Genomic DNA, 56,669 nt, shown 5'->3' on the forward strand with positions numbered 1-56,669 from the left:
TTGTCTGACACCGGTAGCAACGAACGCGTAACAAACACCGGAGGACGCATCAAGGGGTGGGACCGGTACCAGTTGTATTGGCCGGCGCGATCGTGGCGCCGGCGCTACGAAAGGGCGGGTTTCAGCGCTGGGCGACCTTGTGCAGGCCGTCGAGCATGCCCCGGCGCTGTTCCGGCGGCAGGCCGGCGCCGACGTTGCGCAGCAGGCGCAGCGCCGACAGGTGGACGTCGACCGCGTCCCAGCGCCAGGCCTTGGCCTCGGCGCAGCCGTCGACCAGGGCGCACAGCGACACCGCCGCCTCGTCGACCCCGGCGTCGGCGGCGAAGCCGGCAACGTCCACGATCTTGAGGGTCAGGGTGTAGAGGGTCTCGAAGTCCTCGCTGGCGCGGTCGGGCGCGCCCGGTCCGAAGCGCGCCTCGATGGCCTCGAGGGCGGCGTCCAGGGCCGCCAGCGAGCTGTCGCGCAGCGTCTCGATATTGGCTTCGGCCGCGGCGACCGCGTCCTTGGCCAGTATGCCGCCGCGATCCTTGATCATGGCGGCCAGGCGGTTCGGGGGACGGAACTTGCGAACGGTCATATCTGCACCTTCGCGACCTTCATCAGATTGTTGATTTCCTCTTGGGACATGTTGGGCTCCTGGGCATCCCCAACCTCCCCCTGAAGGTCGTCCTTGCGTCGGCCGTCCGTCCCCGGCGGCGGCCCCTCGTGTTTGAACCTGCGATCGGGCCCGATGTACGTATCGCACTCGATGAAGGCTCGCTCCTCGCGCGCCACCCAGAAGATCCGCTCCAGCAGGATTTTGGGCGTGATCGGCTTGGCGACGGTGAAGTTGGATCCGGCGTCCCGGTTCTTGAACACCTGCGAGATGCGGGTGTGGCCGGTGACCAGGATGACCGGGACATAGCGGTTCTGCTCGGGCGCCTCGCGCCGCAGCCACTGGATGAACTCGTAGCCGTCGACCTCCGGCATCTGCACGTCGCTGATGATCAGGTCGAAGGTATGGATCTTCACCAGCGCCTGGGCGTCCTTGACGGATTCCGCGCGGTGCAGGGTGCGCACGCCGAAACCGGAGACGACGCCCGACAGGATGTCGAGCGACGCGCCGTTGTCGTCGAGCACCAGCACGGTGGCGCGCTCGAGGTTTATCCGCGTCGATGGATTGAGCGGCTCGGGCATCGAGGCCTCAGAAGAAGTCGAGTTCGCCGGCCTCGGCGCCCCAGCCCGAATGCTCCTGGTCGGAACGCAGGCGCACCACGAGGTCGGCCAGGCCCAGGCCCTCGAGCAGCGGGTCGACCGACAGGCTCCATTCGCCGGAAGCGTGCTGGCTGATGCGGGCCAGCACGTCCGACAGGCCGTGCAGGCGCTGGCTCAGCTCGTCGAGGGCTTGCAGGCGGGTGATGTTTTCCAGGGCCGCGCCGCCGGTGGCCAGCTCGCCCGCCACGTGCTCGCACTCGCGGCAGATCATCGCCGCGGCCGCCAGTTCGGCCGCCAGCCGGCGCGACAGCTCGCCCACCGGAAGCTGGTGGTCCGGCGAGACGATGATATCGGCGGCGGCGGTCGACGGGGCGGTCATGGGGACTAGAACAGCTCCAGGTCGCCGGCGTTGGACGCGGGCTGGGGAATGGGGGCGGGACGACGCACTTCCTGCGGCGCGTTGTCGACGGCCACGAGGCGCTGGCGCACCCGGCCGGTGACCGGCCAGAACTCGACCCGGCGGGCCGAGACGCCGCCGACGCTGGACGAAACGATCGGAATGCCTTCGTCGCGCAGGAAACGCTCGGCGAAGGCCGCGTTGCTGGCGCCGACGTCCGACAGGCTGTCGAACAGCTTGCCGCCGCCGAAGATCTTGGCTTCCAGCCGCTCGCGGCGGGCGCCCTTCTTCAGCAGGCCGTTGATCAGCAGTTCCATGGCGTAGGCGCCGTAGCGGACCGCGTCGCCGCCGCTGCCGCCCCGGCCGTCGCCGGCGTCGGGCAGCAGGAAGTGGTTCATGCCGCCGACGCCCGCCTGCGGGTCGCGGATGCATGCGGCGATGCACGAGCCCAGCACCGTGGTCATCACCACGTTGGGATCGGTCGAGACATGGCTTTCGCCCTGGGTCACGTGGACCTTGGTCGCGCGCAGCTCGTCGTCGTGAGAATAATCCCTGCCGATCATGTCAGCTGTCCGAACACTTGCTCGATCTTGTCGCGCAGGCCCTGCACGGTGAACGGCTTGACGCAGTAATTGTTGACCCCGAACTGCACGGCGCGCTGCACCAGCTCGCGGTCGGCGCGGCCGGTCAGCATGACGAAGGCGGTCTGGCGGATCGGCGGGTGCGAGCGCACGGCGCGCAGCAGGGCCAGGCCGTCCATCTTCGGCATGTTGAAGTCCGAGATCACCAGGTTGGCCGGCTTGGCCAGGAGGTTCTTGAGAGCCTCTTCGCCGTCCGGCGCCTCGCGGATGTCCTTGAAGCCGATCTGCTGCAGGGCGTTGCGGATCAGCGCCCGCATGGTCAGCTGGTCATCGACGACGAGAACGGAAATGGAGCTTGCTTGGGGCATGGGTCTATCGCCTCGCGGAGGCCAGATCGAGGATGGATTGGCCGATGGAGGACAGGGAAACCTGCTTCTCCACGGCCCCGATTTCTTGGGCGGCGCGCGGCATGCCGTAGACGACGCAGCTGGCCTCGTCCTGGCCCACGGTGCGGGCGCCGGCCTGGCGCATCTGCAGCAGGCCCTGGGCGCCGTCGCGGCCCATGCCGGTCAGGATCGCGCCGACGGCCTTGTCGCCGACGGCCTGGGCCACCGAGCGGAACAGCACGTCGACCGAGGGGCGGTGGCCGCTGACCGGGTCGCCGGCCACCAGGCGGCAGCGCAGGCCGGCCGAGCGGACGACTTCCAGGTGGGTCGCGCCGCCGGGAGCGACATAGACCTTGCCCGGCTCGAGCATGGCGCCGTCGGTGGCTTCCTGCACCTTGGCCCCGCTGGCGCGGTCGAGGCGCGCGGCGAAGCTGGCGGTGAAGGTGGCCGGCATGTGCTGGGTGATGACGGTCGGCGGGCAGGTCTCGGGGAACTGCGACAGGATCGTCAGCAGGGCTTCCACCCCGCCGGTCGACGAGCCGATGGCCACCACGTCGCCCGAGGGCAGGTAGGCGCCGCCGCGACGGGTCGGGGTCGCCGGCGCGTCGGCCTTGGTGCGGACCGAGGCGCGGGCCGCGGTCTTCACCTTCTCGGCGACTTCCGCCAGCGCCTCGGCGGTGCCGGTGGCGGTGGTGGGCTTGCCCACGCAGTCGACCGCGCCCAGTTCCAGCGCGCGCAGGGTCATCTCGGCCCCGGCCTGGGTCAGGCTGGAGACCATGACCACCGGCATGGGCCGCAGGCGCATGATCTTCTCGAGGAACTCGATGCCGTTCATGTTCGGCATCTCGATGTCGAGGGTCACGACGTCGGGGTTCAGGGCCTTGATCATGCCGCGGGCCTCGAACGGGTCGCCGGCGGCGCCGACCACCTCGATCTCGGGATCGCGGTTGAGGGCGGCCGTGATCAGGCCGCGCATGGTCGCCGAGTCGTCGACGACGAGGGTGCGAATCTTGGCCATGGTCAGACCCCCGTCTTGCGATAGGCGGTCAGGCCGCAGCTCTCGAAGCCGCGCACATTGGCGCCGACGCGTTCGGAGTGGCCGACATAGAGCTTGCCGCCCGGCGCCAGCAGCGGCGCGAAACGGCTCCAGACCCGCTCCTGGGTCGGTTCATCGAAATAGATCACGACATTCCGGCAGAAAATGGCGTCGAACGGACCCTTCATCGGCCACGACGGACCGTTGAGGTTCAGCTCGCGGAAGGCGACGAGGCTGCGCGCGGCCTCGCAGACCCGCCAGGCGCGGCGGTCGCTCGGATCACGCTCGAAATACTGGCCGCGCATCGATTGCGACACGCCTTCCAGCAGGTGCTCGTCATAGACGGCGGTCCGGCCGGTGGCCAGGACGTTGGTGTCGATGTCGGTGCCCAGGATGCGGATGTCCAGTTCGGCGGCGTTGGGCCAAACAGACAGCACCGTGAACGCCATCGAATAGGGTTCCTGGCCCGACGAGCTGGCGGCGGACCACAGACGCAGGCGGCGGCCGGCGCGCACCTGGTCGGCGATCGGCTCCAGGATGTTGGCGCGCAGGTCGTCGAAGTGGTGCGGCTCGCGGAAGAAGCGGGTGACGTTGGTCGTCAGGGCCCGCAGCATCTCCTGGCTTTCGTCGTGACCCTGCTCGCTGGTCACGAAGGCGCAGTATTCCTTGAACGAGCGCAGGCCCAGGGCGCGCAGGCGCTTGGCCAGGCGCGAATAGACCAGCGTGGCCTTGGTGTCGGGCAGGCTGATGCCAGCCATGCCGTACAGGATCTCGGCGATGCGCTTGAAGTCCTGGGTCGTGAACGCGAACTCGCCATCGACGATGGCTTCGCGGCGATCCGTGGGGGCGGAGGCGAAGGTCATCAGGCGGCCAGGGCCTCGCGCTCGGGCAGCAGGCGATCGAGCGAGATCTCGCTGATCATCCGGCCCTCGATGGAAATGATGCCGCGGATGAAGCTGCGAACGGCGTCGCAGGCCAGGTCCGGGGTCGGCTGAACGAGGTCGTCGGTGATCGACAGGATGTCCGACACCGCGTCGACCAGCATGCCGATCATGCGGTCGCCCGCCTTGACCACGATGAACACGCTGCGGACGGTCGGCTCGATCACCGGCATGCCCAGACGGCAGGCCAGGTCCATGATCGGCAGCACCGCGCCGCGCAGGTTGATGACGCCGCGCATGTAACCGGGCGACTGCGGAAGCGTGGTGGCGGGGCTCCAGCCGCGGATCTCGCGGACGGCCATGATGTCCACGCAGTATTCCTGCTCGCCCACGCGGAAGGAGATCAGCTCGCGACGTTCGGCGCCGGTGGTGATGATTTCTTCTGACATCGGCTTATTCCGCGGCGATCAGGGTGGGTTCGACGGGGCGGGGCGGTTCGCGGCGGCGCAGGCTGATCACCGCATCGACGTCGAGGATGAGGGCCACGCGGCCGTCGCCCAGGATCGTCGCGGCGGCCACGCCGTCGACCTGCTGGTAGTTCTGCTCCAGCGACTTGATGACCACCTGGCGCTGGCCGTGGATGGCGTCGGCCACCAGGGCGGCGCGCGAGCCGTCCTCGCCCTCGACCAGCAGCACGACGCCTTCGGTCGGCGGGGGCGAGGCCTCGCGGTAGCCCAGGGTCAGGCCGACGTCGATCAGCGGCACGAAGCTGTCGCGGACGGCCAGCACCGAGCCGACCGGGCCCAGCGGGCGAACTTCTTCGGGCTTGGGACGCAGGCTCTCGACGATGGCGGCCAGCGGCACCACCAGGGTCTCGCCGGCGACGTCGACCACCATGCCGTCAAGGACGGCCAGGGTCAGCGGCAGGCTCAGCGTGAAGGTCGAGCCCTGGCCCGGACGCGAGGTGATCGAGATGCGGCCGCCGAGCGCCTGCACCGAGCGCTTGACCACGTCCATGCCGACGCCGCGGCCCGAGACGTCCGAGATCTTGTCGGCGGTCGAGAAGCCCGGGAGGAAGATCAGGTTGTCGATCTCCTCGTCGGTCAGCTGCAGCTCCGGCGAGATCAGGCCCTTCTTGATCGCGATCGAGTGGACGCGCTCGCGGTTGATGCCCTTGCCGTCGTCGGACACCTCGATGACGATCCGGCCGCTGCGATGCAGGGCGGCCAGCTTCACGACACCTTCCGGGTTCTTGCCGGCCGCCTTGCGCTCCTCGGGGCTTTCCAGCCCGTGGTCGATGGCGTTGCGCAGCATGTGGGTGATCGGGTCGGACAGACGCTCGATGACCGTCTTGTCGACCTCGGTGTTCTCGCCGTCCATCACCAGGCGGGCCTGCTTGCCCGTCATGCTGGCGACTTCGCGGACCAGGCGCGGCATGCGCTGGAACACCGACTTCACCGGCTGGGCGCGGATGGCCATGACGCTGTCCTGGATCTCGCGCGTCAGCTGTTCCAGCTCGTCGAGGCCCATGGCCAGGTTGGAGGAGGGGGCGATGCCGTATTCGCCGACACGCTGGGCCAGCATGGCCTGGTTGATGACCAGCTCGCCGACCAGGTCGATCAGGCGGTCGATGCGCTCGGGATCGACGCGGATCACCGACTGGCCCGGACCCGGGACGTCGATCTGCTGGGTCTTGGCGGCGGCGGCCGGAGCAGCGGCCACCGGCGCCGGCGCGGCCACGGGCGTGGCGACCGGAGCGGGAGCAGCTTCGACGACCGGCGCGACCGCGACAGGTTCGGGGGCGGATTCCACGACGACCGGAGCGGGAGCCTCGGCGATGACCACGGGCTCGGGCGCGGCGATGGCCGCCGGGGTCTCGCCGGCCAGCAGGGCGGCCAGGGCGGCGTCGGCGCTCAGGCCCTCGCCGCGGGTGATTTCCAGGTCGCAGTCGCCGTCGACGAATTCGAAGACCTCGCGGATGGCGGTCTCGTCTTCCTCGGTCTCCAGGCGCACCGTCCAGGTGGCGTAGGCGGCTTCGGCGTCCAGCATGTCCAGCGGCGGGATGGCGCTGGCGTCCAGGGTGGCCTCGATCGGGCCCAGGCGCGCAAGTTCGCGCAGCAGCAGGGCGGTCTCGTTGGCCTTGCGGTAGAGGTCCGACTTCGGACGGATAGACACCGTCCAGACGTTGCCCGCGGCGGCGGCGACGTCGGCCGCCTGCTCGTCGATGGTGATCGTCATCGGCTGGAAGTCGAAGCCCAGGTCGTCGTCGTCCAGGGCGTCGTCGGCCCCGATCAGCGCTTCGGCCGGGGCGGCGGCGACGGGCGCGGCTTCGAACACCGGCGCCTCGACAACGGCGGCGGGAGCCGGCGCGGCGTTGGGGTCGGTGCAGGCCTTCAGCTCGGCGGCCATGGCGGCCGAGACGGCTTCGTCCACGACGCCCAGGCCGCGGGCCGAGCTGACGTGGTCGGCCAGCACGTCCGAGGCGCGCAGCAGGGTCACCACCAGGTCGGGGGTCGCAGGCACTTCGTTGGAACGAACGGCGTCGAGCAGGGTCTCGAACACGTGGGCGAAGCGCACCAGCGGCTCGAGGCCGAAGGCGCCGGCGCCGCCCTTGATCGAGTGGACGGCGCGGAACACGGCGTTGACGGTGTCGCCGTCGTCGTTGCCGTCCTGCATGGCCAGGAGTCCGCCTTCGAGGTCGGCGAGAAGTTCCTCGCACTCCTGGAAGAAGGTGACCTTGATGGCCTCTAACTCGTCCATTCCAACGTTCCTAAAACGAGAAGGTCTTTAAGTGCCCCCGGGGAGGGGGAAACGACGTCAGGCCGCGACGCGGCGGATGGCGTCGACCAGCTTTTCCGGGTTGAACGGCTTGACGATCCAGCCCGTGGCGCCGGCGCGGCGCGCGCGGTCCTTCTTGGCCGGGTCGCTTTCCGTGGTCAGCACCAGGATCGGGATGGCGCGATAGTCGTCGTCGACCCGCACCGCCTCGATGAAGCCGAAGCCGTCCAGCTTGGGCATGTTGATGTCGGTGATGATCACGTCGGGGCGATGGGCCGAAAGAACTTCCAGCCCGTGCTCGCCGTCGACCGCTTCGACGACGTTGAACCCGGCGCCGGCGAGGGCCATGCGCAGCATGTCCCGCATCGTTCGGGAATCATCGACCGTGAGGACCGTCCGCGTCACGATTGAACTCCATGGATATCCGCCGAAAGAAGCGCCCCTTCGGCGCCGAACAGACGGGTGGTTTCGACAAAGGCCTCCGAAGGGGCCCGGATAGAAAAGGACTTGCCGTCCGCCGCCCAGGCGGTCTTGGCCGCCAGGAGCACTTGCAGGCAAAGGCCGCCGAGACGACGGACGTTGCCGGCGTCGACCTCGACCGCATCGCCGCGACGTTCCAGGAACGCCGCCTTGAGGGGACCCGAGGCCTTCAGATCAAGCGTTTCGGGCAGCGAAAGGACAGTCATCAAAACTCCTCCCAGCCGTCGCTGACCGGGGCGGCCGCGGCAGCGGCGCCGCCACGGCCAGGCCGGGCGAAGGCGCCGAGCCGGGCGCGTTGCTCGGCGACGGGGTTGCGGGCCGGCGAGTCGACGGCGACGTCGGCTTCGCGCGGGCGTTCAAAGCGTTGCGTGGCGCCTTCGCCCACACGGAAGCGACCGATCAGGCGCACCAGCTCCGCGGTCTCGCCCTTCAGCGAGTGCGTCGCGGCGGTCGATTGCTCGACCATGGCGGCGTTCTGTTGGGTCACCTGATCCATCTGGTTGACGGCGGTGTTGACTTCGTTGAGGCCGGTCGCCTGCTCGGCCGCCGAGGCGGCGATTTCGGTGACCAGGGCGTCGATCTCGCCGACCTTCACCACGATCCGCTGCAGGGCCTCGCCGGTCTGGCCGACCAGGCTGACCCCGGCAGAGACCTGCTGGGTCGACGACGAGATCAGGGTCTTGATCTCCTTGGCGGCCTCGGCCGAGCGCTGGGCGAGCGCGCGGACTTCCTGGGCGACCACCGCGAAACCACGTCCCGCTTCGCCCGCCCGGGCGGCCTCCACCCCGGCGTTGAGCGCCAGGAGGTTGGTCTGGAAGGCGATCTCGTCGATCACGCCGATGATCTGGCTGATCTGCTTGGAGGAATTTTCGATTTCGCCCATCGCGGACACTGCCTGATGGACGACCTGGCCGGAATGCGTCGCTTCGCCACGGGTGGTCGAGACCACGTCCGAGGCCTGGCGGGCGCCCGAGGCCGTGCGGCGCACGGTGGCGGTCAGCTCGTCGAGGGCGGCGGCGGTCTCTTCCAGGCTGGCGGCCTGCTGCTCGGTGCGGCGCGACAGGTCGTCGGAGGCGTGGGCGATTTCGTCGGCGCCGGTGCGCAGGCCGTCGGTCGAGGCCGTAATGACCTTCACGGTGTCCTGCAGCTGGGCGATGGCGCCGTTGAAGTCGTCCTTCAGCTTGGCGTACTCGCCCGGGAAGTTGGCGGTGACGCGGAAGGTCAGGTCGCCCTGGGCCAGGCGCTCGAGGCCCTCGGCCAGCGAGCTGACCACCAGGGCGCTTTCGCGGGCGGCGGCGGCGGCGGCCTGTTCCTTGGCGCGACGCTCGTCGGCGGTCAGGGCGGCCGACTTCTCCTGCTCGGCGCGCAGCTGTTCCAGGTGCAGCTGGTTGTCGCGGAACACCTTCAGCGAACGCACGATGGCGCCCAGCTCGTCCCCACGGGTCAGGCGTTCCAGATCGATGCCGTTGTCGCCCTTGGAGAGCTTCTCGGTGGCGCCGGCGATGTCGCCGATCGACTTGCGGGTCGTCATCACGGTCATGAACGCCAGGGCGCCGACGGCGGCCAGGGTGATGAGCGAGAGAACGATGGTGATGCTGATCGAGGCGGCGGCCTCGGCCTGGCGCTTGGCGGCCTGCGTCTTGGCGCGGCTGGCGGCGTCGTCGACGACCTTCTGCAGCTGAGCGGCCATCTTGACATATTGGTCTTCGAAGCTGCCGGCGAAGCTCATCGCCATGCCCGCGTCGACATCGACCATGCCGCTGACGGTGTCGACGGCGCTGCGGCACTCGGCCAGCGCCTTGACCAGGGCGTCGATCTTGGGACGTTCCGAGACCGGAAGACGGCCGGAGAGGGCCTTCATTTCCTTGCCCAGGGTGTCGAACTCCGCGAGCAGTTCGGTGATGCGCGGACCGGCCGGAGCGGCCATCGGGTCGGCCTTGGAGGCCAGGATCTGGTAGAGCTTGCCGTGAGCGTCTGTGATGCGGCGCGACAGCGACTGGATTTCGCTGTTGGTGCGCATGTCGGTCTCGACGACCTGATGCAGCGCGGCCGACTGGCTCTTCTGCACGACGATGGACCCCACGGCCATGGCCGCCAGCATCAGCAGAGCGAAAGCCGGCGCGAAGCCGATTTTTATGATCAACGGCAGATCGACGAGTCGAAAGCGCTTCATGACAAATCCCCTCCAAGCGACGGCCGTGCCCACGGACCGTTCGCAACGTGAGGCGATCATCACGATAGAGTCCTAATAGTTCCTGACTTTGGTTAAGGATGATGGCCGCACCCTGTCGCACCCCGTATCGATGCGCGCGCATGCACGTGTTTTTGAGTCTAGAGTGCGGGGAATGTGGCGGCTTGGCGCCCTTCACAAGTCATTATGGTTATCGATAAGTAAATATCGATTATTCTTCGCTGACTCAGAATATCTTAACTCGCTCCTGGGAAAAGGTGCAGGCGTCCGGTTGGCGCAACGTCCAACGGACGAACAAAAAATACTAGGAGCAGCGGGATGAAATATCCGATCGCTATTGCCGCGGGAATCGCCGGCAGCTTTTTCGTCGCTCAGGCCGCTTCGGCCGCCGGCGGTTTCGAAGACCAAATGGGCCGCTGCCTCCAGCAGTTCGCCAACACCAAGGACGCCGCTCAGGTGATGCTCGAGTGCACCGCCGACGCCGGCAAGCTCTCGGCCTGCAAGGTCGTGGACAACAGCGCGGCCGGTAAGGGCTTCGACAAGGCGGCCATGTGCATCGCCGAGAAGCTGCCGATGGGCTCGAAGACCGGCACCGTGAAGGTTCCGTTCCGCTTCCCGGGCGGCGCGTAAGTCTTACGCGCCTTCCCAGAGGGGGTTTCAAGCGCCTCCGCTGGTCCAGGCCGGCGCATCCCGCAGGGGACGCGCCAAGGCCGGATCGGCGGGGGCGTTTTGCTGTCTGGAGCACGGGGTTTGCAAGTAACGCCGGGCATCTTCTTCTTCATCGATGCGGTTCCCAAGAAAAAGACCCGCCTTGCGGCGGGTCAGGTGAGGAGACGCGCGAAGAAACTGGTCGGAGCGCGCTACGCTAAGCCGCGCCCCGACGGCACAGAACTCAGTACTCTTCCCAGTCCTGCTCGATGGCGACGGCGGTCGAGCCGCGGTGCGCGCCGGGACGGGAGGCCACGCGGGGCGCGGCCGGGCGAGGGGCTGGACGGGCGGCCTGGGCCGGCGCCGCTTGGCGGGAGGTCTTGAAGCCGCCGACGAGGCGGGTCAGCTCGTTGGACTGGCCCTTCAGCGAGTGGGTCGCGGCGGTGGTCTGCTCGACCATGGCGGCGTTCTGCTGGGTGACCTGGTCCATCTGATTGACGGCGATATTGACCTGGGCGAGGCCGCTCGACTGTTCCTGGGCCGAGGACGAGATCTCGCCGACCAGGGCGTCGATCTCGGCCACCTTGACGACGATGCCGCGCAGGGCCTCGCCGGTCTGGCCGACCAGGGCCACGCCGGCCTCGACCTGCTTGGACGAGGCGCCGATCAGGCTCTTGATCTCCTTGGCGGCTTCCGCCGAACGCTGGGCCAGGGCCCGCACTTCCGAGGCGACGACCGCAAAACCCTTGCCCGCATCGCCGGCCCGCGCGGCTTCGACGCCGGCGTTGAGGGCCAGGAGGTTGGTCTGGAAGGCGATCTCGTCGATCACCCCGATGATGTTGCTGATCTCGCGCGAGCTGGTCTCGATCTCGCCCATGGCGGCGACGGCGTCGGTGACGACGATGCCCGAGCGCTCGGCGTCGGTCTTGGCGCCGGCCACCACGTCCGAGGCCTGGCGGGCGCCGGCGGCGGCGCGTTTCACCGTGGCGGTGATTTCGTCGAGGGCGGCGGCGGTTTCTTCCAGGCTGGCGGCCTGCTGTTCGGTGCGGCGCGACAGGTCGTCGGCGGCGACGCCGATTTCGTCGGTGCCCGAGCGGATGCCGTCGGTGGCGGCGGATACCGCGGCCATGGCTTCCTCCAGGGTCGCGACGGCGGCGTTGAAATCGCCCTTCAGCTTCTGGAAGTCGGAGGTGACCTCGATGTCGAGGCGCGAAGCCAGGTCGCCCTCGGCCAGGCGCGAAAGGGCCTCGCCCAGGGCCTGAACCACGGCGGTCTGGCTGCGTTCGTTGGCCAGACGCACCTCTTCCAGGCGCTTGCGCTCGGCCTCGATGGTCTCGAGATAGATCGAGATGGCGAAGTCCATGTCGAGCATGACCGCCTTCATCAGGGCCGAAACCGCGTCGCCGGCCTTTTCGGCGCCGTCGGCCTTGGCCATGAAGCCCTTGGGCCAGATCTCGCGGATGGCCGAGCGCATCAGGTGCTCGCTGACCAGGGCGTAGCCGCCGATGTACCAGCGCGGCTCCAGGCCGATGCGGGCGTGGGTCTCGCCGATCGTGCGCACGGCCTTGACGTAGGTGTCGCTGAAGTCGGCCTCGGCGATCACCGACCAGTGCGACTTCTGGCGATTGCCGGCCGCATCCATGTGGCGCTCGTCGCCGAAGAACTTGCGGGTCTCGGGCGTGGCCTTGACGCGATCGTAGAAGCCCTTCAGCGCCGGGCCGATTTCCCGCTCGATGAGCGGACGCAGAGCCCGCAGGGCCGCACGGGCTCGGTTGTCGAGACCCATGAACGCAACGCGGTCACTCAGTGCATAGTCCTGGCTCATCTGGCCGCTTCCCCGATTGAGATATCGGTGGTCACTCTCGCGGTCGATGGTTAATGCGCCAACAACTTTTCCCGTTTTGAGCGCGTCAGGACGTCGCACTCTACCGTGTTATGCTTGCGGCTATCCGCCACGCCGAAGAGTTTCCCGAGCAATGACCAGTTGCTGGATCTGGCTGGTGCCCTCGTAAATCCGGAAAATACGGACATCGCGATACAGCCGCTCGATGCCGTAGTCGGCCACATAGCCGGCTCCGCCGAAGATCTGCACCGCCCGGTCGGCGACGCGGCCGACCATTTCCGAGGCGAACAGCTTGGCCGCCGCCGCCTCCAGGGTCACGCCCTCGCTGGCGTCGCGCTTGCGGGCGGTTTCCAGCACCAGGGCGCGGGCGGCCAGGGCTTCGGTCTTGCTGTCGGCGAGCATGGCCTGGATCAGCTGGAAGCTGGCGATCGGCTGGCCGAACTGCTTGCGCTCGGATGCATAGGCCACGCAGTCGGCGATCAGCCGCTCGGCCACGCCCACGCAGACGGCGGCGATATGCAGGCGGCCGCGGTCGAGCACCTGCATGGCCACCTTGAAGCCCTCGCCCTCGGCCCCCAGCCGGTTCTCGGCCGGCACCCGCACGCCGTCGAAGGTTACGTCGTGGATGTGGGCGCCCTGCTGTCCCATCTTCTTCTCGGCCTTGCCCACGTGCAGGCCCGGCAGGCCGGCGGGCACGAGGAAGGCCGACACGCCCGAGCCGCCCTTGGCGTCGGGGTCGGTGCGGGCCATCACCGTGAACAGCGAGGCCTTGCCGGCGTTGGTGATGAACCGCTTTGAGCCGGTCAGGACGTAGTCTTCGCCGTCGCGCACGGCCCGGGTCTGCACCGAGGCGCTGTCGGACCCGGCCTCGGGTTCTGTCAGGGCGAAGGAGGTGACGGTCTCGCCCGAGGCGATGCCGGGCAGCCACCTGGCCTTCTGGGCCTCGGTCCCGAACATGACGAGGCCCTGGCTGCCGATGCCGACATTGGTGCCGAACACCGAGCGGAAGGCCGGCGAGGCGCGGCCCAGCTCGATGGCCACCAGCGCTTCGTCCTCCATGGAAAGGCCAAGGCCGCCGTGCTCTTCGGGGATCGACAGTCCGAACAGGCCAAGATCGCGCATCTCGGCGATCACGGCGTCGGGCACGGCGTCGTTCTCGGCCACCTGGGCCTCGATCGGCCGCAGGCGTTCGGCCACGAAGCGGGCGACCATGTCGAGCAGCTGGTCGCGGGTTTCGCGGTCGAGGGCCATGGCGGTTCCTTCCTGTTATCCGTCGCGTCAAACGATCGTTTTATTCGTCGACTTTAGACGGCGCGCGACGGAATGGAAGGGGCCTCAGAAGCGGGCGCGATAGGTGGCCGACAGGTTCAGCTCCGGATCGGCCGAGGCGTCGTGGCCGGGTTGAAGGGCCACCCCACCGCGCACCGTCAGGCGCCGCTCGCCGCTCAGGGCCTTTTCAAGGCCCAGCCGCAGGTCGATCTCGCGGCCGTCGGGAGAGGCGCTGAACCGCCGCGTCGAATAGGTCAGCGGATCCTCGTAGCTCAGCGGGGCGTCGGCCAGGGTGGTGGTGAAGCGGCCGGCCTCGATGCGCAGCGGCTGGGCGATCTCGAGGGTCAACTGGGCGCAGGACCAGCCGATCAGGCCGCAGTCGGCGGCCGCCGCCAGCCGCCAGGCGCCGCTGACCGCGCCGTCGAGGGCCAGCAGGCCGCCTTGCGCGTCCATCCGGCCCATCGAGGCCTCGGCCCGCAGGGTCACGCCCGGACGCGGTGAGATGTCGAAGGCCGCCGCCGTGAAGCGGGTGGTCGAAGGCAGGGCGAAGGTCGAGCTGGGCGCCAGGAACGAGCCCAGCGGACCCAGCGGTTCGTCCAGCGCGCCGGCGGTGATGCTGAGCACCCCGCCGCCGACCGCCGTCTGGCCGGTGGCGGCGACATAGCGCGAGGCCTTGATCTCGGTGGTCTGCAAGGGCAGGCGGCGCTCGGCCTCGCCCTGCTCGGCGCTGAAGGCGAAGCGGCCCAGGCGCACGGCCGCCTGAACGGTCTGGTCGGGGCGGGCCACCATGCGGAAGGCGTCGCGGCCTTCGGGGCCGGCGGGCGCGGGCGCGCCGCCCTCGCCCTTCCAGGTCGAGAAGCTGAAGCGCCCGAAGGCGGCCTGCATGCGCGCCGAGCGCATCGGCTGGGGCGCCAGCAGCAGGTCGGGCGTGCTGGCGTTGGGCATGTCCTCGAACAGCGGGGCCTCGGCGGTAAAGGCCAGTTGGGCGCCGGCCAGGGCGGGGCCGCCCAGAACCACCGAGCTGGAGGCCGCCGCCGGCGGCAGGTCGCCGACCCCGCGGCGCGAGGCTGACGGCACGGTTCCGGCCAGGTCGACCACGAAGCGCCGGTGATAGTCGTCGGTCAGCACGGTGGTCAGGGCGGTGGTGCGGGCCAGGGCGTTGCCGAACGAGCCGGCCAGGTTGGTGCCCGGGGCCGAGCCGTCGTCGAGGATCACGGCCGCGCCGTCGCCGGTCGCCAGGCTGCTGGTCCCGACCGGCTGGAAGGCCCGCGTCAGGTCGAGCGAGCCGCGGCCGTAGGTGGAGTCCGTGCCCGTCGCGCCCAGGTCGGCGGCGGTGCGCAGCAGGATCGACACCGCGTCGCGGCCGGAAATGTTGGGAAAGGCCTGCAACAGCAGGGCCAGGGCGCCTGAGACGTGCGGGGCGGCGAACGAGGTGCCCGAGATCCGCCAGCAGCTGCCGCTGGCGTCGCAGTCGGTGACCACCTCCTCGCCAGGGGCGACAATGTAGCCGTTGGCGGCGACGCCGGCGCGATTGGAGAAGCTGGACATCGTCCCGGCGCGCGACACCGAGCCCACGGCCAGCACCGAGCCGGAATAGCGGGAGTCGACCGCGTAGCGCGCCGGCCAGCCGGGATCGGCCTCGCCTTCGTTGCCGGAGGAGGCGGCGACGACCACCCCGGCGGCGGTGGCGCGGGCCAGGGCCGCTTCGAAGGTCGCGCCCAGCGGGTTCTCGCCGCCCAGCGACAGGTTGATCACCTTGGCCCCGTTCGCCACCGCGTAGTCGATGGCGCGGGCCAGGTTGGTCGAACCGAAGATGCAGTCTTCGCAGTCGGGGTTGGTCGAAACGGTGTCGGCGCGGATCGACAGGATGGTCGAGCCGTAGGCCACGCCGATCGTGCCCATGCCGTTGAAGTTGGAGGCGATGATCCCGGCCGAGCGGGTGCCGTGGCGGCTGGTCTCGAATGGCGTGTTGCGGCCGGCGACGATGTCCGTCGAGGCGGCCGACAGCCGGCCGGCGAGATCGGCCTGGGCCGGATCGACGCCCGTATCGATGACGGCGACGGTCACCCCCGCGCCGGTATAGCCCGCGTCGTAGGCGACATTGGCGTGGATCGCGGCCAGGCCCCAGCTGCGCTGGTACTCGGTGCTGCTGACGCTCGGGGGAGGCGGCGGCGGGGGGGGAGGGGGTGGTGGAGGTGGAGGCGGAGGCGGCGGAGGAGGCGTGGTCACCCCCGTCGAGGGACCACCTCCGCCTCCGCCGCCTCCGCAGCCGGTCACCAACAGGGCCGCGCCGAGGACGAGGGCGACAGGCCAGATGCGCAGGGCGCGGTCAAGATAGGTCATCGGAACCCCTCAAGCCCGCCCCGCCCTGACCTTACATCGACGGGGGCGAACCTTTCGCGAGGACACTGCGTCGCACGCCGTAAAGGAAGTATATCGCGAGGCCGATCAACTGGGCGTAGAAGAAGTACAGTTGCGTCTTGGCCGGGAGGCTGGCGAACAGATAGAGGCAGCCCAGGATCGCGCCGCCCGCCACTACCGGCCAGGCCGGGGTCGAGAACACGCGCGGACGCTCGGGCTCGCGCAGGCGCAGCACGATCACCGAGGCGCCGACGGCGATGAAGGCCGCAAGGGTGCCGGCATTGGCCAGCTCGGCGATCTCCTTCAGGGGCAGCAGGCCCGACAGCACCGCCGCCAGGACGCCGGTCAGCAGGGTCATCAGCACCGGCGTGCCGGTCTTGGCGTTCACCCGCGACAGGGCGCGGGGCAGCAGGCCGTCGCGGGCCATGACGAAGAAGATCCGGCTCTGGCCGTACATAAAGGCCAGGATCACGGTCGGCAGGGCGACGACGGCGGCCAGGGCCACGCCCTGGGCGACCTTGGGATGCTTCAGGGTTTCCAGGATGAAGACCAGCGGCGCTTCGCTGGTCGAGAACACCTCGGCGCGCGAGGCGCCGATCGAGACGGCGGCCACGATCATGTAGATGGCCGTGCAGGCGGCCATCGAGCCGACGATGCCGATGGTCAGGTCGCGCTTGGGGTTCTTGGTCTCCTCGGCGGCGGTCGACACCGCGTCGAAGCCGTAGAAGGCGAAGAAGATCAGGCTGGCGGCCGCCATGACGCCGACCTTGATGCCGTCGGGGCCCGGGGTGGCGGCGAAGCCCTTGGGCATGAAGGGCGTGAAGTGGGTCGCGTCGAAGGCCGGCAGGCAAAGGGCGACGAACACGGCCAGGGCGGCGATCTTGATCACCACCAGCACCATGTTGACCGTGGCGCTCTCGCGGGTGCCAAGCGCCAGAAGCCCGGCCACCGCCATCGAGATGATCACGGCCGGCAGGTTGATGAGGCCGTGGCGTCCGTCGGCCAGGGTGACGTGCGGTCCGGCCAGCAGGTAGTCGGGGAAGCCGGCGTGGGCGAACAGCTCGGTGGCGTGCGCCGACCAGCCCACCGCCACGGCGGCGCAGACCAGGGTGTATTCGAGGATCAGGCTCCAGCCGATCACCCAGGCCACCGGCTCGCCCATGGCGACGTAGCTGTAGGTGTAGGCGCTGCCCGAGGCCGGGATCATGGTCGACAGTTCGGCGTAGCACAGCGCCGCGCAGGCGCAGACCGCGCCGGCGATCAGGAAGGACAGGATCACGCCCGGACCGGCCAGGCCCGCGCCCACGCCCGTCAGGGTGTAGATGCCGGTGCCGACGATGGCGCCGACGCCCAGGGCCACCAGGTGGGGCCAACTCAGGGTCTTTTTCAGCGCCGGGCCGTCATGGCCGGCGTGCGCCGTGTCGATCGCCTTGCGGCGCGTCCAGAAACTCATGCTTGTCCTCCCGACTGCCGGGGGACCATGGCCGGGGATCGGCGACCCGCCAAGGGGGCGAGGCGCAAAGACGACGGATATTCGGCGCGGGGCCGAATTTGCGCCCTCCACGGACGAAACGCCGGTTCCAGCGCCCTCGAACCGAAGGATCGTCGGTTTAGATGGCCGCGTCGAAGGCCTGGAAGCTGACGGGCGCCGGGGCCGGGGCGCCCCGGCCCTTCATCCGGGCGTGCAGGGTCTTCACGCAGTTGCTGCCGGTGCGCTCGAACGCAAAGGGCAGGACGCCGTGGACCAGGCAGGCCAGGCCGGCGGCCACCATCGGCAGGCCGAAGCTCCAGGCCATGGCGAAATGCTCGCCATAGGTTTCGCCCACCTGCCTGGGGTGACGGGTGAAGAGCTCGAGCATCGCGGGTCCCTCCTCGATCGAGACCTGGAAGGATGCGCCGCGTCGGCAAGAAAGACATTGTCGATCTGCGGCCAAGGCGGCAGGTTGGGAGAATTCCCATCTCCGATATGCGAAGAAGCGAGATGATCGATCTCGATTCCATCGACCGCCGCCTGCTCGCCATCCTCCAGGAGGACGCCACCGCCTCGATCGCTGAGCTGGCCGAGCGGGTGGGGCTGTCCCAGACCCCGTGCTGGAAGCGGTTGAAGCGCTTGCAGGACACCGGCGTCATCACCGCCCGCGTCGCCCTGCTCGACCGCGAGGCGCTGGACCTGCCGCTGACCGTGTTCGTGGCGGTGAAGACCGGCCGCCACGACGAGGACTGGCTGGAAACCTTCGCCAAGGGCGCGGCGGCCCTGCCCGAGGTGGTCGAGTTCTACCGGATGGCCGGCGAGGTCGACTACCTGCTGAAGGTGGTGGTCAAGGACATCGCCGCCTATGACCGCTTCTACAAGCGCCTGATCGCCACCGCGCCGCTGACCGACGTGTCGTCCAGCTTCGCGATGGAGCAGATCAAGTTCACCACGGCCCTGCCGATCCCGATGTAGGGAGCAGGTTAGGCTCCGGTCCTCCCCAACCCCGTCCTTCCCCGCGAAGGCGGGGATCCAAGCGGGCTTTCAGGATGGGGCGCGGCCGTGGATCATCCGCAGACTCGGCTTGGGTCCCCGCCTTCGCGGGGAAGCTCGGTTGATAGGGTTGAAGCTTAGCCCTGTCCGTCGATCCAGGTCCGAACGACGTTGCGCCCCTCGTCCAGCAGCACGAGGTCGGCGGCCTTGCCGGGGGCGATCGTCCCGCGCTCAGCTGAAAGGCCCAGGAACGCCGCCGGCGCGGCCGAGGCGATCATCACCGCCTGTTCCAGCGACAGCCCCAGCATCGAGACGGCGTTGCGGACCGCGCCGATCATGTCGAGGTCCGAGCCGGCCAGAGTGCCGTCGGGGCCGACGCAGACGCCGTCCTGCACGGTGATCCGGCGGCCCTGCAGGTCGAAGCGCTTGTCGCTCATGCCGACGGTGGGCATGGCGTCGGTGACCAGCATGAAGCGGTCCAGCGGGCGGGTGCGCAGGGCGATGCGCAGGGTGGCGGGGTCCACGTGGCGGCCGTCGACGATAATGCCGCACCAGGCTTCCTGGCTCTCCAGGGCCGCGCCCACCGCGCCGGGCGCGCGGCTGGTCAGGGGCGACATGGCGTTGAACAGGTGCGTGAAGCCGGTCAGGCCCGCCGCAAGCGCGGCCTTCACCGTCTCGTAAGCTGCGTTGGTGTGGCCGGCGGCCACCACCACCCCGGCCTGCGCCAGGCGGCGCACCATGTCCGGCGTGGTCGTCTCGGGGGCCAGGGTGACCAGAGTCTTGCCGCGCTTCAGCGACGACAGCAGCCTGATCGCCGCCTCGTCGAGGACGCGGAACTTGTCGGCGTCATGGATGCCCTTGCGCTGCGCATTGAGGAACGGGCCCTCGATGTGCACGCCCAGAACGCCGGGCACGCCGGCCTCGATCGCGCTTTCCGTCGCCCGCATGGCCGCGTCGACCACGTCGAGATCGTCGCTGATCAGGGTGGGCAGGAAGCCCGTGGTGCCGAAGGCGCGGTGGGCCGCGCCGATGGCGGCGATGGTCTCCACCGTCGGCGCGTCGTTGAAGAGGACGCCGCCGCCGCCGTTGACCTGGGTGTCGATCAGGCCGGGAACCAGAAGGCCGCCGGCCAGGTCTTCAGTCGTCGCGTCGGCCGGAACGTCGGCGCGATCGACCAGGCCGACGATGACCCCGCCTTCGATCAGCAGGGCCTGGCCGTCGACGACGCCGGCGGGCGTCAGCACGGCGCCGTTGACCAGGGCGGTTTGAGGGGCGGTCGGCATCAGACGGTCTTCGTCACCTTGTTGAGGTGGGGCGGGCGGTCGGGATCGTAGCCGCGCGCCACCGACAGGCCGGCGGCCATGCGATAGAAGCTCTGCACCGCCAGGATGGGCTCCAGCACCGAATGGCCCGAGGCGGTCGGCAGCGTGGTCGCGCCCGAGGCTTCGCCGCCCGACAGCAGCACCGTTGCGCCGCGCTCGGCCAGGCCCTGGGCCATGGCGAGGGTGGAGTCGAAGGTCTCGTCGTGCTGGGCCAGCACGATGGCCGGGAAGCCGTCCTTCACCAGGGCCATCGGGCCGTGCAGCACCTCGGCGGCGCTGAAGGCCTCGGCGTGCAGGCCGCAGGTCTCCTTGAACTTGAGCGCCGCCTCCTGGGCGACGCCGAAGCCGACGCCGCGCCCCAGCACATAGAGGTTGGTCGCCTCGCGCAGGGCCTCGACGCCGGCGCTCCAGTCCTTGTCCCAGGCCTCCGCCAGGCCGGCGGGAAGGGTTTCCAGGGCGGTGGTCAGCTCGCTGTCGGCGGTCCAGGCGGCGACCAGCTGCACGATGGCCGACAGGGCGGCGATATAGGACTTGGTGGCCGCGACGCTGAGCTCGGGGCCGGCGTGCAGCGGCAGCACCGCGTCGGCCAGGGCGGCCAACGGCGAGGTCACGTCGTTGACCAGGGCCACGGTGAAGGCGCCGCCGGCCTTGGCGGACTCGACGGCCGCCAGCAGGTCGGGGCTTTTGCCCGACTGCGAGATGGCGATGTAGAGCACGCCCTCCAGGTCCTGCTGGGCGGCGTAGACCGACGACACCGACAGCGCCGCCGACGAGGTCAGCACCCCGGTGCGGGTCTCGATCAGGTACTTGGCGAAGGTGGCCGCGTGGTCGCTGCTGCCGCGGGCGCAGGTGACCACGGCCCGGGGCGGGTGGGCGCGCAGGCGCTCGGCGATCTTGCCCGCGGCCTCGGCGTTGGCCGCGATCTGACGCGCGACCACGGCCGACGCCTCGCCCGCCTCGAGGAACATGCGGGTGGCCTCGGCGGTGAGGGATTGCGCTTCGGGTCGGGTCAAGACGGTCGCCTCCAAGACGGCTTCCTTTACAAAAACAGAGATCAGGACAGGGCGTTCAGCTCGGCCACGAAGTCGTAGGCGTCGCCGCGATAGTAGGATTGGGTCACTTCCACCGGCCGGCCGTCCTTGAGGAAGCCGCGGCGCTCGATCAGCAGGCCGGCGTCCTTGATCGGCACGCCCAGCAGTTCGGCCTGCTCGCTGGCGAACAGGATGGCCCGCAGCCGCTGCAGGGCGCGCGCCGGGCGGTGGCCGGTCTTCTCCAGCGCCTCGTACAGCGAGGTGCCGACCACCTCGGTGGAGGGCAGGGCGAAGGCGGCGACGGTGGTGTATTCGACGGCCATCGGCGCGCCGTCGGCGTAGCGGATGCGGGCGAAGCGATAGACCGGCGTGCCGGGCGACAGGCCCAGGGTCAGCGACTCTTCCGGCGTCACCTGGCCTTCGCTGCGGCTGATCCATTCGCTGTGCGGGACGCGGCCGCGGGCGATCATGTCCTCGGTGAACGAGGACAGCTTCGAGAAGCTCTTTTCCACCCGGGCGGCGACGAAGGTGCCCGCGCCCTGGCGGCGCGTCAGCAGGCCCTCGCTGACCAGGCCGTCCAGCGCCTTGCGCACGGTGATGCGCGAGATGCTGAATTCTTCGGCAAGGTCGCGCTCGGCCGGCAGGGCGTCGTCGGGCGACAGGATCTTCTTCTGGATCGCCTCGCGCAGGGCGCGCTGCAGCTGCTTGTACAGCGGCGCGTGGTCCTGCCCGTGGCCGTCCAGGCCCCCGATCTTTTCGGAAAACAGCATCACGTTCCAACCCCCTGGCCCGAAGCCGACAGGCCAACCATCGCCCGGATGCGCCCCTCCGGGAGGGCGGCGCAACAGTGCATGACCATTTTCATACCAATTATATCGTGGTCTGCAATTGGTTCTTTTTAGGTCTTGTCAGGTGCAAAAATTTCGTCACAGTCACACTCCGAGGCCTGAGAAGTACCGCTCGTTGCGGGTTCGCCGCGAGAAATTGGTATCAGATTGGGCTTTGGGGTTCGGCTCCGGGTCCAGTGGCCCGGCACAAAGGGGAGAAGCCGAGTTATGAAGAGCATCCACAAGGCGGTTCTTACCGCTTCCGCCAGCTTGCTGGCCGTATTGGTCGCCGCGCCCGCGATGGCGCAGGAGACATCGACCTCCGTCGAGGAGGTGGTCGTCACCGGCATTCGCGCGTCGCTGCAGCAATCCATTCAATCCAAGCGTAACGCCGACGCCATCGTCGACGTGGTCACCGCCGAGGACGTCGGCAAGTTCCCGAGCTCGAACGTCGCCGAAGCGCTGACGATCGTTCCGGGCGTCACTGTCGACCGCCAGTTCGGCCAGGGCGAAAAGGTCTCGATCCTGGGGACGGATCCGGCCTTGAACCGCACCTTGCTGAACGGCCAGACCGTGGCCTCGGCCGACTGGTTCATCCTTGATCAGCCCGGCCGCACGTTCAACTACGCCCTGCTGGCGCCGCAGATCGTCGGCAAGGTCGAAGTGTACAAGTCGCCGGAGGCCCGCATCGACGAGGGCAGCATCGGCGGCACGGTGATCGTCAACACCCGCAAGCCGCTGGACCTGAAGGCGCTGACCCTCCAGGGCTCGCTGAGCTACCTCTATAACGACCGCTCCAAGAAGTCCGACCCGCAGGTCTCCTTCCTGGGCAGCTGGAAGAACGCCGACCAGACCTTCGGCATCGCAGTCTCGGCCCAGCACGCCAAGGACCAGCTGCGCCGCGACGGCATCGAGTCCTACGGCACCATTCCGGCCAGCTACTACAACGGCGGCAACCCGGAAAACCCGGTCAGCTCGATCACCAACGGCAACTGCACCGGAACCTGCGCCACCACCCTGGCGGCCAATCCGAACGCCCGCGGCGTCAACTCGCTGTCGGTCTCCTACTTCGAGCAGGAACGCGTCCGCGACAGCTACACCGCGGCCGTCCAGTGGCGTCCGACCGACGCCCTCGAGCTGAACTTCGACTGGCTGAAGATCAAGGCCACCTACGACAACACCAACCAGTCGCTGTTCGCCTTCCAGGGCAACACCTGGAACAGCCTGGGCGCGCTGACCGCGATCACCATCGAGGACAACGTCATCCGCAAGGCCTCGTTCAAGAACGCGCTCAGCGTTCTGGACGTGCAGTACCGCGAAGCCGAGCTGAACTCCGACACCTACCACTTCAACGGCAAGTGGACGGGCGACGGCTTCGACGTCTCGGGCGACCTGGGCTACTCCAAGGCCGACGGCGGCACCAAGCGCCAACTGTACGGGGAGTTCCTGAACTGGGCCGACTACACCGTCGACTTCACCGGTACGCCGGGTTCGCCGGGCGTGCTGACCTACACCAACCCCGCCGCCAACGGTAATCCGCTCGGCGACGCCAGCAAGTTCTCGTTCGACGGCGGCTGGGGCGCGGGCGATCCGTCGGTTCCGGGCGCGCCGAACTACAACTCCGGCTGGGGCGGCAACATCGTCTCCAAGCCGACCACCGACAAGGAAACCTACGGCCAGCTCGACTTCGGCAAGGACTTCGAGGGCGTGATCAAGCGCGTCCAGTTCGGCTACAAGTACCGTAAGCACGAGACCACCCAGGCCATGTCGGGCGTCACGGTCGCCGTCTACGGCAACCCGGCCAGCGCCTCGCAGTTCAGCCCGTCGATCGTGCCCAGCAACTATCTGAAGGGCTTCGACGGCGTCACTGATGCCATGGGTAGCCGCTTCAAGATCGATGGCAAGGCGCTCGCCGACTACATCGACCGCGGCGGCTACCTGCGTCCGTGGCAGGCCAAGCCGGTTCCGACGGTGTTCGGCAACGCCGAGTTCACCGCCCAGAACTGGGGCATCGAAGAGACCATCAACGCCCTCTACGGCCAGGCCGACTTCCAGGCCGAGAACGTGCGCGGCAACTTCGGCCTGCGCTACGTGAAGACCGAGTCCGACAGCGGCGGCTATGCCTGCGTGCGTCAGACCGCCACCGGCTGCGGCACCACCGCCGCCGACTGGGCCTGGAAGGTGCAGTCCAAGAAGTACGAGGACTTCCTGCCCAGCCTGAACGTCATCGTCGATGTGCAGCAGGACCTGGTGTTCCGCTTCGCCGCGGCTCAGGTGATCTCGCGTCCGAACTACGCCGACATGTCGAACTACTTCTGGCTCTCCGACCAGATCCTGACCGGCGGCGGCGGCAACCCCGACCTGAACCCGTACAAGTCCAGCAACGTCAACGCCTCGCTGGAATGGTACTTCGCGCCGGAAGCCATCCTGTCGGCTGAAGTCTTCCACAAGGACATCAGCAACTACATCCTGCAGCAGACGGTCGCCGAGCAGCACTTCAACCAGGCGCGCAACGCGGTCACCACCTACCAGATCAGCCGTCCGACCAACGCCGGTTCGGCCACGGTCAAGGGCCTGGCGGTGGCCTACCAGCAGACCTTCGGCATGGGTTTCGGCCTCCTGGCCAACTACACCTATGCTGACGGTGAAGCCGACGGCGGCTCGCCGCTGCCCTACAACTCCAAGCACCAGATCAACGTCAGCCCGTTCTACGAGAACGGTCCGTTCTCGGCCCGGGTGACCTACAACTGGCGCTCGAAGTACTTCACGGGCCTGGATCGCGGCGACCAGATGTTCGTCCGCGCCTTCAAGGGCCTGGACGCGACCGCCGGCTACGCCTTCAGCGAGAACGTCAACCTGTCGGTCTCGGCGCAGAACCTGCTCGACAGCGAGTACTACGCCTACGCCAACACGATCACGCTGCCGCGCGGCGTCTATCGCACCGGCCGCAAGCTGCAGGCGACTCTCAACGTCGCCTTCTAAGCCAAAAGTCCCGAGGCGCGCCGTTCCGCGCGGCGCGTCTCGGAGACCATCGATTTGCATCGCGCGCGGCTTGGTTCAGGATCGCCCTCATGACCCGCCAGGCCGCGCCGATCGCCCTCATTCCCCTCCTGACTGCAAGCAGCGAGCTGGGGCGGGACGGCTTTGGCCGGCCCGCCCGCCTTTTTGCCGACTGCCTGCCGGTGAGAGCGTCCCGCACATGATTGAAATCCGTCGCGCCGCCCTGTTCCTGGCCAGCGCCGCCTGCGTGGTCCTGGCCGCGCCGGCCCTGGCCGCCGAGCCGCTGACCCTGACCCCCGCGCCGGTGAAAGCGAAGGCGGTCGAGGGCAGCTTCCGCCTGACCGCCACCACCCGCATCCACGTCGCCAAGGGCGACGTCGAGGCGAAAGGCGTGGCGCTCCAGCTTTCCGACCTTCTGCACCGCGCCCGTGGGATCCGCCCGGCGGTGGTGGAGGGCGAGCCCGCCGCCGGCGAGGCGGCCATTTCGCTGGTGCGCGGCGGCCCCGACGGCGAGGGCTACGACCTCGACGCGGCCCCCGGTGGCGTGAAGATCACGGCGCTCAAGCGGGCGGGCCTGTTCTACGGCGCGATCAGCCTGTGGCAGCTGGCGGTGCAGGACGAGGCCAAGGGCCCCGTCGACGTGCCGGCGGCCAAGGTCGAGGACGCCCCGCGCTTCGCCTGGCGCGGCTTCATGCTCGACAGCGCCCGCCACTACCAGTCGATCGACACCATCAAGCTGCTGATCGACGGCATGGCCGCCCACAAGCTCAACACGCTCCACTGGCACCTCGTCGACGACCAGGCCTGGCGGCTGGAGATCAAGAAGTATCCGAAGCTGACGCAGGTCTCGGCCTGGCGCACCCCGGCCGGCGCGGCCGCCCGCGACCCGAAGACCGGCAAGCCGGTGCGCTATGGCGGCTTCTACACCCAGGATCAGGTGCGCGACCTGGTCGCCTACGCGGCCGCCCGCAACGTCACCATCGTTCCCGAGATCGAGATGCCGGGCCACGCCCTGGCGCCGATCGTGGCCTATCCGAAGCTGGGCCTGACGCCCAATCCACCGGCCCTGGCCATGCACGACTGGGGGATCTTCCCCTATCTCTACAATGTCGACGACGAGACCTTCGGCTTCCTGAACGACGTGCTCGACGAGGTCATGGACCTCTTCCCGTCGCCGTACATCCACGTCGGCGGCGACGAAGCCGTGAAGGACCAGTGGAAGGAAAGCGCGGCGATCCAGGCCAAGATCAAGGAACTGGGCGTCAAGGACGAGCACGGCCTGCAGAGCTGGTTCATCCAGCGGGTCGAAAAGCACATCAACGGCCGCGGCCGCCGCCTGATCGGCTGGGACGAGATCCTCGAAGGCGGCCTGGCCCCCAACGCCACGGTGATGTCGTGGCGCGGGATCGAGGGGGCCATCGCCGCCGCCGGCCAGGGCCACGACACCGTGCTGTCGCCCGAGCCGACGCTCTATTTCGACCGCCGCCAGAGCACCTCCGTCGACGAGCCGCCGGGCCGCATGACCGTCAGCAGCCTCAAGGACGTCTACCAGTTCGACGCCGCGCCCGACGCCCTGACGGCCGACCAGCGCAAGCACATCCTGGGCGTCCAGGCCAATCTGTGGGTCGAGCACATCCGCACCGACGAGCGGGTGCAGCTGATGGCCTTCCCGCGCCTGGTGGCCCTGTCGGAAACCGCCTGGACCCAGGAAGAGCGCCGCGACTGGCAGGGCTTCACCACCCGCATCCCGGCCCAGATGGCCCGGCTGAAGGCGCTGGGCCTGAAGGCCAACACCGCGCCGTTCGAGCCGCAGGCGACCTTGCGTCCCGGCCAGGGCGGGGCGATCGCCGCCAGCCTGAAGAGCGGGCTGGAGCTGGGCCAGATCCGCTACACCACCGACGGTTCGGAGCCGACCACGGCCTCGCCGGCCTATGGCGAGACGCTGTCGCTGAAGGCGGGGACCACCCTGAAGGCCCGCAGCTTCCAGGGCGACGCCCCGCTGGGCCGCACCCGCGCCTGGACCGCCACCCAATGGGCCGCCGAGACCCGCGTCAGCCGCCAGCTGGAGCTGTGCGGTAATGCGATCCCGTTATTGTTCGAGGACGACGCGCCCGAGAACGGCCGCGACGGCGAGCGCGCCATCTTCGCCACCGACGTCATGAAGCCGTGCTGGGTGTGGAAGGGCGCCGACCTCTCCAAGGGTCTGAAGCTCACCGCCCGGGTCGGCCAGACGCCGTGGAACTTCCAGATCGGCAAGGCCAAGGACCAGATCGTGGTGCGTAAACCCGCCACGCCCGACGGCGAGCTGGAGGTTCGCGTGGGCGGCTGCGAGGGCGAGCGCATCGCCGCCATCCCGCTGGGCAAGGCCGGTCGCGGCCCGGGCCTGGGAACGGTCAGCGGCGCCCTGCCGGCTCGCGACGGCGTCCACGACCTGTGCTTCAGCTTCACCGCCAAGGGCCTCGATCCGATGCCCGCCCTCGACCGCGTCACCCTGACGGCGGCCGGCCAGTAACTTCCCGACGAGAGTTCCCCACGTGTCCACCCTCGTTCTTTCCGCGCCGCTCCAGGGGTGGGTCGCCCCGCTCGACGAGACGCCGGACGCCGTCTTCGCCGAACGCATGCTGGGCGACGGCCTGGCCATCGATCCGACTGGCCAGGTGCTGCACGCGCCCTGCGACGGGCGGGTGATCACCGTCCATCGCTCGCGCCACGCCGTCACCCTGCGGGCCGACAACGGCGCCGAGATCCTGATGCATGTGGGCCTGGAGACCGTGGCGCTGGACGGCGAGGGCTTCACCGTCCACGTGGCCGAGGGTCAGGCGGTCAAGGCCGGCGATCCGCTGATCGGCTTCGACCTCGATCTCCTGGCGCGCAAGGCCAAGAGCCTGATCACCCCGATCGTGGTGACCAACCCCGACGCCTTCTCGATCGTCCGCCGCGAGCAGGACCGCGAGACCGGCGTCGGCGGCTTCCTGATGGAGCTGGTCCCGGCCGGCGGGGCCAAGGCCGCCGTCGTGGTGGCCGAGGGAGAGGTGACGCGCGAGGTGGTCGTGCCGCTGGTGCATGGCATCCATGCCCGTCCGGCCGCCCGCATCGCCGAGACCGCCCGCAAGTTCGCGGCGGAAGTGGCGCTCGTCGCCGTCAACCGCCGCGCCAGCGCCAAGAGCCCTGTGGGCGTCATGTCGCTGGCCATCCGCCTGCACGACCGCATCACCATCGCCGCCTGCGGCGTCGACGCCGACTTCGCCGTGGCCGCCGTCGCCGAGCTGATCGAGGGCGGCATGGGCGAGAGCGCCCATGAGGCCGGCGCGCCCGCCGCCGAGGAGGCCGCACCCGTCGTCGTCGCCCCCGCCGAGCCGGCCGAGCCGGGCGTGCTGCGCGGGGTGATGGCCGCTCCGGGCCTTGCCATCGGCCAGGCCGTGCGGCTGGTCGCCGACGAGATCGTGGTGGTGGAGACCGGCGCCGGCGCCAGCGCCGAGCTGACCGCCCTGGACGACGCCCTTTGCCAGGTCCGCGACCGCATCGAGGCTTCGGCCGCGAAAGGTGACAGCGCCCGCAAGGCGATCCTGGGCGCGCACCTCGCTTTCCTGGAAGATCCCGAACTGACCGCCGCGGCCCGCAAGCTGATCGGCGAGGGCAAGAGCGCCGGCTTCGCCTGGCGGCGCGCCGTCGGCGGCTATGTCGAGGCCCTGCGCGGCCTGGGCGACCGCCGCCTGGCCGAGCGCGTCGACGACCTGGTCGACCTGGAGCGCCAGGTGCTGCGCGCCCTGACCGGCGAGGAGGAGACCACCCGCTTGCTGCCGGCCGGCGCGATCCTGCTGGCCGACGAGCTTCTGCCCTCCCAGCTGATGGGCGTGGATCCCAGCCAGGTCGCCGGCTTCGCCACCGCGCGCGGCGGTCCGACCTCGCACGTGGCCATCCTGGCCGCCGCCATGGGCCTGCCGGCCCTTGTGGCCGTGGGCGCCGGCGCGCTGGAAATCACCGACGGCACGGCCCTGATCCTCGACGCGGAAGGGGGAAGGCTGCGCGTGGCGCCGGACGCCGACGCCCTGGCCGCCGCCCAGAGCGCCATCGCCGCCCGCCACGAGCGGCGAGCCGCCGCCAAGGCCGCCGCCCACCAGGAAAGCCGCACCGCCTGCGGGATGCGCATCGAGGTGTTCGCCAATGTCGGCTCTGAGAAGGACGCCCTGGCCGCCGTGGCCAACGGGGCCGAGGGCTCTGGCCTGTTGCGCACCGAGTTCCTGTTCCTCGACCGCGACACCCCGCCCGACGAGGACGAGCAGGCTCGCCAGTACCAGGCCGTCGCCTCGGCCCTGGACGGCCGGCCGCTGATCATCCGCACGCTGGACGTGGGCGGCGACAAGGCCGCGCCCTACCTGCCGATCCCGACCGAGGAGAACCCGGCCCTGGGCCTGCGCGGCGTGCGCGTGTCGCTGTGGCGTCCGCATCTGCTGAAGACCCAGATCCGCGCCATCCTGCGGGTGAAACCGCTGGGTCAGTGCAGGATCATGGTGCCGATGGTCGCCAGCCTGGCCGAGCTGCGCGCCGTCCGCGCCGTGCTCGACGAGGCCAAGCGCGAGATGGGCGTCGCCGAGCGCATCGAGCTGGGCGTGATGATCGAGACCCCGGCCGCCGCCATGACCGCCGACCTGATCGCCGCCGAGGCCGACTTCCTGTCGGTGGGCACCAACGACCTGACCCAGTACGTGCTGGCCATGGACCGCGGCAATCCGGAGCTGGCCGCCCGCATCGACGCCCTGCATCCGGCCGTGCTGCGGATGATCGACCAGACCTGCAAGGGGGCGGCCAGGCACGGCCGCTGGGTCGGCGTCTGCGGGGGGCTGGCCTCGGACCTCGTCGCCGTGCCGGTGCTGCTGGGCCTGGGCGTGACCGAGCTTTCGGCCACCGCCGCCGTCGTGCCCGAGGTGAAGGCCCTGGTGCGCCGGCTGTCGCTGCCGGCCTGCCGCGACCTCGCCGCCAAGACCCTGGACCTGACCTCGCCCGAGGCGGTCCGCGACCTCGCCAAGTCCTTCGGAGCCTGAGCCGATGAAGTCTCCGCTCGAAATCCTCCAGCCCCTGGGCCGGGCCCTGATGCTGCCGATCGCGGTGCTGCCGGTGGCGGGCCTGCTGCTGCGGTTCGGCCAGCCCGACCTGATGAACATCCCCTTCATCGCCGCCGCCGGCGAGGCGATCTTCTCCAACCTCGGCCTGTTGTTCGCCATCGGCGTGGCCGTTGGCCTGGCCAAGGAGAACAACGGCGCGGCGGGCCTGGCGGGCGTGGTCTGCTTCCTGATCGCCACCGAGGGGGCCAAGGCCCTCCTGCACGTGCCGCCCGAAGTCGTGGCCGGCCTGCCCAAGGAGGCGGTCGATCTGGCCGGGCCGGCCTACAAGGCCAAGGCTCTCTCCAAGCTCAGCGTGCCGATCGGCATCATTTCCGGCGTCATCGGCGGGCTGTTCTACAACCGCTTCTCCGGCTTCAAGCTGCCGGAGTACCTGGCCTTCTTCAGCGGCCGGCGCTTCGTGCCGATCATCTCGGGCGTGGCGGGCCTGGTGCTCGCCCTGCTGGTGGGCTTCGGCTACGACGGCATCAACGGCGCGGTCGACGGCGCCAGCCGCGGGATCGTCGGCTCGGGCGAGATTGGCCTGTTCGTCTACGGTTTCCTGAACCGGCTGCTGATCGTCACCGGCCTGCACCACATCCTCAACAACATCGCCTGGTTCGTGATCGGCGACTTCCACGGCTCGACCGGCGACCTGCGGCGCTTCTTCGCCGACGATCCCAGCGCCGGGGCGTTCATGAGCGGCTTCTTCCCGGTGATGATGTTCGGCCTGCCGGCAGCGTGCCTGGCCATGTTCCACACCGCCCGTCCCGAGCGGAAGAAGGCCGTGGGCGGCATGCTGTTCTCTCTGGCCCTGACCTCGTTCCTGACCGGCGTCACCGAGCCGATCGAGTTTTCCTTCATGTTCCTGGCCCCGATGCTCTACGCCGTGCACGCGGTGCTGACGGGGCTGTCGATGGCGGTGATGAACGCGCTCGACATCAAGCTGGGCTTCACCTTCTCGGCGGGTCTGTTCGACTACGTGCTGAACTTCGGCAAGGCGACGCACCCGCTGTGGCTGCTGCCGCTGGGGGCGGTCTATTTCGGCCTCTATTACGGCCTGTTCCGCTTCTTCATCGTCAAGTTCGACCTCAAGACCCCCGGCCGCGAGCCGGCAGAGGAGGCCGCGGCCCTGGCCGCCGCGCCGGCGACGAGCGCGGGCGGACGCGGCGCCGACTTCGTGCTGGCCCTTGGCGGTTCGAAGAACCTGGTCAGCGTCGACGCCTGCACCACGCGGCTTCGCCTGATCGTCGCCGACCAGAAGGCGGTCGACGAGGCCCGCCTGAAGGTGCTGGGCGCGCGGGGGATCGTGCGGCCGTCCGACAAGGCGCTGCAGGTGGTGCTGGGTCCGATCGCCGACGAGGTGGCCGGCGAGATCCGCGCCGCCGCCGGGGCGGGCGTCCAGGCGCCGGTCACCGAGGCGGCCGCGCCGGTCAAGGCCGCCGACCCGAAGGCGGCAAAGGCCCTGCTGCCGGGTCTTGGGGGCGGCGCCAACATCGTCTCGGTCAGCGCCTGCTCCAGCCGCCTGCGGCTGGAACTGGCCGATCCGGGTAAGCTGGACGAAGCCGCGCTGAAGGCGGCCGGCGTCCGGGCTCTGGTCCGGCTGGACGGGCCGGTTGTCCATTTGGTGCTCGGGCCCAATGCCGAGGCGGTGGCCCTGGCGATGGGGGAAAAAGCGACCGTTTAGCGCTCGATCCCTTCATTGCTTTCCTGGGCCTTGTGCCCAGGACCCATGCGTCAGCCTGCTCAGACCTTTTCAGCTTGATCGAGGTCTGAGCGGTCGCCGGCATGGGCCCTCGCCACAAGGGCGAGGGAAACGGGATGGGGATAGCCCGGGCGAGCGCGTTAAGCCGCCGCCAGCGCCCGCTCGCGGCGATCGTCCCAGACGGCGATGGCCCAGATCACGAAGCCGCCGGCCGCCAGGGCGCAGCCGACCCAGCCGGTCGAGCGCCAGCCGAAGCCGGAGGCCACCGCCATGCCCGCCAGCCACGGACCCAGCGCGTTGGCGGTGTTGAAGGCCGAGTGGTTCAGCGCCGCCGCCAGGGTCTGGGCCTCGCCGGCCACGTCCATCAGGCGGGTTTGCAGGGCCGCGCCCAGGCCGCCGCCGCAGCCGATCAGGAACACCACCGGGACCAGGGTCCACAGGCTGCCGACGGCCAGGGGGTAGAGGGCCAGGGAGGCGACGCTCCACAGCAGGATGGCGCCGACGGCCGGCATCAGGGCGCGGTCGGCGGCCCAGGCGCAGACCAGGGTGCCGGCGGTCATGCCCAGGCCGAACACCATCAGCACCAGCGGCAGGGCGGACGGCGAGGCGTGGGTCACCTCGACCAGGGTCGAGGCCAGGTAGGTATAGACCGCGAACATGCCGCCAAAGCCGATGGCGCCGATGCCCAGCGTCAGCCACACGCGGCGGCTGGCCAGCGCCGACAGCTCGCGCAGGGGACTGGCGTCCTTGGGCGCGGCCTCGCGCGGGGCTAGCAGGAACACCGAGATCGCCGTCAGGGTCGCCAGAGCCGAGACGATGACGAAGCCCCAGCGCCAGCCGATCCATTGACCCACGGCGTTGGCCAGGGGCACGCCGACGATGGTGGCCACGGTCAGGCCGATCATCACCCGCGCCACCGCCGAGGCCCGCTTGTCGGGCGCAGCCAGCGAGGCGGCGACCAGGGCCGCGACGCCGAAATAGGCCCCGTGCGGCAGGCCGCTCAGAAAGCGGAAGATGACCATGGTCTCGAAGGTCGGCGACAGGGCCGACAGGCCGTTGCCGATGGCGAACAGCACCATCAGGCCGACCAGCAGGGTGCGGCGGGCGATCCTGGCCGCCAGCACCGCGATCACCGGCGCGCCGACGACGACGCCCAGCGCATAGGCGCTGATGGCGTGGCCGGCCGTCGGCTCGTCGACGCCCAGGGTGCGGGCGAAATCGGGCAGCAGGCTCATCGAGGCGAACTCGGTGGTGCCGATGGCGAAGCCGCCCAGGGCCAGGGCCAGTTGGACGAGGCCTGCGGACGGAGCGCTGCGGGCGGACGGGTGGGCGCTCATGGCGGACCTTGCTGGGGCGAAAGAGCAGCAAAGCCGGTCGCGCGCGCGCCTATCGCCCGCCCGGACGCGGAGGCCCGGCGGAGACGGCGCGCGGTTGAGGGCCACGCTGCGGTTGGTCGAATGTGTGCATAGCTATTCACTCGCCATTCCGAACGCAACCCTCTAAAGACGATGGGGAGGGGAAAAGGGTGCGAGGGATCGCCGCATGAGCGGAAACTGGCGACCGCCGTCGTCGACCGACGTGGCCAGGGCGGCGGGGGTGTCGCAGTCGGCGGTGTCGCGCGCCTTCACGCCGGGCGCCCGGATCGCCGAGGCCACGCGCGCGAGGATCCTGGAGGCGGCCGAGGCCCTGGGCTATCGCCCCAACCTGCTGCCCAAGATCCTGCAGACCAACCGCTCGGGCATCGTCGCCGTCGTGGTCGGCGGCTTCTACAACCCCTACTTCGCCATGACGCTTGAGGCCTTCTCCAAGGCCCTGACGGCGGCCGGCCGACAGATGATGCTGGTGCGGGTCGACAGCGACCGCATCCTCGACGGGGTGGTCGACCAACTCGCGGGATACCGCGTCGACGCCGTCGTCTCGGCCCTGGCCCTCACCTCGCAGGCCGCCGCCGACCAGCTGTCGAAGCTGCGCATCCCGATCGTCACCCTGAACTCGGACCTGGCGGGCGACTGGATCCGCTCGGTGTCGTCCGACAACTTCGCGGCCGGGGTCGCGGCCGCGCGGCTGCTGCGCGAGCGGGGCGGGACGCGCTTCGGCTTCGTGGCCGGTCCCGCCGACAGCCCGGCCCAGGTCGCCCGCGAGGCCGGGTTCGCCCATGGCCTGGCCGAGCTCGGCATGGCGTCGGCGATGCGGGCAGGCGGCGGCTACGACTATGCCAGCGGCGCGCGGGCGGCGCGGGACCTCTTCTCCGGCGGTGAGCGGCCCGACGCCCTGTTCTGCGCCAACGACCTGGCGGCCTTCGGGGTCATCGACGTGCTGCGCGAGGACTTCGGCCTGGGCGCCCCTGGCGAGGTGCTGTTGGTCGGCTACGACAATCTCGACATGGCCGCCTGGGCTCCCTACCGCCTGACCTCGTTCGACCAGGACATCCAGGCCCATGTCGCCGCGGCGATGGAGCTGCTCGACCTGGAAGCCGGCGCGACCTGCGTGGCGCGGGTCGTGCCCTCGCGGCTGGTCGAGCGCGAGAGCACGCTGCGCTCCTGAAGGTCGGCGATCGCGTTGCACAAACGGCCGCGAGCCCCACGCTGGCCCGCTCAATGCTGCCTGTCCGTCGCCTTTCCGATCGGTAGTCCCGACGTTTGGGAGGAGCGACTTCGCCTGGAGATCATTGTTGCTAATTATGCTATTTTTGGTTGATCGCTCCTAACGCGCTGTCTAGCTTCACCGTCGTAAAAGTAGTGCCATTAGGAGATGGAAGTGCGCGTTCTTACAGCGACAGAAATGTCGTGGATTGCTGGCGGCTACGACAGCGTGGATGAGATCACCGTCGAGCCGCCGACCGATGACGATGATTGGGAATGGGAAGACGATCCCTGGGAGCCCGAGCCGCCGGAATTCCCGGATGACGACTATACGCCGCCCACCGGCGGCTATCAGCCGATCAGCAACTACGTCCAGAACCTGGTGAAGGGCATCCTGGACTCGATGTGGTTCGCGCCGAACACGATCCTGGCGCGCAACGCCACCACCCAGTTCAATCCGGACAACAAGGTCGCTTCGACCTGGATCCAGGCGGACCTGCTGGGCGTGAAGGTCACCTACGAGCTGCAGTACATGACCGACGGCAGCTTCTACATCGACTTCGACAAGAACGGCACGCCCGAGAGCCACCTGAAGGAAATCAACGGCAGCCTCTACATCGACAACAACAACGACGGCGTCTTCGAAACGAAGGTCGCCGGCTAAGGCCCTTTAAGTGGTCGGCTCGTCCCGGGAGGATGCATCTCCCGGGGCGAGACCGATCAGGTTGGATAGTTCAAGCGTATGGTCGAGTCTGCCGGGACGCGCCGAGACGGGGGAGAGCGGCGCGTGCGCCTGAAGCGTTGGATCGCCTCGATGCTGGCGCTGGCCGTGCCGCTGGCCGGCGCTCCCTCGGCCGGGGTTTCCATGCCGACGGCGGCGAGCGCAGGGCAGGGCGTGGATCCGGCGCCCCCGAAGGCGGTGTTCTGGCAGCCGGCGAGCCGCAATCCCGACTACGCCCATTGCGCGGCTTCACGCGCCGAGATTTCCCCCGACGGCGCCTTCGTCGCGCTGTGGAGGCCGCGGGTGGACGACATCCGCACCCCCGTCTTCGATCTTTCGGTGCTGCGCACGGACTGTCTGGCCGGACGCGACACGACGGCGGCCTGCGTCGTCAGGACCGCGGTGACCAACGCCACGCCGTCTGCGGTGAAGTGGTCGGCGGATTCACGCGGTCTCTATGTGATCAGCCCCCAGATCGACCTGCGTCGGCTGGCGGCGCCGGACTTTTCCGACGCCGGCGCCCAGGGCGCATCTCTTTCGTCCGATATCGCGGCCTCGGCCGTCCACCTGCGCGCCCCTCCGGCGGGAGCGAGCCTGGAGAGCGTGGAGGCGCGGCTGCGGGGCGGCCTGGCGGCGGCGCGGCCCGTGCTGCCGGGTCACGAGGTCCGCAGCCTGCGGCTCGAGGACGGCGATGGCTTCACCGGCCTGGGATTGAACGAAGCCGATTTCGCGGCCGTCCTCCTGCGCGCCTCGGGCGCTGCGCCCCTGGGCCTGCCCTTTCCCTGGCTCGGCGGCGCCACGCTGCAACAGACCGGTCAGGGCCTGGCGATCTGGCAGAACGGCGAGCTGAGCGCGGTGCGCAAGGGGCGCCTCGAGCGATCGATGGCGCGAGGCGCGGGCGTCGTCGTCGACGCCGAGCGCGATGTCGTCGTCGCGGTTTTCCGGGAAGACGGCGTGATCACGCCCGTGGGCCAGGGACCTGCTCCGCCCCGCATCCTCGACCGGCGCGAGGCCGCAACGGCGGCGGTGTGGGATTATTCCCAGACGCCGGACGGCCGCGCGCGCGTCGCGGTGATTTCCGACATCAACGGCGGCCGCAAGCTGCGGTTGGAGGTTTCCGGCCGGCGGATGGATTTCGGCTGCCCCAAGGACCCGCCGCGCCGGCGGCTCGTCCGTACGGTCCTCGACCTGGGCGCCGAGGGCTGGCCCTTGCCGGCCAGGCTTTATGCCGGCGCCGATCCGAAGGCCCTGGTGGTGTTCCTGCCGGGCGGCCCCGGATCGTCGATCGCCGGGGATGCGCAACTGCGCCGGATCCAGCCCCTGCTCGACGAGGGCTACGACGTTCTCGTCGTCGGTCCCAGCGGGACGAGCGGCGAGGGCCTGCCGGTCGTCTCGCGCCTGGGCCGGGCCGGCGGCGAGGCCCTTGATCGCGACGCCCGGCTGGTGCTGGCCGCCCTGGAGGGACGCGGCTTGCGCGGATACCGCCATCGCATCGTCGTCGGCGAAAGTTTCGGCGGCATGTCGGCCATGGCGCTGCACGCGGCCGAGAAAGGGGAGGGGGCGGCGATCGACGGCTACCTCCTGGGCGCGCCCTGGCTGGCGCCGAGGGATCCGGCGTCCTGGGCCAAGACGCGCGGCTTCGGCGGCGCGGATCCGGCGGCCCAGGCCAAGTGGGACCGGGCCATGGTCGGGCTGGACTGGTCCAAGCCGGACGATGCGATGCGGACCTGGGCCCGAACGCGCGCCGCCGACCTGGCGCGAGGCGGCAAGGTGACGATCATCTATGGCGAGAAGGACCCGACCTTCCTGCCTGCGGACGTCGGAACAGGGATCGAACTGGTGGCGCTGGCGCAGGGCGACCACGCCTCGACTCTCGGCTCGACCGCCTTCACCCAGGCTCTGCTCGACGCCGTCAGGCGACGGCTCGCTCCGGCGGCCCGATCGCGATGAGGCGCCCGTGAACCCCGGCTCCGCGCGCGGCCTCGCCGCCGACACCGTCTCGCTTCGCCGCCAGCTGTCTGAGGGCCTCAAGGCCGAGGACCTGGCGGCGGTGTCGCATGCGTTCCGCGCACTCGGCGCGGGGCGCAGACTGGATCCGAAGCTGAGTGCGGCCGTCGGCTCGTTCGCGTCCCGTCTCGGCGCGCCCGACCTGGCCGAGGAAGCCTTCCGGCTCGCCCTCGAGGAGCGGCCCGACGATCCGACCTTCCTGCACTTCAGGGGCCTGGCGCGCCTGCGCGCCGGGCGGTGGCGTGACGGCTGGCGCGACTGCGAGGCGCGCCTGGACGCCCATCGGCTGCTGCCGTTCTCGGCGATGGCGGTCGGCGGCGCGCCCTTGCCCCGGTGGCGGGCCGGAGAACCACCCCCCGCGCGCCTGCTGATCTGCACCGAGCAGGGGGCCGGCGATACGATCCAGTTCGCCCGTTTCGCCCTGCGGCTGATGGCCGAGGGGGTGGAGGTCAGGGTCATGGCCTCGCCCAAGCTGGCCTGGCTCGTGCGGGCCCTTGGACTGCCGCTGGTGGAGCCCTCGCCGGAGGGCGTGATCGCCGTCTCGGTCGACGCCTGGTGCGCGATGATGAGCCTGCCGGGACTGATGGGCGTCGAGACCGACGAGGCGCTGTCCAGCCCGCCCTACCTTGCACGGGTCGGCGGCGAGGCGTCCGGCGCGCGCTCGCGTCCCCGTATCGGCCTGGCGTGGCAGGGCAACCCCCGGCATCCGAACGACGCCTACCGCTCGATCCCTCCGCAGGCGCTGAGCCCTCTGCTCGAGACCGAGGGCTACGAGTTCGTCAGCCTGCAGGTGGCCGACGGGGTGGATCAGCCGCCGCCGGCCAACATGGCGGCCGGGCCCCAGCCGGGGGACAAGCCGTTCCTGGCCGCCCTCGAACGGGTCTCCGGAACGGATCTGGTCGTGGCCATCGATTCCGCCGTCGCGCACATGGCGGGCGCGATGGGCGTGCCCTGCGCCCTGCTGCTGCCGCCGCACCATCGCGACTGGCGCTGGGAGCGCGGGGCGACCACCTCGCCCTGGTACGACGCGGTGCGGATCTTCCGCCGTCTTCCGACCGAGACCTGGCCGAGTTTCGTGGCCCGGGTCTCGCCCGAGGTCCTGGCCCTGGGGAGGCCTTCATGAATATCGACGCCGGTTCCGCCTCGCCGGAGGCGTCGCCCCGCCGCCCGGCGCAGTTCGTCCAGGGGCGGGCCCAGGGGCCGACGGCCTCCTTCTGCCTGGCCGCCTGGGGCGGGCTGCGGCAAGGCGTGACCCGTATCGACTCCACGAACCGCACCAACGGGCTGATCCGCCTGCCAGCCCTTCATCGGCGTGCGGCCGAGGCCGCCTGCGAGATGCTGGCCGCGCGGCATCCCGTGCTCAACTGCCGGGTGGAGGATCGCGACGGGGCGCCGTGGATCGTCCCCCTTCCGCCAGCCCGGGCGCAGGTCTCGGTGCTCGAAGGGGACTGGGACGGGTCGGACGCCGGGCGCGAGGCGGCCGAGCGGGCGGTGGGCGCGTTCGTCTGGTCCGAGCTCGATGTCACGAAGGGGCCGCTCTATCGCGCCTACGTCGTCTCGCTGACCCCGGACGAGGCTTATTTCGGCCTGCTGGTGCACCACTTCGTCGCCGATCCGGTGTCGATCGGCGTGCTGCTGGACGAGTTCATCGCACTCTATTCGGGCCTGCTGCGGGGGCGCCGACGCGCCCTGCCGCCGCCGCCTCCCAGCTATCAGGACTATCTGGCCGCGATGAGCGAGTGGATCGAGGGCGAGGACGGAAGTCGTCTGCGCCGCTCGGCGTTCGAGCGGCTGAAGGCGGGATCGCGGCTCGACCTGCCCGAACTGCAAAGCCCGGATGCGCCGGTCGAGGCCTTCTTCCAGCTCGATCCCGCGGTGGCGGCCGCGACGCGGACCGTGGCCCAGCGGCTGCGGACCTCTCCGTTCACCGTCCTGCTCGCGGCGCAGGCGGCCATGTTGTCGGCCTTTGCGCGGGGCGACCGGGTGACCCTGCGCACGATATCCAACGGCCGGGACACCTCGGTGCTGGCGCGCACCGTGGGCAATCTGGTGAACCGTCTCTACGTGATGACCGACGTGGCCGGCGATCCCAGCTTCGCCCAACTGATCGAGCGGGTGAAGGCCGATCTGAACTGGGCGCGGCGCCACGCCTTCGTTCGCGACGACTTCATCCAGATCGACCTGGCGGCCGGCGGCGTCCCGCTCGAGGCGCCGGTCTTCAACTATCGCGTTTCGCAGCGCGGCGACGACCAGCGCCCCGCCTTGGCGCGCGCGCTCAAGGTGCCGCCGCCTGGCACGGCCCGCACGCGGCCACGCGACGCCTACTATCTCGACATGCTCGACAACGGCGTCGACATGTTCGGCAGCATCCGTTTCGCCGCCAGGACGATCGACGACTTCCTGACCGCCTTCGAGGCGACGCTGCGAACCGTCGGTGAGAACCCGGACGCGCCGATCTCGGCGCTCGCCGCGCCCCTGGCCAAGGGCGCGCCTAAGCCATCCCCGCCTGGAGCCTCCTCATGAGCGCCAATCTGGATCGCCTCGAAAAGCTGGCCGAGGCGGTGGTCGCTCGCCATCAGGCGCCGGGCCTGGCGATCGCGGCCCGGCGGGGCGAAGAGCGGATCGAGGCCGCCGCCGGCGTCTCCTCCACCCAGGCGGGACAGACGCTGTCGCTGGACGATCGCCTGCCGATGTCGTGCCTGATGAAGCCGCTGGTCGCCCTGACCTGCCTCCATCTGGCCGAGCGCGGCGAACTGGATCTCGACGCGGACCTGGCGGTCCTGCTGCCGGAGCTGTCGCCCGACGGCGCGCCCTCCGGCGTGACGCCTCGCCACCTCCTGGCGCACACGGCCGGCTATGTGGAGCCGGAGGAGCCGAACGCGCGCTGGGCCTACGACTGGGCGCGGTTCGTTGCCTTCTTCCCCCGGCGCCGGCAGGCGTTCGCGCCGGGGTCCGTGTGGAGCTACACCCACACCGGCTATGCCGTGCTGGCGCGACTGGCCGAACAGGCCGCGGGGCGGCCGATACGCGACCTGCTCGGCGAACTGCTGCTCGACCCGCTCGGTATCCGGCTGGGCGAGCCGGGGGCGCGGGCCGGCGAGGACAATCGGCTCATGGCGCTGCACGTACGCTCGCCGCGCAGCGGACGCTTCGAGCCGATGCGGCCCCCCCGCGAGGCTGGCTTCCTGCGCTTTTCGATCTCGGACTACACGATCTCGACGCGCGACCTGCTGGCGCTCGGGCGGTTCCTGGCGAGCGGTTCTCCGGGTATCGACGCCGGGATCGAGGCGGCCCGCCTGCGGATGCTCGCCCCCGTGGTGGAGATCGCCGTCCAGGCGGGACGCGACGAGGTGGAGCACATGCCCACCGCCTTCGGCCTGGGCCTGGGCAGCTATTCCGGTCTGCATGGCGTCAACGGCTCCTATGTCGGATCCACCTGCGCGCTGAGGTTCGACGCCGCCACGGGTGCGACTGCCGCGGTGACGCTGAACGCTTGGCTGCCGCAGGCCCGCGACCTGGCCATGCGAAAGCTGGAGGGCTTCCTGCGTCCCCGATCCGCCGATCGGGCGCCGTCGCCCGTCCCGAGGCTGGACGACCTCGCGCCCTTCGAAGGGGTCTACAAGGGGCTGATGCTGGGCTCGGCGTCTCTGGAGATACGGCGGGACGGTTTGGCCTTCCAGTGCGTCGTCGCCCGCCTCGGGGCGCCGGATCTGCAGGCGCGGCTTTGCGTCGGCGCGGAAGGGGAGGTGGTGGTCGACGAGGCCTCGCCGGGCTTCGCCATTTCGCTGGAGACGACGCCCCAGGGCGCTCCGGTCGCCCGGGTCGGGGCGTCGGCCTATGCGCGGATCCCCGCCGCATGAGCCGGACAGCCTGGAGCCCCGCCGAGCATCCGCTGCTGAGGCCGGGTTCGCCGTTCGAGATCGAAGCCGATGGAGGACGCGGACCGGGATTCCGCCAGGGGCCCCATGGCCTGGGCGAGGTCTATCGCCGGGCCCGGCGCCTGGGCGACAAGGTCCTCATCGTCGATGGGAGCGAGCGGCTAAGCTATGCCGAGGTCTTCGCCCGGGCCGACGGGCTGGCCGCCCGGCTGACGGCCGTCGAAGGGGTGGCCGCCAACCAGAGGGTGGTGCTGGCCCTGGCCAGCGGTGCGGCCTGGGCGATCTGGTTCGTGGCTCTCACCGGGTTGGGCGCGGGCGTCGTCGCCGTCGAGCCGGAGCCGCAGGCCGTGGCGCGGGCGACGGCGCTTTCCGGCGCGGCCTTCGTCGTCGCCGAGGCCGGGCTCGTTCCCGAGGGCGTCGCCGGGCTCGCACCGTCGCTGGCCGTGGACGCGCCGCCGGCGGCGCAGGACGTGGCGGCCCCGGCCGAAGCAGGCGCCGCCGACCAGGTGGCCGTCGTGGCCTTCACCTCCGGCAGCAGCGGCGCGCCCAAGGGCGTCGTCCATACGCACCGCAGCCTGCTGACCGGCCTGCGCAACGGCATGCTGGGCGCGGCCCTGCTCGCCGCCGAGCGGCCCCGGCCCGAAGGGCCGCCCCAGCGTCCGGCCCCGCCCTGCACCCTGCTGCTCGCGCCTCTGTCCTATGTCGCCGGTTTCTCGGCGCTGATCCTGGCCTTGATGACTTCGGGGCGGCTGGTCCTGGCGTCGCCGGGGCTCGACGCTGCGGCGATCGCCGGGATCATTCACGACGAAGGCGTCCGCTCGATCGTCGGCCCCAGCCCCGCCCTGCTCAGCGGCCTGACGACGACGCCACGCGAACGCCTGGCCTCGCTCGCCGGCCTGCACCTGCACGGCGGCGCGGCGTCGGCGGCGCTGTCGGACCTCCTGCTGGCGCACCTGCCCTGGCTGGCGATATCGAGGAGCTACGGCCTCACCGAGACCGCCGGAACCCTGGCCGTCGGCGCCTTCGCCGATCTTCGCGACCGCGACGGCGCGGTGGGCCGCATTCTGCCCAGCGTCGACTTCCGTATCCTGTCCGAGAACGGCGAGGCCGCGGCGCCCGGCGCGCCGGGGTCGCTGCACGTGCGCGGCGAGATGCTGATGAGCGGCTATCTGACGCCGGCCGGCCTGGAGCCCGCGCCCGACTGGTTTCCCACCGGCGATCTCGGCTTCGTCGACGGCGAGGGCTATCTGCACATCGAACGGGAAAGGCCTCCGCTGGACCTGGTCGCGGGGGTGGTGTCCAGGCAGCGGGTCGAGGCTCTGGCCCTGGCCTGCGACGGGATCATCGACGCGGTGGTCTGCGTCCGACCGGGCGAGGGCGGCGGCCAGACGGTCATGCTGGCGCTGGAAGTCGGCGGCGACCCTGTCGCAAGCCAGGTGAAGGTCGCCCGCGCGCTCGGCGAACGGTTCGCGTTCGCGGGCGACTTCACGGTGAAGGCTTTCAGGCGGCTGCCGCGCCTGGCCTCGGGCAAGCCCGACACCGGGGCGCTGTGGGAGTGGAGCGACCCGCCGATCTAGGCCGGCTGGGTCGCCAGCGTCTCGACGGCGGCGGCGAAGGCGCCCAGCGTGGGGTGCTCGAACACCAGGGCCGGATCGACTACGATGTCGAACAGCTCCTCGACCTGCAGGCTGATGATGGTGACCAGGACGGAGTCGCCGCCCAGCTCGAAGAAGTCCTGCTCGGCGGCGACGGTCTCGACGCCCAGGGCATCGGCCCAGATCGCGGCCAGCTTGCCTTGGATTTCAGATGACGACACGCGTTCCTCCTGGATGAGTTTCCGTCGCCGACGGCGGTTCGCGCCGCGCCGGTCTTGTGCGGGGTTACGGTTTTTCGACCACGCGCAGCTGGCTGAGGTCGATCGGCAGGGCCGGCGCTTCGGGCGAAGCCGCCCCGCCCTGCTTGAAGTCGGCGACCACCGTCCCGCCGTCGAGCTGGATGACCCGGTCGGCCGCGGCGATCGTCTCCTTGCGGTGGGCGACGATCACCCGGGTGATCGACAGCGACTTCAGCGCGATGTTGATGGCGCGCTCGCGGCCCAGGTCCAGATGCGAGGTGGCCTCGTCCAGCACCAGGATCCGGGGCGTTCTGTAAAGCGCGCGGGCCAGCAGCACGCGCTGCTTCTGGCCGCCAGACAGGGACGAGCCCATATCGCCGACCATGGTTTCGGCCCGCATCGGCATGGCCATCACCTCACCTTCGAACGAGGCGGCCTTCAGGCACTTCCACACGCGGTCCATGTCGATGTCTTCGGCGAAGAAGGCGACGTTCTCGGCGATCGAGCCGGCCAACAGCTCGTCGTCCTGCATGACCACGCCCAGGTTGCGGCGAACGGCCTTGGGGCCCCAGCTGCTCAGCGGCAGGCCGTCGAGCGAGACCTCGCCCGCCGAAACGGGGAACAGGCCCGTCATTACCTTCAGCAGGGTGGACTTGCCGGTGCCGGAGGGGCCGACGATGGCGACGAATTCGCCCGGTTCGATGCGGATGTTGATGCCGCGCAGGATGGGCGGCTCGTGGGGCGCATAGGCGAAGGCCACGTTGCGCAGCTCTATGCCGCCGCGGATCTCGCGGTTGTCGGTCGGCGACCTGTCGATGCCCGTCTCCACCGGATGCAGGGCGATATCGGCCAGCCGGTGGGTGTGGATGTCGAGCAGGCGCGCGGAGGTGTACTGCTCGAATACGCTCTGCGCGGCGCGAAGGAACTGCATGCGATAGGCGAGGAAGGCGTAGAGCATGCCGATCGTCATCTCGCCGGCGATGACGTTCTTGGCCCCAAGGAAGATGATCAGCACCAGGCTCAGGCCGTCGAGGCCGGTCTGAACGGCGGTGACGCTGACCTGGGCGACGGCGGCGGCCTGGTTGGTGCGGATCGTGGCGGCGAGCTTGTTGGACCAGTCGCCTTCGCGCTCGGTCTCGGCGGCCATGACCTTGATCGTCTGCATGGCGCGCAGGGTCTCGATGCGCTTGCCCTGCTCGGCGATCGAGGCCGAAAGGGCCGCGGACCCCAGCTTGATGGTCCAGGGGATCGTGACCAGCCGCAGCACGATGTAGAGGCCCAGGCCCGCCATGACGATCCAGGCCAGGGAAGGCGCGACGAAGAACATCATCACCAGCGTGACGCTCGACAGCACGCCGTCGATCAGGGCGCCGATCAGGCCGTTGGCGATCAGGTTCTTCACCGGCGTGAGGCTGTCGAAGCGGGTCATGGCGTCGGCGAGGCGCCGGCGCTGGAACCAGACCAGGGGCAGGCGAACCAGATGGTGGAACAAGCGCTGGGTCATGTCCCAGCCCAGCAGGGCCGACACTCGTTGCAGGGCCAGGCCGCGCAGGGCCTCGGCCCCCATGTTGAACAGGGCGAACAGGCCAAAGCCGACGGCCAGGGCCATCAGCAGTTCGCCGTCGCCCTTCATGGCGCCTTCGTCGACGGCCAGCTGCATGTAGAACGGGCTGGCGATGATGTAGGCCTGCAGCAGCAGCGAAAGCAGCAGAGCCTGGAGCATGCCGCCGCTGAGGCTGGGCGTCCAACGGAACAGGCTGGTGAGCTTCAGGCGCGAGCGCTCGGTCTTGCGCGTGAAGGCCGGCGCGGCGGCGATCTCCATCGCCATGCCCGTGAAGCGCTGGGACACCCTTTCGAGCGTCTCGACCCGGCGGCCCGCGGCGGGATCACGGATCACCACCCGGTTGCGGTCCACCGAGACCAGGACGACGAAGTGGTTGAGCCCCCAATGCAGGATGGCCGGGCAGGTCAGCTGCGACAGCTCGTCGAGCTCGCAGTGAACGGCGCGCGCGACCATGTTCATCGAGCCGGCGATGTTGGCGATGTCGCTGAAGCTGAGGCCGCGCGGCGAGACCGGATGCAGCCGGCGAAGGTCGGCCAGGTCGAGCTTGCTGCCGAGCATGTCGGCCGCGATAGCCAGGCAGGCCAGGCCGCATTCGGCGGCTTCGGTCTGGCGAAGATGGATGTCGTTCATCGGTTCAAACCGGTTGGGCGCGCACGCGGGTCGCGCGCACCGCATCAAACAGCCAGTCCCAGAGGGACTGCTTCTCCAGAACCAGGTCGGCTTGCAGCCGCATGCCCGGGCTCAGGGCCCAGCGGCTGCCGTAGGCGTTCACCTGCTGGTCGTCGAGTTCGACCAGGACCCGGTACAGATCCTCCTCGGCTTTCAGCATCGCGGGCAGTTCCGTCGGCGCGACCGGCGCGCGGGCCAGGTCCACGACGCGCCCCTTGCCCACGCCGAAGCGCTGATAGGGAAAGGCGTCGTACATCAGCCGCACGCGGTCGCCGATCCTGACGAAGCCGGCCGCGCGCGAGGGCAGCCAAAGCTGCGCTTGCAGCTTGGCGCCCGAAGGCACCACCAGGGCCAGGGTCGAGCCCGCATTGACGGAGCCTCCCTGCACGGCCTGGAGGGCGGCCACGGTTCCCGCCGTGCTGGCGGTGAGCACCAGTTCGGTGTCGGTCTTGTTGGTGGCGTCCCGCTGGGACAGTTCCGCGGCGCTGGAGGCGATGGTGGCGGCGGCGTCCTCGGCCTCGGCCAGCAGGCGCTGGTCCTGCGCCGCCAGCTGGCTCAGGGACACCGGAATGCCTTGCAGCTCCTGCTGCATCGACGAAAGCGACAGCTTGGCGACGAGCATGGATTCCTGCCGCTGGCGGTACTGCAGGGTCGACATCAGGCCTTGCTGCTGCAGCTGGTTGGCCGCCTCCAGGGTCTGTTCCGCCAGGCCGACCCGCTGCTGTTGCAGAACGAGGTCGCCGAGAAGCCGTTGACGCTGGGCGATCAGGCCCTCGCGCCGCACCGCGATCTCGTCGCGCTGGCGCTGGATCAGGAGCTGGCGCGCCTGGGCCTGGCGCGCCAGCGCGACGCGCTGGGCTTCCGAAGAGGTGGCGAAGACGTCGCCGAGACGCCGGCCGTCGGCGAGGGTGGGGTTGGACGACAGCGTGATCAGCGGGGCGCCCCGCTCGACCCTCTGGCCCTCGCGCACATGCACCGCCGACACCGTCGCCGACCGGGGCGCCGAAACGCGCGCCGAGCCGTTGCCGGGCGCGAGGACGCCGACGACGGTCTCCTTGCGGGCATAGGTGGCCGTGAGCAGGAACACCGTGACCGACAACAAAACCGCGATGAGGAAGATGGTCAGGACCCACGTCCCGACGCCGGCAGGTTTTACGGGCGTCCCCAGGCGACTACGCGCTGCAGCAATCGCCTCGCCGCGGAAAGCGATCCGCGGCGCACTACCGGAAACATCCATACGCACCCCACACAACCTTCAGCATAGCACAACTCTACCGGTCCGCCACAGCTAGTTTCGCCTCGGCATCCTGGTGCAAGCGCCTGGACGAGCTCCGGATTTTTTCACGCCCGGCCAGCGCACAGCGCCGCTCTCCCCCTCCCGCTAGCAGGATGGCGAGACCCCGGCAGGGGCCTCCCGCACGACGCATTTCGCGATCGGGCTCGAAGGTGGAGGGACCCTCATGATGCTCAATTTCATCTCGAAACAGGTCTGGGACCGCGTGGCCAAGCGGCCGGTGGAAGAGCCGGAGCCGGCGCCCAGGATCGCCGAGGGGCGGGTCACGCCCGGCCGCATCATCCGCACCACGCCCATCTTGAAGGGCTCGATGCGCGACGCCTTCCCGCCCATGGAGACGCTGGGCGAGGTGCGCGAACGCGGCCGCAGGGACGGCGGCCAGAACCTCCCGCCGACCCAGGCCGCCGACCTCGGCGAGTTCGAGCAGTCGGTGATCGACAACATCAACATCGGCGACCAGGTGCTGGAGCTGGAGGGCGACTACGAGATCGCCTCGGCCCACTCCGCCGCGCTGGTCAACGACATCGAGCCGACCCACCTGCAGCTGGAGCTCAACAAGGCTCAGGCCGAGGTGGGGCAGGTGAAGCTCGACGCCCGCGAGGACGTCGAGGAGGCTGAGCTGACCGCCCAGGCCATGCTGCGCGAGAGCCGCATCTTCAAGGACCGCCACCGCCTGAACCGCGAAGCCCAGTACGATCCCAGGCAGGACAAGTTCTGGAAGATGCTGGCCGTGGTGCTGCTGCTGGAAAGCATCGCCAACTGCTTCTTCATGCAGGACGCGGCCGGCGGTCTGCTGGCCGGCGTCGTGATGGCCGGTTCGATCTCGGCGGTGAACATCGCGCTCGGCCTGGTGGCGGGCCTGATCGGCCTGCGCTGGATGGCGCACGTCGACCAGGATCGAAAGCGCGCGGGCCGCATCGTCTTCTGGAGCCTCTGCGGTCTGGGCCTGCTGTGGAACATCGGCGTGGCGATCGCCCGCAGCCGTCAGGAGGCCCGCCTGATGGGCGACGGCCCCGAGCTCACCGATCCGACCTTCTCGCTGCTGCTGTCCCTGGCCCTGTTCTTCATCGGCATGGGCGTCTTCGCCGGCGCGGTGGTCAAGGGACGCGGCGGTCCGTCCAGCCCGGTGGACTACTACTGGGGCTTCGCGGACGTCGCTCGCAGGCTGGCGGCCGCCCGGGCGCGGGCGAGCCAGGCGCGCGAGCAATATCGCCTCGCCGTCAGCGCCGCCTACGCCGTGGTCGAGGCCAAGGTCAAGGCGATCGCGGCCGAGGATCGCGCCAAGCTCGACCGGGCGCGCGAAAGCCTGGCCGCGACCGAGCGCCGGATCGTCGAACTGGCCGCGAGCCGCAAGGAATGGCGCGTCTCCGGGCTGGCCAACATCCGTGAGTACCGCGAGACCGTCGGGCGGATCCGCACCACCCCGGCGCCGGCCTATTTCGCCGTGGAGCCGGTCCTGCCGCCCCTGATCCAGGAGACGCCAAATCTAGAGCATGTCCGCGCCCTGGTCGCGGCGATCGAGGTGCAGCAGCGGCGAAACCTCGATGAGCTGGCCGCCCTGCAGGCGCAGATCACGGGCCTGCGCGAAGCCGAGACCAGGCTGTTCCTCGAGGAGATGCAGGACATCGAACTGCGGATGGAGGCCAAGGCCCGGGCGATGTTCCCGCAGGCCCAGCCCCATGCCGCCCAGGATCAAGCCCGAGCCGTGGGAGCCGACCAATGAGCCGCTACTCCGAACTGAAGACCCAGGCCGAGGGCAAGACCAAGGCCAAGCAAGGCGAAGCCCGCATCAACCCGCTGTTCCTGTTGATCTGCTTTGCGATGATCGTCGGGGGCGGGATCGGCGCCGCGGGCTTGGCGCCGGCCCCTCAACTGGGCGCGGACATGTGCCGGACCGACCAGCCCCTGGCCGCCAGCACCGTGGTCCTGGTCGACGCCACTGATCCCTTCACCGAAGCGCAGCACCGCCAGGCGACCCAGGATCTCAAGAAGATCGTCGAGGACGTGCCCAGGAGCGGCAAGCTGACCCTGCTCTTCCTCCAGGGTGATAGGGCCTACGACCTGCAGGAGCGGGTGTCGCAGTGCAATCCGATGCCGTCGGCGAGCAACCCGGTGAACATCCTCCTGCACAGCGTTCGTCGGGAACGCGCCAAGTGGCTGGCGACGTTCGGAAAGGAGGTCGAGGGCGCCGTCGACAAGCTGGACGAGGCGCCCCGGGGCGAGACTTCGCCGATCGCCGAAGCGCTCCAGGTCCTGCCGCTCCGGACCGACTTCCACGGCCAGGTGGCCAACCGTCGCCTGATCCTGGTGTCCGACCTGATGCAGCGCAGCGCCGGCGGGTCGTTCTACACGCTGAACTCGGCCGGCGCGGCCCAGGCGGTCCTGACCGCCGCGGGGCGGCCCGACCTGACGGGCGTGCGGGTGGATCTGATGCTGCTCCAGCGGCCCGAACAGACGGCCCGGCAGACGGCCATCGCCATCCCCGCCTGGTGCGGCTGGCTGAAGGCGCGCGGGGCTTCGGCGGTGACGGTCAACGGCGGCGCCTGCCCGGCGCCGCGGGAGACGGTCTGATGACCCCCGCCGACATGGTGGCCCGGGCGCGCGCCATGATCGACCAGGGCCAGGAAGTCGGCGCGATCAACCTTCTGGGTCTGGCCTGCGTCCACGGCGAGTTCGACCCCGAGGCCCACGCCCTGCTCGGCCGCGCCTATCTGGCGGTCGGGCAGCCGGGCCTGGCGCAGCGTCCTCTCGAAAAGGCTCTGCGTCTGAACCCCAGGCACCCCACCGCCCGCAAGGATCTGCTGCAGGCCCGGCGGGCGACGGGCGGATCGGTGGCCGCCGCCCCCTGGGACCGCGACCACAGGCGGGCGACGGCCCTGGTGGTCCTGGCCTCCGTCATGCTCGGTCCGGCGCCCTGGGCGGTGGTGGGGCTGACCCTTCATCTGCCGCCCCTGCTGATTGCGGCGTTCCTGGGGATCGTCGGTCTGGTCGCCTGGATCGGCTGGGTGCTGCTGGTGCAGTTCGCGCAGGTCGCCAAACCGAACGGCGCGGTGCTGGTGCATGGCCGGCGCTCGGTTCTCAGCTACTGGCGCCACGCGCGGGTTCCGTTGGCGCTGCTGGCCGTGATCCTGGTCCTGGCGCTGGTTCGTCCGCCCCACGGCCTGCTGGCAATCCTGGCGCTGGTCCTGGTTCTGAAGTCCTACCTGGCCGTGGCCGTCCTGTTGTTGGCCCCCGGCGCGCGCCCCTTCTACATGATCGTTGACCACATGACGCCCGAGCAGCGGTGCCTGGTGATCAAGCGGGTCCACCGCCTCCACCAGAAAGAAATCCAGCTCCTGGCCATCCGCGTGGAAGAGGTCTGCATCGAGCGCAGCCTGATGGACGGACTGCTCGGCCTCTGGGCCCTGCGCGTCGAGCTGGCGCGCAACGCGATCCCCGGGGTCTCCCACATCTATCTGGAGACGCCCGACCGAGTGGAGAACGCCGGGCGGTGGCGAAACGAGATCAGCCGGCTGATTTCCGAAGGCCGGCGCTTCAACAGCAATGGGAGATAGACCATGAGCGACAAGTCAGCCCCCGCTGGGGGCGATCCGAAGGCCGACTGCGCCGACTGGGCGGACAAGGGCTCCGACTATGTGGGCGTCGGTGCGGGCCTCGCCGCCGGCGGGCTCTGCCGCAACGCGAACTTGGGCGCCTTCGCCGGCGTCGCCGCCGCGCACGCCAGCGAGCCCTTCCTCGAGCAGCTCTGCAACTGGGCGCAGGAACACAGCGATCCCAATCTGCACAGCTTCATGGCGGGCGCCTATGTCGACGCCAAGATCGGCGATCCCTACGCCGACAACGATTACCCCGCCGATCCGGGCGGCGACCTCGGCGCGGGCGGCTATGCCGACGGCGGCGGATCCGATGGGGGCGACGGCGGTGGCGACTAGGCCGCTTCCAGCCTGAAGGCCTTCGATTGCCGCCCGGTTCATCGCGCCGGGCGGCGATCAACCATAAGGGAAGATTTCGCCACGATTGTCGCTTAAGGTGCGTTCGGGGTCGCCGATCGGCGATGGGGGAAAATCATGAAGACCTTGGTTCTGGGCGTGGCGCTTTGCCTTGGCTTTGCCTGTGGCGCATCGGCCCAGGAAAGATCGGCGGGCGAGATCGAGCGCGAGCTGAAAGCCGCCATCGCCAAGATGCGCGGCGGGTCTGCGCCGGCGGCCGTCCGGGGCCTTGGTCGCACGCGGACGATCGTCCACGAGAACGGGATCGACGCCCGGCGCGATCCCCAGGACCCCCTGGCTTCACGCCCCGCGGCGGCGACGGCGTCCGCGCCGGCCGCAAGCCAGGCGCCGAGCCAGGAGGCGGCCGCGTCGTGTGTCGTGGCGACCAGCTTCAGCAAGATCTATTTCGATCGCGGCTCGGCGGCGCTTTCGGCGGATCCGATGACCCAGCAGACGCTCGCCCAACTGGCCGACGCGCTGGCCCTTCCCGATTTCGAGGACGTCCGGTTCTGGATCCGCGGCCATACCGACAGCACCGGCGGCGCCGCCCTCAACCTGGCGCTCTCCGGCCAGCGGGCCGCCAACGTCGCCCGCTTCATGGTCGCCAGCGGCGTGCCGGCCGGACGCGTGAGGTCCCTGGGGCGCGGGTCGGCCGAACCTGCCGACCCGGCGCAGCCGGCCGACAAGGTCAACCGCCGCGTCGACGTCTGCGTGGAGCAGAAGGCCTGATCGCGCCGGGGTGACGGACGCGCCGGACTAGTTGGCCACGTAGTAGGTCAGGGTGTCGATCGACAGGCCCGGGTCCGCGCGTTCGGCGGCGGCGACCAGCGCCGTGGCCGACTTGAACGGCAGGGCCTCCATCGCCCGGTCGGGCACGAAGCCCTCTATGCGGGGCAGGAAGTTGTCCGGCGCGGCCAGGCAGGTCAGCCACTCGCCCTTGTCGCCGGCCGCGGGGCGGATGATGAAGCCGTCCTGATCGCTGGGAATACGCAGGATTTCGCCGGCCGCCAGGCGATAGGCCGGGCGGCGGGCGCTGGGAAAGACCCGCGTCACCGTGGAAGCGGCGTCGGTATAGTAGCAGGCGACGTACGAGGGCTCGACCACGGTCACCTCGAAGGCCAGCTTGTTGCCCACCCGCGCCACCGGATAGTCGCTGGTCTGGTCGTAGGTGAAGCCCGCGCCCGAGGGCGAGACGCGCACCGCCGGTCCGCGCCCCACGCGCTTGGCCAGTGTCGCCGCCGGGGCCGCCTGGGCCTGCCTTAGGGCGTAGTAGACCTCGAAGCCCGGCTTGCTCGACGGCGGCAGGCCCTGGGCGCGCTCGAAGGTGGCGATGGCCAGTCTCAGCTCGGCGTCGTCCGCCGTCGCCGCGACCAGGCCACGCTGCGCCAGTCCCTGGACCACGGCGGCGCGCTGCTCTGCGGGCTTGAGGCGGTTGAAGGCGGCGAAGGCCTGTTCGCGATCGAGAGGATCCACGGCGACCTTGGCGAGGCAGTCGGCATAGGGGGTCTGGGTCAGTGCGCCCACGGCCTCGATCATCGCCAGGTCGATCAGGGCTCGCACGGCGGCCTGGGGGCCCTCGTCGACGCTGCTCTCGAAATCGAGCGAGCCCCCGACCGTGCCGATCGAGCCGCCGAGATAGCCGGCCTTGCCCTTGGTGCGCAGGGTGATCTGCTCGCTGTGGAAGGTGCCCGGAACGACCAGTCCCTTGCCGTCGGTGAAGGCCAGCGAGACGGTCAGGTTCGACGCGCCGCTGCGCTTGGACACGTTGCCGCTGAAGACGTTGCCGATCGAGGCCCCGCCGCCCTTGCCGCTGCTTTCGACCTGCTGATCGAGCGAGGTGACCGAGCCCAGGGTCGTGAACCAGACCGCTCCGTCCAGCGAGCGGGTGTCGGTGGCGATCGAGAAGAAGCGGCTCTTCTCGGACATGCGCGAGGCGGCCGAGATGATCATGTCGCGGGTGACGCCCATCTTGCCGCCGGGGTCGTCGAGCGGGGCGGGGACCAGATAGATGCCCGCCCCCACCGAGGTGCGCGACAGCAGGTCGTCCATGCAGCGCAGGGCGGGGTCGAAATTGCTCCCCGCCCGCACCGGACTGCTCTGAGGACGTCCCGGCGCGAGGGGCTGAGCCGCGCCGGCGCTCGCAAAGGCCAGGCCGAAAGCCAAGGCCGCGAAGGCGGCCGCCACGGTTCTCATCCGTCCCTGTTTCCTCGTCTGTCGCGCCGCTACCGGAACAGGCCCGGCGGCGGCGTGAAGGTCTTGCCCACGTTGGGGCACACGGTCTTGGCGTTGTTGATGACCATCAGGTCGCCCATCACCGTCGCCGAGCCTTCCGGGGCGATGTTCAGGGTGGCCGGATCGCAATTGATCACCTGGTCGCCCTGGGCCATCGGCCCGGCGCGGGTCATCAGGGCCTGCTTCTTGTTCTGGATGGCCAGCGGGATCTTGGCTTCGGCGCGGCCTTCCTGCTTGGCCGGCGGCGGCTTGAGGGCCGCCCGCAGGACCACGGGCTCGCGATCCTGGAGGGCGAGGGTGATCGGACCGCCGGAGGGACGGGCCAATTGCGCCATGCAGGCGTCGCCGCACAGGGCGGCCAGGACAACGCCGGCGACGACGGGGGCGGAGCGTTTGATGAACATGTCGCCCTCCCTCAGCAACGGCCGCCGGACGAGCCGAGGCGCACGTCCGAATCCATGAAGGGGATCGGGTCGATGGCCAGGACGTGCCCGGCCACCACCACCGAGTTGCGGCCGCCGACTGAACCGCGTCCGGTCGAGGCGATCATCAGGTTGGCGTCGGAGCCCGCGCCCAGCGCGATACTGGTGGCCGACTTGACGTAGCCGTACTGGCGGGCGTCTCCGCCCACCCGTCCGCAGGCGGTCGACACCAACGCGGTGGCCGAGCTGCCGAAGCCCAGGGAGAGGGCCGTCACCGGGCCGCCGCCGGACTCCTGCCGCACCGAGCCGGTGACGTTGGAGCCTTCCGTCGTGCTGCTGGTCAGCGCGGCGGCCTTGGAGTGCGCGCCGATGGCCAGCGAGACCAGCGCGGAGTTTCCCGAGTTCTGGGTCACCGAGCCGCCCACCCGGGCCAGCTGGGCCCAGGCCGAAGACGCGCTCGTCGCTGCGAGCGCGGCGGCGATGGCCATGATCGTGAAAGGTCGAGGCATGTTGATCTCCCGCAGGCTGTGTCGCCCTTGCAGCGGGAGGGGGAATGGCGCGCTGTGCGCGCGTTCCGGCGTCCTTTTTCACCGAACCGGACTTTCGACCTGGAACCTCAGGGTCTTCTGTTCGCGCACATCGCGGCCGGGAAGCCGCGCTGTGGCGTCGCCCAGGCCCCGACCGCCGCCGGTGTCCGCTTCCGCCGTCACCCGCAGCTCGTATCGTCCGGCGGGCGGCTCGACGCGAAACCCCTTGGCCGACGGATAGCGAAGCGGCACGCCGCCCTTGACGACCAGCTTCTGGTCCTCGGCCGTCAGCCGGCTCAGCTGGTCGGAGGGATCCAGCAGCCAGATCGTCACCACGGCGTCGCGCTGGGCTTCGATGGTGAGGGAGAGGCGATCATCGAAGGCGTAGACCGGCGCGTGGCGGTCGAGACTGACGGTCAGGCCGATGGCGTCGCCCGCTCCGGCGTGCGCCGGACCGCCGACAAGGGCTGGAACCAAGCCGACGGCGAGCAGTCCCGCGATCGCCGCTGCGATGCCCGTCTTCATGAACTGTCCTTCCCGGTGATCGCTCTCACCCTGGCCAGCATCGCCTCGGCCTTGCGGACGTCGACGCCGGTGGCGCGGCCGTCGATATAGATGTCGGCCATGATCTCCATCGCCGCCGGCGATCCCTGGTCGGCGGCCCGCTGCAGATAGGACAGCGCCTGGCCGACCACGGCCTTGTCATCCGGCGCCGAAAGCCACAGGCGCTGGCCCCAGGTCGCCTGGCCGTCGGGGTCGCCCAGATCCGCGGACGCCTTCCAGTACTTGTCCGCCAGCGCATAGCCGCGGTTCTCGTGATGGACCTGGCCGGTCAGGAACAGGATGCGGCCGTCGTCGGGACGGGCGCGGGCGGCGGCGGCGCAGGCCTCGACCGCCGCGGCGACCTTGGCGGGGCGCGCCTCGCCCTGGGCGGCGTCCAGCGCGATCACCGCGCCCTCGCAGGCGCGCAGCGGCTGGCCGTGCCGCCACCACAGCGTCGCCCCGCCCGCGCAGACCAGGAGCGATGCGGCCAGGGCCGCCGCCGATGGCCAGAGCCAGGGACGCGATCGGGCGGCCGGGGACTCATCGGCGCTCGCCCACAGGTCCGACAGTTCCGACAGGTGGTCGGCGGGGCGCAGGCTCAGGCGGCCAGTGGCGGCGGCCGTCTTGAGGGCTTGGCGGGTCTCGCTGTCGGCCTGGGTCCAGTTGGCGCTGGGAAAGGCGAAGGCCAGCGGTTCGGCGGCGGCTTCACAGGCCTCCAGGACCTGGCGCGCCTTGGCCTCGAAACCGTCTATGGCGGCGATCCGGCCCTCGCCGCCGTTGATGATCTCGCCGGTGGCGATCAGGCGTGGGGCGGCCTCCAGCGGATGGCGCGCGCGCTTGTCGGCCAGGGCCAGGGCCAGGCCGTAGCTCAGGCCGCTGAAGTCCTTGCGCAGGAAGCGCACGAACACGCCGCTCAGGCGCTCGCGGTCCGGCTCGGGGGCGCGCGCGTCGATCAGCACGTCCAGAGCCTCGGCCCGGTCGTGGCCGGCCGCGAACCGGCCGTCGCCGTCGAGCATGGCCATGCGCTCGACCCGCAGGCTCGCCAGCACGGCCGAGCCTAGGATCACGACCGGAAACTCGACGGTCTCGGTTGTCGCCCTGCGGATCATGCGGGGTCAGACGAAGGTCAGACGCAGGCTGTGCTCCTGCAGCCGTTCGATCGGCGACTGGGCGTCATTGGTCCAGAAGGCGTCGACGCCGCCGGCCCGGTCCAACTCGCCGGTCAGCCATTCCAGGCCGCCGGAGTCCGCGATCTGGACCTTGGTGCCGGCGGGCACCAGAGCGGCGGCCTCGGCCGACAGCACCACGTTGATCAGCCAGTCGCCCGAGCCCGGCGCCCGCATGATGCGGATGCTCACGCCGCTTTCCTGCAGGGACAGGGCGTCGGCGTCGCCGCTGTCGGCCGCGCGGCGGACGAAGTCGCGCGCCAGGCCGCGATCGGCCCAGCCGGCCTCGACCTCGTCGAGGACCAGCCTGCGCTCACGCAGGTAGAGGCGGCGGGCGGCGGGCGAGGACCAGACCATGCGGACGTCCTCGTCCCGCCAGGGCGCGCCGCGGGCGTAGTCGCGCAGGCGCGGCGCCAGCGCCTCCAGGGCGGCCGGTTCGGCCAGTTCGACCTGGCTGTTGAGCGCGTCGGCCAGCAGGCTCTTGAATGCGCCGTTCATGCCGGCGCTCCCAGGCCGACGCCCGTGAACTTGCGGCGCACGCAGTCGCCCAGCATGCGGGTGGCGGTCTCGATCAGCCGGTAGAACTTGCGCCGATCGAGCCCCACGCGCGCGCAGTAGGCCTGCACGCTGATGTCGACCACGGGACCCCGCTTGAGGTGGACGGCGCAGGCCTCGGCGTGCTCGCCGCGCAGTTCGCCGATGCAGTTTTCCAGAAAGACCGAGGCCAGGTCGTAGTTGGGCAGCGAGGCGATCTCCTCCGCACTGACCGCGTCGTCGGGGATCTCTTCGAAGCCTTCGGAAACGGCGATCTCGCGGCTGAACTCGCCGAAATAGTCTTCGATCGACTCGACGCTGCGCGGCAGGTTGCGGTCGGTGGGATAGACGCGGACGATGTAGTCGCGGACCGCCTCGAAGTGGCGGGCGTCGTAGCGGCTGTCGCCTTCGCGGGCCCGGTGCGTCCGGATCTCGTCCTTGCGCACGTCGCGGCTGATCAGGTCCAGCCTGCGCCAGGTCTTGGCGCGGTGCTCGGACTCGGCCGAGGCGCGGTGGCGCATGCGGTGCAGTCCGCTGCGCAGGCAGGCCTTGGCGATGCGCTCGCGATCCTCGCCGGCCAGGCGCTCGCGCGCCGCGACCAGTTCCTGGCGCAGCGGCGCGCTGTCGCCGAGCAGGCTGACGGCCGTGGCGTACATCGCCGCGCGGGAAGATCCCCCGCCGGCCCGCTCGTGCTGGGCGCAGGCGGCGCGGCAGCGGTCCAGGGCGCGCGCCGAGGCGTCCATGAAGCGCGTCCAGGCGCGCTCGCTCGGCGCGCCGTTGCTGATGATTTCGTCGATCACATCGTCACTCAGCGGTTGGATGAGCTTGAGAACGTTGCGACGGGTGTCGCTCCAACGGTTCTCCAGCCAGTAGCTTTCGTCGACTGTCGTGCTCATCCCGCCCCCGCGTGATCAGCCTTCACCTTATTCATGGAAGGCTTCGGGCGGCAAGGTAAGGTTGAGCTTTCGGAGTCGACACGCGCGCCGGTGCGGCGGCTGCGGAAAAAATAGGCCCCCGCGCGGGGCGGGGGCCAGGATCGGGTTCGGGCTCAGGGCTTGGGAACGCCCACCGACGACTGAACCGCCGAGGCGTAGGCGTTCTGGCCGATGGCGACCGAAACGATGGTGTCGGCCTTGGAGGTTTGAGTGACTTTGCCGCCGATGGTGCTGTCTTCGTAGACCGACGACTGGGCGACCACCGACTTGGCGCCCTGA

Annotated in this window: 50 protein-coding genes (1 of these 50 only partly in view); 18 read left to right on the plus strand and 32 right to left on the minus strand. The window is 70.0% G+C overall.

Annotated elements, in window-relative coordinates:
• Positions 1-121 precede the first annotated feature (121 nt).
• The 12 genes from P7A99_RS08985 to P7A99_RS09040 are packed head-to-tail and all read right to left on the minus strand — an operon-like array spanning position 122 to position 9,906.
• Complete coding sequence (locus P7A99_RS08985) at positions 122-577, minus strand: chemotaxis protein CheE (RefSeq protein ID WP_277793545.1); 456 nt, start codon at positions 575-577, stop codon at positions 122-124.
• Positions 574-1,176 (minus strand): response regulator, encoded by a 603-nt coding sequence (locus P7A99_RS08990; RefSeq protein ID WP_277793546.1) that lies wholly within the window; start codon positions 1,174-1,176, stop codon positions 574-576. The genes P7A99_RS08985 and P7A99_RS08990 overlap by 4 nt, the downstream gene beginning before the upstream one ends.
• Before the next feature lie 7 nt (positions 1,177-1,183).
• Positions 1,184-1,573, minus strand: a complete 390-nt coding sequence (locus P7A99_RS08995) for a chemotaxis protein CheU (protein ID WP_277793547.1) — start codon at positions 1,571-1,573, stop codon at positions 1,184-1,186.
• 5 nt (positions 1,574-1,578) lie between these two features.
• Positions 1,579-2,154 (minus strand): chemotaxis protein CheD, encoded by a 576-nt coding sequence (locus P7A99_RS09000; RefSeq protein WP_058347349.1) that lies wholly within the window; start codon positions 2,152-2,154, stop codon positions 1,579-1,581.
• Positions 2,151-2,540, minus strand: a complete 390-nt coding sequence (locus P7A99_RS09005) for a response regulator (RefSeq protein WP_058347350.1) — start codon at positions 2,538-2,540, stop codon at positions 2,151-2,153. Before P7A99_RS09005 ends, P7A99_RS09000 begins: the two co-directional genes overlap by 4 nt.
• 4 nt (positions 2,541-2,544) lie before the next feature.
• Positions 2,545-3,576 carry a protein-glutamate methylesterase/protein-glutamine glutaminase gene (locus tag P7A99_RS09010; RefSeq protein ID WP_277793548.1) on the minus strand — a complete coding sequence of 344 codons (1,032 nt, stop codon included), beginning with the start codon at positions 3,574-3,576 and terminating at the stop codon, positions 2,545-2,547.
• A gap of 2 nt (positions 3,577-3,578) precedes the next feature.
• Positions 3,579-4,457 (minus strand): CheR family methyltransferase, encoded by an 879-nt coding sequence (locus P7A99_RS09015; RefSeq protein ID WP_277793549.1) that lies wholly within the window; start codon positions 4,455-4,457, stop codon positions 3,579-3,581.
• The gene (locus P7A99_RS09020) at positions 4,457-4,924 is read right to left on the minus strand and encodes a chemotaxis protein CheW (RefSeq protein WP_277793550.1); all 468 of its coding nucleotides are present in this window, start codon (positions 4,922-4,924) and stop codon (positions 4,457-4,459) included. The genes P7A99_RS09015 and P7A99_RS09020 overlap by 1 nt, the downstream gene beginning before the upstream one ends.
• A gap of 4 nt (positions 4,925-4,928) precedes the next feature.
• Complete coding sequence (locus P7A99_RS09025; RefSeq protein ID WP_277793551.1) at positions 4,929-7,235, minus strand: chemotaxis protein CheA; 2,307 nt, start codon at positions 7,233-7,235, stop codon at positions 4,929-4,931.
• A gap of 57 nt (positions 7,236-7,292) precedes the next feature.
• Positions 7,293-7,658, minus strand: coding sequence for a response regulator (locus P7A99_RS09030; protein ID WP_058347355.1), 366 nt, complete (start codon positions 7,656-7,658; stop codon positions 7,293-7,295).
• Positions 7,655-7,939, minus strand: a complete 285-nt coding sequence (locus tag P7A99_RS09035) for an STAS domain-containing protein (RefSeq protein WP_420808196.1) — start codon at positions 7,937-7,939, stop codon at positions 7,655-7,657. Before P7A99_RS09035 ends, P7A99_RS09030 begins: the two co-directional genes overlap by 4 nt.
• Positions 7,939-9,906 (minus strand): methyl-accepting chemotaxis protein, encoded by a 1,968-nt coding sequence (locus P7A99_RS09040; RefSeq protein ID WP_431307652.1) that lies wholly within the window; start codon positions 9,904-9,906, stop codon positions 7,939-7,941. Before P7A99_RS09040 ends, P7A99_RS09035 begins: the two co-directional genes overlap by 1 nt.
• Before the next feature lie 336 nt (positions 9,907-10,242).
• Between P7A99_RS09040 and P7A99_RS09045 the strand changes: the two genes are divergently transcribed.
• Positions 10,243-10,554 (plus strand): hypothetical protein, encoded by a 312-nt coding sequence (locus P7A99_RS09045; RefSeq protein WP_058347358.1) that lies wholly within the window; start codon positions 10,243-10,245, stop codon positions 10,552-10,554.
• Between the two features lie 262 nt (positions 10,555-10,816).
• Here the strand turns inward: P7A99_RS09045 and P7A99_RS09050 are convergent, their stop codons facing one another.
• The 5 genes from P7A99_RS09050 to P7A99_RS09070 form a co-directional block, all read right to left on the minus strand.
• Positions 10,817-12,397 carry a globin-coupled sensor protein gene (locus P7A99_RS09050; RefSeq protein ID WP_277793552.1) on the minus strand — a complete coding sequence of 527 codons (1,581 nt, stop codon included), beginning with the start codon at positions 12,395-12,397 and terminating at the stop codon, positions 10,817-10,819.
• A gap of 120 nt (positions 12,398-12,517) precedes the next feature.
• The gene (locus tag P7A99_RS09055; RefSeq protein WP_277793553.1) at positions 12,518-13,666 is read right to left on the minus strand and encodes an acyl-CoA dehydrogenase family protein; all 1,149 of its coding nucleotides are present in this window, start codon (positions 13,664-13,666) and stop codon (positions 12,518-12,520) included.
• Between the two features lie 84 nt (positions 13,667-13,750).
• Entirely contained in the window at positions 13,751-16,027 is a 2,277-nt protein-coding gene (locus P7A99_RS09060) for a S8 family peptidase (protein WP_277793554.1), read from the minus strand.
• A gap of 31 nt (positions 16,028-16,058) precedes the next feature.
• The gene (locus P7A99_RS09065) at positions 16,059-17,498 is read right to left on the minus strand and encodes an amino acid permease (RefSeq protein WP_277793555.1); all 1,440 of its coding nucleotides are present in this window, start codon (positions 17,496-17,498) and stop codon (positions 16,059-16,061) included.
• Between the two features lie 157 nt (positions 17,499-17,655).
• On the minus strand, positions 17,656-17,904 hold the full coding sequence (locus tag P7A99_RS09070) for a DUF6356 family protein (protein WP_277793556.1): 249 nt from the start codon (positions 17,902-17,904) through the stop codon (positions 17,656-17,658).
• A 107-nt stretch (positions 17,905-18,011) separates the two neighbouring features.
• Here P7A99_RS09070 and P7A99_RS09075 point away from each other — a divergent pair, with 107 nt between their 5' ends.
• Positions 18,012-18,491 (plus strand): Lrp/AsnC family transcriptional regulator, encoded by a 480-nt coding sequence (locus tag P7A99_RS09075; protein ID WP_277793557.1) that lies wholly within the window; start codon positions 18,012-18,014, stop codon positions 18,489-18,491.
• Positions 18,492-18,646: 155 nt separating this feature from the next.
• On the opposite strand, the gene nagA is transcribed toward P7A99_RS09075, so the two are convergent.
• The 3 genes from nagA to P7A99_RS09090 are packed head-to-tail and all read right to left on the minus strand — an operon-like array spanning position 18,647 to position 21,632.
• Positions 18,647-19,792, minus strand: coding sequence for an N-acetylglucosamine-6-phosphate deacetylase (nagA, locus tag P7A99_RS09080; protein WP_277793558.1), 1,146 nt, complete (start codon positions 19,790-19,792; stop codon positions 18,647-18,649).
• Positions 19,792-20,859: an SIS domain-containing protein gene (locus tag P7A99_RS09085; RefSeq protein WP_431307653.1), complete on the minus strand. Its 1,068-nt coding sequence runs from the start codon at positions 20,857-20,859 to the stop codon at positions 19,792-19,794. The genes nagA and P7A99_RS09085 overlap by 1 nt, the downstream gene beginning before the upstream one ends.
• A gap of 26 nt (positions 20,860-20,885) precedes the next feature.
• Positions 20,886-21,632 carry a GntR family transcriptional regulator gene (locus P7A99_RS09090; RefSeq protein WP_277793559.1) on the minus strand — a complete coding sequence of 249 codons (747 nt, stop codon included), beginning with the start codon at positions 21,630-21,632 and terminating at the stop codon, positions 20,886-20,888.
• A 285-nt stretch (positions 21,633-21,917) separates the two neighbouring features.
• On the opposite strand from P7A99_RS09090, the gene P7A99_RS09095 reads away from it, so the two are divergent.
• From P7A99_RS09095 to nagE, 4 genes are all read left to right on the plus strand, one after another.
• On the plus strand, positions 21,918-24,671 hold the full coding sequence (locus P7A99_RS09095; RefSeq protein ID WP_277793560.1) for a TonB-dependent receptor: 2,754 nt from the start codon (positions 21,918-21,920) through the stop codon (positions 24,669-24,671).
• A 217-nt stretch (positions 24,672-24,888) separates the two neighbouring features.
• Positions 24,889-27,201, plus strand: coding sequence for a family 20 glycosylhydrolase (locus P7A99_RS09100; RefSeq protein ID WP_277793561.1), 2,313 nt, complete (start codon positions 24,889-24,891; stop codon positions 27,199-27,201).
• 22 nt (positions 27,202-27,223) lie between these two features.
• A complete protein-coding gene (gene ptsP, locus P7A99_RS09105) occupies positions 27,224-29,731 on the plus strand; it encodes a phosphoenolpyruvate--protein phosphotransferase (RefSeq protein ID WP_277793562.1) in 2,508 nt (835 codons plus the stop codon).
• 4 nt (positions 29,732-29,735) lie between these two features.
• Positions 29,736-31,475, plus strand: a complete 1,740-nt coding sequence (gene nagE, locus P7A99_RS09110; RefSeq protein WP_277793563.1) for an N-acetylglucosamine-specific PTS transporter subunit IIBC — start codon at positions 29,736-29,738, stop codon at positions 31,473-31,475.
• Positions 31,476-31,633: 158 nt separating this feature from the next.
• Here nagE and P7A99_RS09115 read toward each other — a convergent pair whose 3' ends face one another.
• Positions 31,634-32,830: an MFS transporter gene (locus tag P7A99_RS09115; RefSeq protein ID WP_277793564.1), complete on the minus strand. Its 1,197-nt coding sequence runs from the start codon at positions 32,828-32,830 to the stop codon at positions 31,634-31,636.
• A gap of 205 nt (positions 32,831-33,035) precedes the next feature.
• On the opposite strand from P7A99_RS09115, the gene P7A99_RS09120 reads away from it, so the two are divergent.
• The 7 genes from P7A99_RS09120 to P7A99_RS09150 all read left to right on the plus strand — a co-directional run bounded on the left by P7A99_RS09120 (position 33,036) and on the right by P7A99_RS09150 (position 42,258).
• A complete protein-coding gene (locus tag P7A99_RS09120) occupies positions 33,036-34,037 on the plus strand; it encodes a LacI family DNA-binding transcriptional regulator (RefSeq protein ID WP_277793565.1) in 1,002 nt (333 codons plus the stop codon).
• A gap of 237 nt (positions 34,038-34,274) precedes the next feature.
• Positions 34,275-34,739 carry a hypothetical protein gene (locus P7A99_RS09125; protein WP_277793566.1) on the plus strand — a complete coding sequence of 155 codons (465 nt, stop codon included), beginning with the start codon at positions 34,275-34,277 and terminating at the stop codon, positions 34,737-34,739.
• A gap of 123 nt (positions 34,740-34,862) precedes the next feature.
• Entirely contained in the window at positions 34,863-36,746 is a 1,884-nt protein-coding gene (locus P7A99_RS09130) for an alpha/beta hydrolase family protein (RefSeq protein ID WP_277793567.1), read from the plus strand.
• Between the two features lie 7 nt (positions 36,747-36,753).
• Positions 36,754-37,926, plus strand: coding sequence for a hypothetical protein (locus tag P7A99_RS09135; RefSeq protein ID WP_277793568.1), 1,173 nt, complete (start codon positions 36,754-36,756; stop codon positions 37,924-37,926).
• Complete coding sequence (locus P7A99_RS09140) at positions 37,923-39,326, plus strand: condensation domain-containing protein (RefSeq protein WP_277793569.1); 1,404 nt, start codon at positions 37,923-37,925, stop codon at positions 39,324-39,326. Before P7A99_RS09135 ends, P7A99_RS09140 begins: the two co-directional genes overlap by 4 nt.
• The gene (locus tag P7A99_RS09145) at positions 39,323-40,663 is read left to right on the plus strand and encodes a serine hydrolase domain-containing protein (RefSeq protein WP_277793570.1); all 1,341 of its coding nucleotides are present in this window, start codon (positions 39,323-39,325) and stop codon (positions 40,661-40,663) included. The genes P7A99_RS09140 and P7A99_RS09145 overlap by 4 nt, the downstream gene beginning before the upstream one ends.
• A complete protein-coding gene (locus P7A99_RS09150; protein ID WP_277793571.1) occupies positions 40,660-42,258 on the plus strand; it encodes a class I adenylate-forming enzyme family protein in 1,599 nt (532 codons plus the stop codon). The genes P7A99_RS09145 and P7A99_RS09150 overlap by 4 nt, the downstream gene beginning before the upstream one ends.
• Here P7A99_RS09150 and P7A99_RS09155 read toward each other — a convergent pair.
• The 3 genes from P7A99_RS09155 to P7A99_RS09165 all read right to left on the minus strand — a co-directional run bounded on the left by P7A99_RS09155 (position 42,255) and on the right by P7A99_RS09165 (position 45,847).
• Positions 42,255-42,497: a phosphopantetheine-binding protein gene (locus P7A99_RS09155; protein WP_277793572.1), complete on the minus strand. Its 243-nt coding sequence runs from the start codon at positions 42,495-42,497 to the stop codon at positions 42,255-42,257. The genes P7A99_RS09150 and P7A99_RS09155 overlap by 4 nt on opposite strands.
• A 64-nt stretch (positions 42,498-42,561) precedes the next feature.
• Positions 42,562-44,709, minus strand: a complete 2,148-nt coding sequence (locus P7A99_RS09160) for a peptidase domain-containing ABC transporter (protein WP_277793573.1) — start codon at positions 44,707-44,709, stop codon at positions 42,562-42,564.
• A gap of 4 nt (positions 44,710-44,713) precedes the next feature.
• Entirely contained in the window at positions 44,714-45,847 is a 1,134-nt protein-coding gene (locus P7A99_RS09165) for an HlyD family secretion protein (RefSeq protein WP_277793574.1), read from the minus strand.
• Between the two features lie 361 nt (positions 45,848-46,208).
• Here P7A99_RS09165 and P7A99_RS09170 point away from each other — a divergent pair, with 361 nt between their 5' ends.
• From P7A99_RS09170 to P7A99_RS09190, 5 genes are all read left to right on the plus strand, one after another.
• Entirely contained in the window at positions 46,209-47,765 is a 1,557-nt protein-coding gene (locus tag P7A99_RS09170; RefSeq protein ID WP_277793575.1) for a hypothetical protein, read from the plus strand.
• Positions 47,762-48,613, plus strand: a complete 852-nt coding sequence (locus P7A99_RS09175; RefSeq protein WP_277793576.1) for a hypothetical protein — start codon at positions 47,762-47,764, stop codon at positions 48,611-48,613. Before P7A99_RS09170 ends, P7A99_RS09175 begins: the two co-directional genes overlap by 4 nt.
• Complete coding sequence (locus P7A99_RS09180) at positions 48,613-49,596, plus strand: tetratricopeptide repeat protein (RefSeq protein ID WP_277793577.1); 984 nt, start codon at positions 48,613-48,615, stop codon at positions 49,594-49,596. Before P7A99_RS09175 ends, P7A99_RS09180 begins: the two co-directional genes overlap by 1 nt.
• Before the next feature lie 3 nt (positions 49,597-49,599).
• The gene (locus P7A99_RS09185) at positions 49,600-49,974 is read left to right on the plus strand and encodes a hypothetical protein (protein WP_277793578.1); all 375 of its coding nucleotides are present in this window, start codon (positions 49,600-49,602) and stop codon (positions 49,972-49,974) included.
• Between the two features lie 135 nt (positions 49,975-50,109).
• On the plus strand, positions 50,110-50,760 hold the full coding sequence (locus P7A99_RS09190) for an OmpA family protein (RefSeq protein ID WP_277793579.1): 651 nt from the start codon (positions 50,110-50,112) through the stop codon (positions 50,758-50,760).
• 27 nt (positions 50,761-50,787) lie between these two features.
• On the opposite strand, the gene P7A99_RS09195 is transcribed toward P7A99_RS09190, so the two are convergent.
• From P7A99_RS09195 to P7A99_RS09230, 8 genes are all read right to left on the minus strand, one after another.
• A complete protein-coding gene (locus tag P7A99_RS09195) occupies positions 50,788-52,224 on the minus strand; it encodes a DUF4384 domain-containing protein (protein WP_277793580.1) in 1,437 nt (478 codons plus the stop codon).
• A 29-nt stretch (positions 52,225-52,253) separates the two neighbouring features.
• Positions 52,254-52,667 carry a hypothetical protein gene (locus P7A99_RS09200; RefSeq protein ID WP_277793581.1) on the minus strand — a complete coding sequence of 138 codons (414 nt, stop codon included), beginning with the start codon at positions 52,665-52,667 and terminating at the stop codon, positions 52,254-52,256.
• Between the two features lie 11 nt (positions 52,668-52,678).
• A complete protein-coding gene (locus P7A99_RS09205; protein ID WP_277793582.1) occupies positions 52,679-53,194 on the minus strand; it encodes a hypothetical protein in 516 nt (171 codons plus the stop codon).
• 78 nt (positions 53,195-53,272) lie between these two features.
• Positions 53,273-53,737, minus strand: coding sequence for a hypothetical protein (locus P7A99_RS09210; RefSeq protein ID WP_277793583.1), 465 nt, complete (start codon positions 53,735-53,737; stop codon positions 53,273-53,275).
• Positions 53,734-54,864 (minus strand): hypothetical protein, encoded by a 1,131-nt coding sequence (locus tag P7A99_RS09215; protein ID WP_277793584.1) that lies wholly within the window; start codon positions 54,862-54,864, stop codon positions 53,734-53,736. The genes P7A99_RS09210 and P7A99_RS09215 overlap by 4 nt, the downstream gene beginning before the upstream one ends.
• A 6-nt stretch (positions 54,865-54,870) precedes the next feature.
• A complete protein-coding gene (locus P7A99_RS09220) occupies positions 54,871-55,419 on the minus strand; it encodes a hypothetical protein (protein WP_277793585.1) in 549 nt (182 codons plus the stop codon).
• On the minus strand, positions 55,416-56,351 hold the full coding sequence (locus P7A99_RS09225; protein ID WP_277793586.1) for a hypothetical protein: 936 nt from the start codon (positions 56,349-56,351) through the stop codon (positions 55,416-55,418). The genes P7A99_RS09220 and P7A99_RS09225 overlap by 4 nt, the downstream gene beginning before the upstream one ends.
• Positions 56,352-56,503: 152 nt before the next feature.
• Positions 56,504-56,669 carry the 3' portion of a hypothetical protein gene (locus P7A99_RS09230; RefSeq protein ID WP_277793587.1) on the minus strand. The gene runs 158 nt beyond the window's last position, so only the last 166 of its 324 coding nucleotides appear in the window; its start codon lies beyond the right edge, outside the window; it ends in the stop codon at positions 56,504-56,506.

This window comes from Caulobacter endophyticus (assembly GCF_029543245.1).
GTDB classification, from domain to species: Bacteria; Pseudomonadota; Alphaproteobacteria; order Caulobacterales; family Caulobacteraceae; genus Caulobacter; species Caulobacter endophyticus_A.

Excerpts from the sequence above, each read along its gene's own strand:
- P7A99_RS09075 (WP_277793557.1), top strand. The coding sequence starts at position 18,012 with ATGCGAAGAAGCGAGATGATCGATCTCGATTCCATCGACCGCCGCCTG.
- P7A99_RS09115 (WP_277793564.1), bottom strand. The coding sequence starts at position 32,830 with ATGAGCGCCCACCCGTCCGCCCGCAGCGCTCCGTCCGCAGGCCTCGTC.
- P7A99_RS09175 (WP_277793576.1), top strand. The coding sequence starts at position 47,762 with ATGAGCCGCTACTCCGAACTGAAGACCCAGGCCGAGGGCAAGACCAAG.
- P7A99_RS09120 (WP_277793565.1), top strand. The coding sequence starts at position 33,036 with ATGAGCGGAAACTGGCGACCGCCGTCGTCGACCGACGTGGCCAGGGCG.
- P7A99_RS09150 (WP_277793571.1), top strand. The coding sequence starts at position 40,660 with ATGAGCCGGACAGCCTGGAGCCCCGCCGAGCATCCGCTGCTGAGGCCG.
- P7A99_RS09220 (WP_277793585.1), bottom strand. The coding sequence starts at position 55,419 with ATGAACGGCGCATTCAAGAGCCTGCTGGCCGACGCGCTCAACAGCCAG.
- P7A99_RS09010 (WP_277793548.1), bottom strand. The coding sequence starts at position 3,576 with ATGGCCAAGATTCGCACCCTCGTCGTCGACGACTCGGCGACCATGCGC.
- P7A99_RS09195 (WP_277793580.1), bottom strand. The coding sequence starts at position 52,224 with ATGAGAACCGTGGCGGCCGCCTTCGCGGCCTTGGCTTTCGGCCTGGCC.
- P7A99_RS09090 (WP_277793559.1), bottom strand. The coding sequence starts at position 21,632 with ATGCTGTTTTCCGAAAAGATCGGGGGCCTGGACGGCCACGGGCAGGAC.
- P7A99_RS09205 (WP_277793582.1), bottom strand. The coding sequence starts at position 53,194 with ATGCCTCGACCTTTCACGATCATGGCCATCGCCGCCGCGCTCGCAGCG.
- nagE (WP_277793563.1), top strand. The coding sequence starts at position 29,736 with ATGAAGTCTCCGCTCGAAATCCTCCAGCCCCTGGGCCGGGCCCTGATG.
- P7A99_RS09225 (WP_277793586.1), bottom strand. The coding sequence starts at position 56,351 with ATGAGCACGACAGTCGACGAAAGCTACTGGCTGGAGAACCGTTGGAGC.
- P7A99_RS09060 (WP_277793554.1), bottom strand. The coding sequence starts at position 16,027 with ATGACCTATCTTGACCGCGCCCTGCGCATCTGGCCTGTCGCCCTCGTC.
- P7A99_RS09145 (WP_277793570.1), top strand. The coding sequence starts at position 39,323 with ATGAGCGCCAATCTGGATCGCCTCGAAAAGCTGGCCGAGGCGGTGGTC.
- P7A99_RS09200 (WP_277793581.1), bottom strand. The coding sequence starts at position 52,667 with ATGTTCATCAAACGCTCCGCCCCCGTCGTCGCCGGCGTTGTCCTGGCC.
- P7A99_RS09020 (WP_277793550.1), bottom strand. The coding sequence starts at position 4,924 with ATGTCAGAAGAAATCATCACCACCGGCGCCGAACGTCGCGAGCTGATC.
- P7A99_RS09070 (WP_277793556.1), bottom strand. The coding sequence starts at position 17,904 with ATGCTCGAGCTCTTCACCCGTCACCCCAGGCAGGTGGGCGAAACCTAT.
- P7A99_RS09025 (WP_277793551.1), bottom strand. The coding sequence starts at position 7,235 with ATGGACGAGTTAGAGGCCATCAAGGTCACCTTCTTCCAGGAGTGCGAG.
- P7A99_RS09170 (WP_277793575.1), top strand. The coding sequence starts at position 46,209 with ATGATGCTCAATTTCATCTCGAAACAGGTCTGGGACCGCGTGGCCAAG.
- P7A99_RS09040 (WP_431307652.1), bottom strand. The coding sequence starts at position 9,906 with ATGAAGCGCTTTCGACTCGTCGATCTGCCGTTGATCATAAAAATCGGC.
- P7A99_RS09160 (WP_277793573.1), bottom strand. The coding sequence starts at position 44,709 with ATGAACGACATCCATCTTCGCCAGACCGAAGCCGCCGAATGCGGCCTG.
- P7A99_RS09000 (WP_058347349.1), bottom strand. The coding sequence starts at position 2,154 with ATGATCGGCAGGGATTATTCTCACGACGACGAGCTGCGCGCGACCAAG.
- P7A99_RS09015 (WP_277793549.1), bottom strand. The coding sequence starts at position 4,457 with ATGACCTTCGCCTCCGCCCCCACGGATCGCCGCGAAGCCATCGTCGAT.
- nagA (WP_277793558.1), bottom strand. The coding sequence starts at position 19,792 with ATGCCGACCGCCCCTCAAACCGCCCTGGTCAACGGCGCCGTGCTGACG.
- P7A99_RS09100 (WP_277793561.1), top strand. The coding sequence starts at position 24,889 with ATGATTGAAATCCGTCGCGCCGCCCTGTTCCTGGCCAGCGCCGCCTGC.
- P7A99_RS09065 (WP_277793555.1), bottom strand. The coding sequence starts at position 17,498 with ATGAGTTTCTGGACGCGCCGCAAGGCGATCGACACGGCGCACGCCGGC.
- P7A99_RS08995 (WP_277793547.1), bottom strand. The coding sequence starts at position 1,573 with ATGACCGCCCCGTCGACCGCCGCCGCCGATATCATCGTCTCGCCGGAC.
- P7A99_RS09050 (WP_277793552.1), bottom strand. The coding sequence starts at position 12,397 with ATGAGCCAGGACTATGCACTGAGTGACCGCGTTGCGTTCATGGGTCTC.
- P7A99_RS09185 (WP_277793578.1), top strand. The coding sequence starts at position 49,600 with ATGAGCGACAAGTCAGCCCCCGCTGGGGGCGATCCGAAGGCCGACTGC.
- P7A99_RS09095 (WP_277793560.1), top strand. The coding sequence starts at position 21,918 with ATGAAGAGCATCCACAAGGCGGTTCTTACCGCTTCCGCCAGCTTGCTG.
- P7A99_RS08985 (WP_277793545.1), bottom strand. The coding sequence starts at position 577 with ATGACCGTTCGCAAGTTCCGTCCCCCGAACCGCCTGGCCGCCATGATC.
- P7A99_RS09140 (WP_277793569.1), top strand. The coding sequence starts at position 37,923 with ATGAATATCGACGCCGGTTCCGCCTCGCCGGAGGCGTCGCCCCGCCGC.
- P7A99_RS09215 (WP_277793584.1), bottom strand. The coding sequence starts at position 54,864 with ATGATCCGCAGGGCGACAACCGAGACCGTCGAGTTTCCGGTCGTGATC.
- P7A99_RS09045 (WP_058347358.1), top strand. The coding sequence starts at position 10,243 with ATGAAATATCCGATCGCTATTGCCGCGGGAATCGCCGGCAGCTTTTTC.
- P7A99_RS09125 (WP_277793566.1), top strand. The coding sequence starts at position 34,275 with ATGTCGTGGATTGCTGGCGGCTACGACAGCGTGGATGAGATCACCGTC.
- P7A99_RS09210 (WP_277793583.1), bottom strand. The coding sequence starts at position 53,737 with ATGAAGACGGGCATCGCAGCGGCGATCGCGGGACTGCTCGCCGTCGGC.
- P7A99_RS08990 (WP_277793546.1), bottom strand. The coding sequence starts at position 1,176 with ATGCCCGAGCCGCTCAATCCATCGACGCGGATAAACCTCGAGCGCGCC.
- P7A99_RS09190 (WP_277793579.1), top strand. The coding sequence starts at position 50,110 with ATGAAGACCTTGGTTCTGGGCGTGGCGCTTTGCCTTGGCTTTGCCTGT.
- P7A99_RS09005 (WP_058347350.1), bottom strand. The coding sequence starts at position 2,540 with ATGCCCCAAGCAAGCTCCATTTCCGTTCTCGTCGTCGATGACCAGCTG.
- P7A99_RS09180 (WP_277793577.1), top strand. The coding sequence starts at position 48,613 with ATGACCCCCGCCGACATGGTGGCCCGGGCGCGCGCCATGATCGACCAG.
- P7A99_RS09055 (WP_277793553.1), bottom strand. The coding sequence starts at position 13,666 with ATGGCCCTCGACCGCGAAACCCGCGACCAGCTGCTCGACATGGTCGCC.
- P7A99_RS09035 (WP_420808196.1), bottom strand. The coding sequence starts at position 7,939 with ATGACTGTCCTTTCGCTGCCCGAAACGCTTGATCTGAAGGCCTCGGGT.